Annotated in this window: 56 protein-coding genes and 1 pseudogene (2 of these 57 only partly in view); 22 read left to right on the top strand and 35 right to left on the bottom strand. The window is 72.3% G+C overall.

Annotated elements, in window-relative coordinates; all coding sequences use genetic code 11:
* A protein-coding gene (locus ACIO9K_RS22685) for a hypothetical protein (protein WP_400332419.1) crosses the window boundary here: on the bottom strand, positions 1-220 show its 5' portion. 176 nt of this gene lie to the left of the window's left edge; only the first 220 of its 396 coding nucleotides appear in the window; it begins with the start codon at positions 218-220; its stop codon lies off the left edge, out of view.
* Positions 221-234: 14 nt separating this feature from the next.
* A pseudogene (locus ACIO9K_RS22680) lies at positions 235-645 on the bottom strand (ADP-ribosylglycohydrolase family protein); the annotation flags it as partial.
* A 90-nt stretch (positions 646-735) separates the two neighbouring features.
* Between ACIO9K_RS22680 and ACIO9K_RS22675 the strand changes: the two are divergent.
* The gene (locus ACIO9K_RS22675) at positions 736-1,752 is read left to right on the top strand and encodes a hypothetical protein (RefSeq protein ID WP_400332416.1); all 1,017 of its coding nucleotides are present in this window, start codon (positions 736-738) and stop codon (positions 1,750-1,752) included.
* 30 nt (positions 1,753-1,782) lie between these two features.
* On the opposite strand, the gene ACIO9K_RS22670 is transcribed toward ACIO9K_RS22675, so the two are convergent.
* The 6 genes from ACIO9K_RS22670 to ACIO9K_RS22645 all read right to left on the bottom strand — a co-directional run bounded on the left by ACIO9K_RS22670 (position 1,783) and on the right by ACIO9K_RS22645 (position 9,751).
* Complete coding sequence (locus ACIO9K_RS22670) at positions 1,783-2,298, bottom strand: ribonuclease (protein WP_400332413.1); 516 nt, start codon at positions 2,296-2,298, stop codon at positions 1,783-1,785.
* A gap of 253 nt (positions 2,299-2,551) precedes the next feature.
* Entirely contained in the window at positions 2,552-5,260 is a 2,709-nt protein-coding gene (gene ppdK, locus ACIO9K_RS22665) for a pyruvate, phosphate dikinase (protein ID WP_363586332.1), read from the bottom strand.
* A 564-nt stretch (positions 5,261-5,824) separates the two neighbouring features.
* The gene (gene dusB, locus ACIO9K_RS22660; protein WP_363586333.1) at positions 5,825-6,994 is read right to left on the bottom strand and encodes a tRNA dihydrouridine synthase DusB; all 1,170 of its coding nucleotides are present in this window, start codon (positions 6,992-6,994) and stop codon (positions 5,825-5,827) included.
* A gap of 107 nt (positions 6,995-7,101) precedes the next feature.
* On the bottom strand, positions 7,102-7,890 hold the full coding sequence (locus tag ACIO9K_RS22655) for a DUF4097 family beta strand repeat-containing protein (protein ID WP_363620328.1): 789 nt from the start codon (positions 7,888-7,890) through the stop codon (positions 7,102-7,104).
* Between the two features lie 2 nt (positions 7,891-7,892).
* Positions 7,893-8,537 carry a response regulator transcription factor gene (locus ACIO9K_RS22650; RefSeq protein ID WP_363620326.1) on the bottom strand — a complete coding sequence of 215 codons (645 nt, stop codon included), beginning with the start codon at positions 8,535-8,537 and terminating at the stop codon, positions 7,893-7,895.
* Positions 8,525-9,751: a sensor histidine kinase gene (locus tag ACIO9K_RS22645; RefSeq protein WP_363620324.1), complete on the bottom strand. Its 1,227-nt coding sequence runs from the start codon at positions 9,749-9,751 to the stop codon at positions 8,525-8,527. The genes ACIO9K_RS22650 and ACIO9K_RS22645 overlap by 13 nt, the downstream gene beginning before the upstream one ends.
* 135 nt (positions 9,752-9,886) lie before the next feature.
* Between ACIO9K_RS22645 and ACIO9K_RS22640 the strand changes: the two genes are divergently transcribed.
* Both ACIO9K_RS22640 and ACIO9K_RS22635 read left to right on the top strand, forming a co-directional pair.
* Positions 9,887-10,531: a hypothetical protein gene (locus ACIO9K_RS22640; protein ID WP_400332407.1), complete on the top strand. Its 645-nt coding sequence runs from the start codon at positions 9,887-9,889 to the stop codon at positions 10,529-10,531.
* Complete coding sequence (locus ACIO9K_RS22635; protein WP_400332404.1) at positions 10,528-10,914, top strand: hypothetical protein; 387 nt, start codon at positions 10,528-10,530, stop codon at positions 10,912-10,914. The genes ACIO9K_RS22640 and ACIO9K_RS22635 overlap by 4 nt, the downstream gene beginning before the upstream one ends.
* Before the next feature lie 16 nt (positions 10,915-10,930).
* Here the strand turns inward: ACIO9K_RS22635 and ACIO9K_RS22630 are convergent, their stop codons facing one another.
* Positions 10,931-11,818 (bottom strand): helix-turn-helix transcriptional regulator, encoded by an 888-nt coding sequence (locus ACIO9K_RS22630; protein WP_400332401.1) that lies wholly within the window; start codon positions 11,816-11,818, stop codon positions 10,931-10,933.
* 102 nt (positions 11,819-11,920) lie between these two features.
* Between ACIO9K_RS22630 and ACIO9K_RS22625 the strand changes: the two genes are divergently transcribed.
* A complete protein-coding gene (locus tag ACIO9K_RS22625) occupies positions 11,921-13,390 on the top strand; it encodes an MFS transporter (RefSeq protein WP_400332398.1) in 1,470 nt (489 codons plus the stop codon).
* A 220-nt stretch (positions 13,391-13,610) separates the two neighbouring features.
* Here the strand turns inward: ACIO9K_RS22625 and ACIO9K_RS22620 are convergent, their stop codons facing one another.
* Both ACIO9K_RS22620 and ACIO9K_RS22615 read right to left on the bottom strand, forming a co-directional pair.
* A complete protein-coding gene (locus ACIO9K_RS22620; RefSeq protein WP_363586340.1) occupies positions 13,611-14,201 on the bottom strand; it encodes an alpha/beta hydrolase in 591 nt (196 codons plus the stop codon).
* 38 nt (positions 14,202-14,239) lie between these two features.
* On the bottom strand, positions 14,240-15,169 hold the full coding sequence (locus tag ACIO9K_RS22615; protein ID WP_400332395.1) for a phosphatidylinositol-specific phospholipase C: 930 nt from the start codon (positions 15,167-15,169) through the stop codon (positions 14,240-14,242).
* 206 nt (positions 15,170-15,375) lie between these two features.
* On the opposite strand from ACIO9K_RS22615, the gene ACIO9K_RS22610 reads away from it, so the two are divergent.
* Positions 15,376-15,609 (top strand): hypothetical protein, encoded by a 234-nt coding sequence (locus ACIO9K_RS22610; RefSeq protein ID WP_400332392.1) that lies wholly within the window; start codon positions 15,376-15,378, stop codon positions 15,607-15,609.
* 3 nt (positions 15,610-15,612) lie between these two features.
* Here ACIO9K_RS22610 and ACIO9K_RS22605 read toward each other — a convergent pair whose 3' ends face one another.
* Positions 15,613-16,080, bottom strand: coding sequence for an NUDIX domain-containing protein (locus tag ACIO9K_RS22605; RefSeq protein WP_363620312.1), 468 nt, complete (start codon positions 16,078-16,080; stop codon positions 15,613-15,615).
* Positions 16,067-16,585 carry a DUF5919 domain-containing protein gene (locus tag ACIO9K_RS22600; protein WP_400332389.1) on the bottom strand — a complete coding sequence of 173 codons (519 nt, stop codon included), beginning with the start codon at positions 16,583-16,585 and terminating at the stop codon, positions 16,067-16,069. The genes ACIO9K_RS22605 and ACIO9K_RS22600 overlap by 14 nt, the downstream gene beginning before the upstream one ends.
* Before the next feature lie 61 nt (positions 16,586-16,646).
* Between ACIO9K_RS22600 and ACIO9K_RS22595 the strand changes: the two genes are divergently transcribed.
* The 6 genes from ACIO9K_RS22595 (at position 16,647) to ACIO9K_RS22570 (ending at position 21,245) form a co-directional block, all read left to right on the top strand.
* Positions 16,647-17,024, top strand: coding sequence for a hypothetical protein (locus ACIO9K_RS22595; RefSeq protein ID WP_400332386.1), 378 nt, complete (start codon positions 16,647-16,649; stop codon positions 17,022-17,024).
* Positions 17,021-17,446 carry a hypothetical protein gene (locus ACIO9K_RS22590; protein WP_400332383.1) on the top strand — a complete coding sequence of 142 codons (426 nt, stop codon included), beginning with the start codon at positions 17,021-17,023 and terminating at the stop codon, positions 17,444-17,446. The genes ACIO9K_RS22595 and ACIO9K_RS22590 overlap by 4 nt, the downstream gene beginning before the upstream one ends.
* Positions 17,443-18,513, top strand: coding sequence for a methyltransferase (locus ACIO9K_RS22585; protein WP_400332380.1), 1,071 nt, complete (start codon positions 17,443-17,445; stop codon positions 18,511-18,513). The genes ACIO9K_RS22590 and ACIO9K_RS22585 overlap by 4 nt, the downstream gene beginning before the upstream one ends.
* Positions 18,514-18,620: 107 nt before the next feature.
* On the top strand, positions 18,621-19,322 hold the full coding sequence (locus tag ACIO9K_RS22580; protein ID WP_363620303.1) for a hypothetical protein: 702 nt from the start codon (positions 18,621-18,623) through the stop codon (positions 19,320-19,322).
* Between the two features lie 59 nt (positions 19,323-19,381).
* Entirely contained in the window at positions 19,382-19,960 is a 579-nt protein-coding gene (locus tag ACIO9K_RS22575; RefSeq protein WP_400332377.1) for an NADAR family protein, read from the top strand.
* A gap of 172 nt (positions 19,961-20,132) precedes the next feature.
* A complete protein-coding gene (locus ACIO9K_RS22570) occupies positions 20,133-21,245 on the top strand; it encodes a hypothetical protein (protein ID WP_400332374.1) in 1,113 nt (370 codons plus the stop codon).
* A gap of 104 nt (positions 21,246-21,349) precedes the next feature.
* Here the strand turns inward: ACIO9K_RS22570 and ACIO9K_RS22565 are convergent, their stop codons facing one another.
* Positions 21,350-22,732, bottom strand: a complete 1,383-nt coding sequence (locus ACIO9K_RS22565; protein ID WP_030233601.1) for a glycine--tRNA ligase — start codon at positions 22,730-22,732, stop codon at positions 21,350-21,352.
* Positions 22,733-22,923: 191 nt separating this feature from the next.
* Between ACIO9K_RS22565 and ACIO9K_RS22560 the strand changes: the two genes are divergently transcribed.
* Genes ACIO9K_RS22560 through ACIO9K_RS22545 form a run of 4 tightly spaced genes read left to right on the top strand, consistent with a single transcriptional unit; the run spans position 22,924 to position 26,134 of the window.
* Entirely contained in the window at positions 22,924-23,916 is a 993-nt protein-coding gene (locus ACIO9K_RS22560) for a metal ABC transporter substrate-binding protein (RefSeq protein WP_363586345.1), read from the top strand.
* A 15-nt stretch (positions 23,917-23,931) separates the two neighbouring features.
* A complete protein-coding gene (locus ACIO9K_RS22555) occupies positions 23,932-24,696 on the top strand; it encodes a metal ABC transporter ATP-binding protein (RefSeq protein ID WP_350878204.1) in 765 nt (254 codons plus the stop codon).
* On the top strand, positions 24,693-25,688 hold the full coding sequence (locus tag ACIO9K_RS22550) for a metal ABC transporter permease (protein WP_363586346.1): 996 nt from the start codon (positions 24,693-24,695) through the stop codon (positions 25,686-25,688). The genes ACIO9K_RS22555 and ACIO9K_RS22550 overlap by 4 nt, the downstream gene beginning before the upstream one ends.
* A gap of 35 nt (positions 25,689-25,723) precedes the next feature.
* On the top strand, positions 25,724-26,134 hold the full coding sequence (locus ACIO9K_RS22545; protein WP_350878206.1) for a Fur family transcriptional regulator: 411 nt from the start codon (positions 25,724-25,726) through the stop codon (positions 26,132-26,134).
* Between the two features lie 78 nt (positions 26,135-26,212).
* On the opposite strand, the gene ACIO9K_RS22540 is transcribed toward ACIO9K_RS22545, so the two are convergent.
* From ACIO9K_RS22540 to leuA, 4 genes are all read right to left on the bottom strand, one after another.
* Positions 26,213-27,052: an isoprenyl transferase gene (locus tag ACIO9K_RS22540; RefSeq protein WP_363369948.1), complete on the bottom strand. Its 840-nt coding sequence runs from the start codon at positions 27,050-27,052 to the stop codon at positions 26,213-26,215.
* Between the two features lie 4 nt (positions 27,053-27,056).
* On the bottom strand, positions 27,057-27,803 hold the full coding sequence (gene recO / locus ACIO9K_RS22535; RefSeq protein ID WP_063347510.1) for a DNA repair protein RecO: 747 nt from the start codon (positions 27,801-27,803) through the stop codon (positions 27,057-27,059).
* Between the two features lie 242 nt (positions 27,804-28,045).
* Positions 28,046-28,588 (bottom strand): TerB family tellurite resistance protein, encoded by a 543-nt coding sequence (locus ACIO9K_RS22530; protein ID WP_350878207.1) that lies wholly within the window; start codon positions 28,586-28,588, stop codon positions 28,046-28,048.
* A gap of 360 nt (positions 28,589-28,948) precedes the next feature.
* Positions 28,949-30,745 carry a 2-isopropylmalate synthase gene (gene leuA / locus ACIO9K_RS22525; protein WP_363620297.1) on the bottom strand — a complete coding sequence of 599 codons (1,797 nt, stop codon included), beginning with the start codon at positions 30,743-30,745 and terminating at the stop codon, positions 28,949-28,951.
* A 330-nt stretch (positions 30,746-31,075) separates the two neighbouring features.
* Between leuA and ACIO9K_RS22520 the strand changes: the two genes are divergently transcribed.
* Positions 31,076-32,098: a M4 family metallopeptidase gene (locus ACIO9K_RS22520; protein WP_400332365.1), complete on the top strand. Its 1,023-nt coding sequence runs from the start codon at positions 31,076-31,078 to the stop codon at positions 32,096-32,098.
* A gap of 190 nt (positions 32,099-32,288) precedes the next feature.
* Positions 32,289-32,555 carry a protealysin inhibitor emfourin gene (locus tag ACIO9K_RS22515; protein ID WP_063351090.1) on the top strand — a complete coding sequence of 89 codons (267 nt, stop codon included), beginning with the start codon at positions 32,289-32,291 and terminating at the stop codon, positions 32,553-32,555.
* Positions 32,556-32,630: 75 nt separating this feature from the next.
* On the opposite strand, the gene era is transcribed toward ACIO9K_RS22515, so the two are convergent.
* The 14 genes from era to hrcA all read right to left on the bottom strand — a co-directional run bounded on the left by era (position 32,631) and on the right by hrcA (position 46,131).
* Positions 32,631-33,560, bottom strand: a complete 930-nt coding sequence (era, locus tag ACIO9K_RS22510; protein WP_363588241.1) for a GTPase Era — start codon at positions 33,558-33,560, stop codon at positions 32,631-32,633.
* A gap of 59 nt (positions 33,561-33,619) precedes the next feature.
* Entirely contained in the window at positions 33,620-33,778 is a 159-nt protein-coding gene (locus ACIO9K_RS22505) for a hypothetical protein (RefSeq protein ID WP_159398424.1), read from the bottom strand.
* Between the two features lie 151 nt (positions 33,779-33,929).
* Positions 33,930-34,283 carry a hypothetical protein gene (locus ACIO9K_RS22500; protein WP_063351091.1) on the bottom strand — a complete coding sequence of 118 codons (354 nt, stop codon included), beginning with the start codon at positions 34,281-34,283 and terminating at the stop codon, positions 33,930-33,932.
* A 31-nt stretch (positions 34,284-34,314) separates the two neighbouring features.
* Complete coding sequence (locus tag ACIO9K_RS22495; protein WP_363620293.1) at positions 34,315-34,860, bottom strand: DUF4383 domain-containing protein; 546 nt, start codon at positions 34,858-34,860, stop codon at positions 34,315-34,317.
* Positions 34,861-34,904: 44 nt separating this feature from the next.
* A complete protein-coding gene (locus ACIO9K_RS22490) occupies positions 34,905-35,141 on the bottom strand; it encodes a hypothetical protein (RefSeq protein WP_063351092.1) in 237 nt (78 codons plus the stop codon).
* A 33-nt stretch (positions 35,142-35,174) separates the two neighbouring features.
* A complete protein-coding gene (locus tag ACIO9K_RS22485) occupies positions 35,175-36,500 on the bottom strand; it encodes a hemolysin family protein (RefSeq protein WP_063347516.1) in 1,326 nt (441 codons plus the stop codon).
* A 19-nt stretch (positions 36,501-36,519) separates the two neighbouring features.
* A complete protein-coding gene (gene ybeY / locus ACIO9K_RS22480) occupies positions 36,520-37,014 on the bottom strand; it encodes an rRNA maturation RNase YbeY (protein WP_063347517.1) in 495 nt (164 codons plus the stop codon).
* 14 nt (positions 37,015-37,028) lie between these two features.
* Positions 37,029-38,147, bottom strand: coding sequence for a PhoH family protein (locus ACIO9K_RS22475; protein WP_400332356.1), 1,119 nt, complete (start codon positions 38,145-38,147; stop codon positions 37,029-37,031).
* Between the two features lie 176 nt (positions 38,148-38,323).
* The gene (locus ACIO9K_RS22470; RefSeq protein WP_363620291.1) at positions 38,324-39,247 is read right to left on the bottom strand and encodes a ribonuclease Z; all 924 of its coding nucleotides are present in this window, start codon (positions 39,245-39,247) and stop codon (positions 38,324-38,326) included.
* A 5-nt stretch (positions 39,248-39,252) separates the two neighbouring features.
* A complete protein-coding gene (locus ACIO9K_RS22465; RefSeq protein WP_363620289.1) occupies positions 39,253-39,606 on the bottom strand; it encodes a histidine triad nucleotide-binding protein in 354 nt (117 codons plus the stop codon).
* A 119-nt stretch (positions 39,607-39,725) separates the two neighbouring features.
* A complete protein-coding gene (locus ACIO9K_RS22460; RefSeq protein ID WP_400332352.1) occupies positions 39,726-42,962 on the bottom strand; it encodes a PDZ domain-containing protein in 3,237 nt (1,078 codons plus the stop codon).
* Between the two features lie 72 nt (positions 42,963-43,034).
* Positions 43,035-43,784, bottom strand: a complete 750-nt coding sequence (locus ACIO9K_RS22455) for a 16S rRNA (uracil(1498)-N(3))-methyltransferase (protein WP_400332349.1) — start codon at positions 43,782-43,784, stop codon at positions 43,035-43,037.
* A gap of 96 nt (positions 43,785-43,880) precedes the next feature.
* Positions 43,881-45,020: a molecular chaperone DnaJ gene (gene dnaJ, locus ACIO9K_RS22450; RefSeq protein ID WP_350878218.1), complete on the bottom strand. Its 1,140-nt coding sequence runs from the start codon at positions 45,018-45,020 to the stop codon at positions 43,881-43,883.
* 76 nt (positions 45,021-45,096) lie between these two features.
* Positions 45,097-46,131, bottom strand: a complete 1,035-nt coding sequence (gene hrcA, locus ACIO9K_RS22445) for a heat-inducible transcriptional repressor HrcA (protein WP_063347523.1) — start codon at positions 46,129-46,131, stop codon at positions 45,097-45,099.
* A gap of 263 nt (positions 46,132-46,394) precedes the next feature.
* Between hrcA and htpX the strand changes: the two genes are divergently transcribed.
* Genes htpX through ACIO9K_RS22430 form a run of 3 tightly spaced genes read left to right on the top strand, consistent with a single transcriptional unit; the run spans position 46,395 to position 48,802 of the window.
* Positions 46,395-47,315, top strand: coding sequence for a zinc metalloprotease HtpX (gene htpX / locus ACIO9K_RS22440; protein ID WP_363588254.1), 921 nt, complete (start codon positions 46,395-46,397; stop codon positions 47,313-47,315).
* A 50-nt stretch (positions 47,316-47,365) separates the two neighbouring features.
* The gene (locus tag ACIO9K_RS22435; protein WP_350878220.1) at positions 47,366-47,950 is read left to right on the top strand and encodes a hypothetical protein; all 585 of its coding nucleotides are present in this window, start codon (positions 47,366-47,368) and stop codon (positions 47,948-47,950) included.
* 24 nt (positions 47,951-47,974) lie between these two features.
* Positions 47,975-48,802 carry a DUF3097 domain-containing protein gene (locus ACIO9K_RS22430; RefSeq protein WP_400332343.1) on the top strand — a complete coding sequence of 276 codons (828 nt, stop codon included), beginning with the start codon at positions 47,975-47,977 and terminating at the stop codon, positions 48,800-48,802.
* A 6-nt stretch (positions 48,803-48,808) separates the two neighbouring features.
* On the opposite strand, the gene ACIO9K_RS22425 is transcribed toward ACIO9K_RS22430, so the two are convergent.
* From ACIO9K_RS22425 to ACIO9K_RS22415, 3 genes are read right to left on the bottom strand one after another with little or no spacing between them, the layout of a single operon-like run.
* Positions 48,809-49,366, bottom strand: a complete 558-nt coding sequence (locus ACIO9K_RS22425) for a Uma2 family endonuclease (RefSeq protein ID WP_400332340.1) — start codon at positions 49,364-49,366, stop codon at positions 48,809-48,811.
* Between the two features lie 41 nt (positions 49,367-49,407).
* Positions 49,408-50,637, bottom strand: coding sequence for a radical SAM family heme chaperone HemW (hemW, locus tag ACIO9K_RS22420; protein WP_363620278.1), 1,230 nt, complete (start codon positions 50,635-50,637; stop codon positions 49,408-49,410).
* 58 nt (positions 50,638-50,695) lie between these two features.
* The gene (locus tag ACIO9K_RS22415; RefSeq protein WP_400332336.1) at positions 50,696-52,660 is read right to left on the bottom strand and encodes an AMP-dependent synthetase/ligase; all 1,965 of its coding nucleotides are present in this window, start codon (positions 52,658-52,660) and stop codon (positions 50,696-50,698) included.
* 358 nt (positions 52,661-53,018) lie between these two features.
* Here ACIO9K_RS22415 and ACIO9K_RS22410 point away from each other — a divergent pair, with 358 nt between their 5' ends.
* Both ACIO9K_RS22410 and ACIO9K_RS22405 read left to right on the top strand, forming a co-directional pair.
* Complete coding sequence (locus tag ACIO9K_RS22410) at positions 53,019-54,752, top strand: ABC transporter ATP-binding protein (RefSeq protein ID WP_363620273.1); 1,734 nt, start codon at positions 53,019-53,021, stop codon at positions 54,750-54,752.
* A 194-nt stretch (positions 54,753-54,946) separates the two neighbouring features.
* On the top strand, positions 54,947-55,371 hold the beginning of the coding sequence (locus ACIO9K_RS22405; protein ID WP_400332492.1) for an ABC transporter ATP-binding protein. The gene runs 1,474 nt beyond the window's last position; only the first 425 of its 1,899 coding nucleotides appear in the window; the start codon lies at positions 54,947-54,949; the stop codon falls past the right edge of the window.

Raw genomic sequence — 55,371 nt, 5'->3', positions numbered from 1 at the left:
GGTGCAGGCGCAGCACGCCCTCGGCGGTGTGGGACACCCACTTGTCCTCCATCTCCCGGGGGCGCAGCCCGGCCCGGATCCGCTGCCACTCCTCGTCCGTCCAGACCACGTCCGGCACCGGGCAGGCGCGGGGCAGCAGCATGGGCTTCAGGCGGCCCTCCCTCTCCGGGGCGGGCCGGACGCCGCCCGGCTCGGGGAACGCCCACCCGGGCAGCAGCATGGGCTTCAGGCGGCCGGGTCCTCGGCGTACGCCGCCCCCAGCGGGGCGACCCGCATCGCGGCACCGTTGCCGTACGAGCCCCGGCCGTCGAAGAGTTCGGCCGCCAGGGCCTTCGCGTCACCGCCCTCCCGGACCAGCCGCAGCATCCGGTTGGCGGCCGGACCGTACCCGCGGTCGAAGTCGTGGCGCCGGGCGAAGGCGTGGGTGAGGTCGAAGGTGTCGATCGTGCCGCGTTCGGTGTGCGCGGCGTACACCGAGCACGCCATCTCGGTGTCGTCGGTCCACGGCCAGGGGCCGGGCGGGTCGGTGCGGGCGGCGAAATGGGCGGCGGCGGTGGCCGGGACGAAGAGCTGTGCACCGTAGGCATCGCCTACCGAAAGGCCGTTGAGCGCGTCGAGCGCGGGGCCGGTGGGTGGAGTCGTCATATGGCCCTCAGCTCAGTGGTTCGACCGGCGCTCCGTCAACCTCATTCTCGTGGGCTCCCCCGACGAGCGATGTTTCGCATACATCCGATCATGGTGGGCAGCACCCGGGGCATGACCCGCGTGAACCCGCTCGACCCCGTCGTGCTGCTCGGCGCCGACCAGCAGCACATCGTCACCCGGGCGCAACTGCGCCGGCTCGGCGTGCCGTCCGGCACCATCGCCCACCGGCTACGCCCCGACGGGCCCTGGCAACAGGTGCTGCCCCGGGTGATCTGCCTGCGGTCCGGCCGATTGACGGCGCATCAACGACTGCGCGCCGCGCTGGCGTACGCGAGCCCCAAGGGGCGGGCGCCGCAGGCCGGGGAGGTGCTGCTGACCGGGGACGCGGTGCTGGCCGACGCGGGGCTGCCGAGCGCCGGACACCCGGCCGACCTGTCCCGGATCGACGTCCTGATTCCCGCCCAACGCCGGGTCCGCGACCGCGAGTTCGTCCGGATCCACCGGTCGGCCGGGCCGCTGCCGGGCGGCTTCGAGCGGGACGACGGGCTGTGGAGCGCCACCGTCGCCCGGGCGCTGGCCGACCTCGCGCCGGGCGAGACCGGGCAGCACCGGTTCCGGGCGCTGTGCGCGGAGGCCGTCCAGCGGCGGCACTGCGAACTCGGCGAGCTGCTGGACCACTTGCTGGCCCGGCCGGGCGCGCTCGGACTGCCGCAGGTGGCCCGGGTGGTGGAGGACCTCACCGCCGGAGTGCGGTCGGTGGTGGAGGGCGAGGCCCGCGAACTCCTCGCGCACGCGGGCCTGCCCGAGCCGCTGTGGAACCCGGTGCTCTTCCTGGACGGCCGCTTCCTCGCCGTCCCGGACGCCTACTGGCCGCACGCCTGCGTGGCGTTGGAGATCGACTCCCGCGCCTGGCACCTGCGCCCCGCCGACCACGAACGCGGCCCGGCCCGCGCCAACCGGCTGACCGCCGTCGGGCTCCCCGTGGTCCGCACCACCCCGGTCCGGCTCCGGCGCGACCCCGTCCCGGTGTTCCACGAGCTGACCGCCCTCCTCACCACCGGCCCGCACGGCCCCCACCGCCGGATCAGCTGGCGCCGGGCCCGGTGAGGGGTGCGGGGTGTCACGCGGCTCGGGGTGTCAGCAGCGCGGATCGATCTCCTGGAAGGTCCCGTAGTGGTCCGGCGACCAGTACTGCTCGCCGGAGCCGCCGGTGACCACGCGGCGGGTGCCGCGGTCGTTGGAGCCCGGGGTGACCACGGTGAACTCGTGGTAGTAGCCGCCGGACTTCTTCGGCAGGCGGCTCTCGCGGTTCTCGAAGACGATGCCGTCGCGGTTGTACGGGTACGGGCCGTTCTTGGCGATCAGGCCGAGGGTGTCCTGGGCCTGGCTGGGGAGCTTGCTGCGGCAGACGTCGGCGAGCGCCGGGTCGGCGGGCACCCAGGTGCCGCTCGGGGCAGGGGTGCCGCCGGCGGGCGGGGACGGCTTGGGGGCCGAGGACTTGGGGGCCGAGCCGCCCGCCGAGGTGGCGGTGGAGCTCGCGGCGGCCTTGGGGTGGCTGCTGCCACCCTTGCCGGCGAGCAGGTACCCGATGCCGGCGACGAGGGCCAGGATCAGGACGGCCACGACGACGAGCGGGCTTTTACGTCTGGTCATGCGCCCCAGCTTCGCAGGCCCGCGGGCGCCGCCCGGCCAGCTACACACGTGGCCGCCGCCACATCCGGCCGACCGGGGACGGACGGCCGGGCACAGACGGACGGCCGGGCGGGGACGGACGCCATTGTCCGTTCCCGCCCGGCCGTTGTTACGTACGCCGGTTCTCCTGCGCCGAGCTCCGGTGTACGCCCTCCCGACGGGGAGGGAAGCGGTCAGTCCGGCCCGCGGCCGAGGAGGGGATGCCTACCCTCTCTCAGCGCGGGTCGCTGCCCGCCGTCTCGATGGCGGCGCGGCCTGCCTCCAGGCGCGCCACCGGGATCCGGAAGGGGGAGCAGGAGACGTAGTCCAGCCCCACCTCGTGGAAGAAGTGGACCGAGTCCGGGTCGCCGCCGTGCTCGCCGCAGACGCCGAGCTTGAGGTCGGGGCGGGTGGCCCGGCCGGCCTCGACGGCGTGCTTGACGAGCGCGCCGACGCCGTCGCGGTCGATGGTCTCGAACGGGGAGACCCCGAAGATGCCCTTCTCCAGGTACGCGGTGAAGAACGAGGCCTCCACGTCGTCCCGGGAGAAGCCCCACACGGTCTGGGTGAGGTCGTTGGTGCCGAAGGAGAAGAACTCGGCGGCCTCGGCGATCTGACCGGCGGTGACCGCGGCGCGCGGCAGCTCGATCATGGTGCCGAGCTTGATGTCCAGCTGCACGCCGGTGGACTGGGCGACCTCGGCGAGCACGCGCTCGCACTCGTCGCGGACCAGCTCCAGCTCCTGGACGGTGCCGACCAGCGGGATCATCACCTCGGGGCGCGGGTCCCCGCCGGCCAGCCGGCGCTCGGCGGCGGCCTCGGCGATGGCGCGGACCTGCATGCCGAACAGGCCGGGGATGACCAGGCCGAGGCGGACGCCGCGCAGGCCCAGCATCGGGTTCTGCTCGTGCAGCTTGTGCACCGCCTGGAGCAGGCGCAGATCGTTCTCGTTCGGGTCCTTGCGGGCCTCGGCGAGGGCGACGCGCACCGACAGCTCGGTGATGTCCGGCAGGAACTCGTGCAGCGGCGGGTCGAGCAGCCGGACGGTGACGGGCAGGCCGTCCATGGCCTGGAAGAGCTCCAGGAAGTCGCCCTTCTGCAGCGGCAGCAGGGTGGAGAGGGCGAGCTCGCGGTCCTTGTCGTTGTCCGCCAGGATCAGGTGCTCGACCTCCTTGCGGCGCTCCTCGCCGAGGAACATGTGCTCGGTGCGGCACAGGCCGATGCCCTGGGCCCCGTAGCGGCGGGCGCGCCCGCCGTCCTCGGCGTTGTCGGCGTTGGCGCGCACGGCGAGCCGGCGGCGGACGTCGGCGTGCGCCATCAGCCGGTGGACGGCCTGGACGAGCCCGCCCTGGACGTCGGCGCCGGCGTGCAGGGTGCCCTCGAAGTACTCGACGACGGGGGACGGCAGGACGGGGACCTCGCCGAGGTAGACCTTGCCGGTGGCGCCGTCGATGGAGACGACGTCGCCCTCCTCCAGCACCAGGCCGCCGGCGGTGGTCATCCGGCGGCGCTTGGTGTCGACCTCCAGCTCCTCGGCGCCGCAGACGCAGGTCTTGCCCATGCCGCGGGCGACGACGGCGGCGTGCGAGGTCTTGCCGCCGCGCGAGGTGAGGATGCCCTCGGCGGCGATCATGCCGTCCAGGTCGTCCGGGTTGGTCTCGCGGCGGACCAGGATGACCTTCTCGCCGGAACGGGACCACTTGACGGCGGTGTAGGAGTCGAACACGATCTTGCCGATGGCGGCACCGGGCGAGGCGGCGAGGCCCCAGGCGATCTGCTGGGACTCGGCGTTCGGGGCGAAGCGCGGGAACATCAGCTGCGAGAGCTGGCCGCCGGTGACCCGCATGAGGGCCTCGTCCAGGTCGATCAGGCCCTGGTCGACCAGCTGGACGGCGATCCGGAAGGCCGCGGCGGCGGTGCGCTTGCCGACGCGGGTCTGCAGCATCCAGAGCTTGCCGCGCTCGATGGTGAACTCGATGTCGCAGAGGTCGCGGTAGTGGTTCTCGAGCGTCTGCATGATCGTCATCAGCTCGTCGTACGACTTCTTGTCGAGCTTCTCCAGCTCGGCCAGCGGCAGGGTGTTGCGGATGCCGGCGACGACGTCCTCGCCCTGGGCGTTGGACAGGTAGTCGCCGTAGACGCCCTGGGCACCGGTGGAGGGGTCGCGGGTGAAGGCGACACCGGTGCCGGAGTCCTCGCCGAGGTTGCCGAAGACCATGCTGCAGACGTTGACCGCGGTGCCGAGGTCGTTCGGGATGCGCTCCTGCCGGCGGTACAGGCGGGCGCGGTCGCCGTTCCAGGAGTGGAAGACGGCGTGGATGGCGAGGTCCATCTGCGCGCGCGGGTCCTGCGGGAAGGCCCGGCCGGTCTCGCGCTCGACGATGCCCTTGAACACCTCGACGAGCGCCCGGAGGTCGGAAGCGTCCAGGTCCAGGTCGTTGGCGGTGCCCTTGGCGTGCTTGGCCTCGTCCAGGGCCTCCTCGAACAGCTCGCCGTCGACGCCCAGCACGGTCTTGCCGAACATCTGGACCAGGCGGCGGTAGGAGTCCCAGGCGAAGCGCTCGTTGCCGGACTGGGCGACGAGACCGACCACCGAGGCGTCCGAGAGGCCGATGTTCAGGACGGTGTCCATCATGCCGGGCATGGAGAACTTCGCGCCCGAGCGCACCGACACCAGCAGCGGGTTGTCGGGCTGGCCGAGCTTCTTGCCCATCTCCTGCTCGAGCGCGTCCAGGTGGGCGCTGATCTCCTGGTGCAGCGAGGCCGGCTCGCTGCCGGTCTCCAGGAAGACCTTGCAGGCCTCGGTGGTGATGGTGAACCCCGGAGGGACGGGGAGGCCAAGGTTGGTCATCTCGGCCAGGTTCGCGCCCTTGCCGCCGAGAAGGTCCTTGAGGTCCTTGTTTCCTTCAGTGAAGGAGTAAACAAACTTCTGCTGGGACGGCACGGGTCGGTCTCCTCGTACGCGGTTGCCCTGACGCCGGAGAACATACCCATTTCGAAGGTTCTTCTCTGCCCCGAATGGGCCGTACGAGGCCGGTACCCGGGGGTAACCCGATAGATCGAATGCACATAAAGGCGTTCACCTCTGTTGGTGAAATCGTCCGGATGACGCTAGCCAACCTTCAAGTCTTGAACGAATAGAAACACGAAGATCGCATGATTCGGACGCTGGGTAGCGGTCGCGGGTCGCCCGCGTTGCCCCGGCTTGATTTCCTGCACTCGGATCGGCCGATCACCGGCCCACCGGCTTCGGGAAGCGATTCACAGTCGACCTGTCCATTTCGTCCACTGACCCGCCGTCAGGCGCCACCGCATGTGGCAAGCGTCACCAGCGCATCTCACCGGTCGAACGTAGTCCACCTCCGCCGATCGTCGCACTCCGTCCAGAAACGTGCCCGTTCCGTGACATCGGATCGCCAAAAAGGAGCCCTCCTGTCCAGATTGGACAAGAGGGCTGGGACCGAGTGGCGATCGGCCCCCGGGGGACGATTTCGCCACTATGGACAGGTCATCCGCCAGAGGTGTCCGATTCGGCATCCGCCCCCGGTCGGGCGCAGTCGTACGGATCGTCCAACCAGCCCTCGGGCAGCACCACCCGGTTGTTGCCGGCGGTACGCCCGCGCGGCCCGTCCGCACCCGCCGGCCAGGCCTGGGACTGCTCCACCAGGGCGAGGGTTCCGGCCAGCTCGACCAGGGAGGAGGAGTTGGCGAGCTTCACCCGCAGCTCCGAGCCGACCGAGAAGCCCTTGGTGTACCAGGCGACGTGCTTGCGGAAGTCGATCACGCCGCGCGCCTCGTCGCCGATCCACTCGCCGAGCAGCTGCGCGTGCCGCACCATGGCCCGCGCCACGTAGCCGAAGTCCGGACGGGCGTAGTCGACCTCGCCCTCGAAGATCGAGACCAGGTCCCTGAACAGCCACGGCCGGCCCAGGCAGCCGCGGCCCACCACGACGCCGTCGCAGCCGGTCTCCCGCATCATCCGCAGCGCGTCGTCCGCCGACCAGATGTCCCCGTTGCCCAGCACCGGGACGTGCGCCGGAACGGACTCGCGCAGCCGGGCGATCGCCGACCAGTCGGCCGTCCCGCCGTAGTGCTGGGCGGCGGTGCGCCCGTGCAGGGCGATCGCGGCCACGCCCTCCTCGGCGCCGATCCGGCCGGCGTCCAGGTAGGTGAGGTGGTCGTCGTCGATGCCCTTGCGCATCTTCATGGTGACCGGCAGGTCGCCCGCGTTGGCCACGGCCTCGCGCAGGATCTCGCGCAGCAGGTTGCGCTTGTACGGCAGCGCCGAGCCGCCGCCCTTGCGGGTCACCTTGGGGACGGGGCAGCCGAAGTTGAGGTCGATGTGGTCGGCCAGGCCCTCGTCCGCGATCATCCGGGCGGCCTTGCCGACCGTCACCGGGTCCACGCCGTACAGCTGGATCGAGCGCGGCTTCTCGCTGGCGTCGAACTTGATCAGCTGCATGGTCTTGGCATTGCGCTCGACCAGGGCCCGGGTGGTGATCATCTCGGAGACGTACAGGCCCTTGCCGCCGCTCTGCTCGCGGCAGAGCGTGCGGAACGGCGCGTTGGTGATGCCGGCCATCGGCGCCAGCACGACGGGCGGCCACACCCGGATCGGGCCGATGTCCAGCGGCGCGAACTCGGCGTCGGGCGCGGTGGGTGCGGGCGTGGCAGTCATGCGCGGCTGACCTCGGGGCAGGGGAACGGGACTCTCCATTGTCCCCCACTCGGGTCGGCCCCTGTTTCCGGGCCGCTCCGGGCCTCCCCAGGGCCCTCCGGGCCTCTCTAGGCCGGGTCGATCGTGATCGAGCCCGAGGTGACCGAGCCGTGGATCCGGTTCGGACTGGCCGGGTCCGCCAGGCTCGGGTCGATGTGGCGGCTGCCGCTGCCGACCTCGCCGCTGAAGGCGTAGTGGGAGTCCTGCGGCAGGGCCAGCTTCACCGAGCCCGACCCGCTCCTGGTGTCCACCGACCGCGGCGCCCTGGAGAAGGCCAGGTCGACCGCCCCCGAGGTGGTCTCCGCGTACACCTGCTCCGAGCTCAGGCCGGTGCCCTGCACCATCCCGGAGGTGGCGTGCGCGTACACCTGCCCGGACGTGCCGGTCAGTTTCAGCTCGCCCGAGGTGAGGTCCATCCGGACGCCGCCGCTCAGGCCGTCCACCTCGACGCTGCCCGAGCTCACCTGCCCCGACACGTCGGTACCGGCCGGCACCTCCAGCTCGATCTGGGCACCGCAGCCGAAGTCGGCGAACGGCAGGAACTTCCGGCACTCCATGCCGACCGTGAGCACGTCGCCGTCGAAGGTGGTCGACACCGACGGCTTGCGCACCATCCAGTCCAGGTTCTGCCGGACCACCACCCGGCCGTCGCGGCCCGCCCTGATCCGCACCGAGGCGCTGCCGGTGTCCAGCCGGAGCTTGTGGATGACGACGTTGTACGGCTGCGTCGAGGTCGTCTGCTGCTGCACCACCATCGCCCAGGTCTGCATCCCGGCGCCGATCATGACGACCGCGATCGCGAGCGTGCCGGTGGTCCGCCAGGCCTTCCGCCCCCACGCCTTCGTCGGTCCGCCCACGGCTACCCGACCTCCAGGAACCGCAGCACCGCCAGCACCCGGCGGTGGCTGTCGTCGGCCGGCGGCAGGTCGAGCTTGGTGAAGATCGAGTTGATGTGCTTGGCCACCGCGCTGTCGCTGACCACCAGGGCGGCCGCGATCGCGGCGTTGGAGCGGCCCTCCGCCATCAGGCCGAGCACGTCCCGCTCGCGCGGGGTCAGCTTCTCCAGCGGGTCCCGGTGGCGGCGCACCAGCAGCTGGGCCACCACCTCCGGGTCCAGCGCGGTGCCGCCCGCGGCGACCCGCTGCAGCGCCTCCACGAAGTCGTCCACGTTGGCCACCCGCTGCTTGAGCAGGTAGCCGACGCCGCTGGTGTTGGTGGCCAGCAGGTCGGCGGCGTAGCGCTCCTCCACGTACTGGGAGAGCAGCAGCACGGCGACCTCCGGCCACTGCCGGCGGATCATCAGCGCGGCCTTCACACCCTCGTCGGTGAAGCCCGGAGGCATCCGGACGTCCGCCACCACCACCTTCGGGCGGTGCTCCTCGACGGCCGCCAGCAACTCGGTGGCGTCCCCGACGGCCGCGGCGACCTCGAAGCCCACCGCCTCCAGGACCTTGACCAGGCCGACCCTCAGCAGGACCGAGTCCTCGGCGATCACAGCGCGCACGGCAACTCCACGGTGATGGTGGTGGGGCCCCCGAGGGGGCTGAGAACGGACAGTGTGCCGTCGACCGAGGCGGCGCGCTTGCGCAGGCCGGTCAGCCCGGTGCCGCGCGAGGCGTCCGCGCCGCCCACGCCGTCGTCGCTGATGACCAGGCGCAGCCGGCCGCCGACCGTCCGCACCGAGAGGTCGACCCGCTGGGCGCGGGCGTGCTTGGCCACGTTGGTCAGGGCCTCGGAGACGGTGAAGTAGGCGACCGCCTCGACGGTCGGGGCGACCGGCTCGGCGAGGTGGACGTCCAGGCGCACCGGCAGCGGGGCGCGGGCCGCGATGCCGGACAGCGCCGCGTCCAGGCCGCGGTCCTCCAGGACCGCCGGGTGCAGGCCGCGGACCAGGTCGCGCAGCTCGTCGATGGCCGCCTGCGCCTCCTCGTGCGCGTCCACGATCACCTGCATGACCTCGGGCGGGACGTCCTTGAGGGTGCGCCGGGCCAGGCCCAGGTTCATCGCGAGGGAGGTCAGGCGCTGCTGGGCACCGTCGTGCAGGTCCCGCTCGATCCGGCGGCGCTCGGCGTCCACCACGTCGACCAGCCCGGCCCGGCTCTCGGCGATCTCCTCGACCCGCCGCTCCAGCGCCTCCGCCCGGTTGGGGCCGAGCAGCAACTGGGCCGTGCGCACCTCCAGCCAGGCCGCCAGCGCCGCCAGCCAGGGCATCACGGCCAGCAGCAGCACCCCGGCGACCGTGATCACCACGTCCAGCCCGGCCAGCTCCGAGCGCAGCGGGCTGCCGACGGGCATCAGCCAGACCCAGCCGTACACGCTGGCCATCACCACGCCGGCGCCCCAGGCGTACAGCACCACCAGCGCGCCCGCCGCCAGCAGCGGGCCGGCCAGCAGGTGGTGGACGCTCTGGCGCCAGGTCAGCCCCAGCAGCAGCCGGCCCGGCAGCCAGGCCCACGGCTCGCCCGGGCGCGGCGGCGACACCTCCACCCCCCGCAGGGCGCGCAGCCGGCCGCGCTGGGCGGCGGTGAGCGGGCGCGTGCAGATGAGGACCAGGGCCGTCATCGGGAAGAGCAGCTTGGACTCGGTGACGGCCAGCCAGACCGGCAGGGCCATCGGGAGGCCGGCGGCTATGAAGCGGGTGTCCCGCCAGGCCTCGGGCGACCACGGGGGGCGCCGAAGGCTCCTGACGAGCGCTCGGCGCAACGTGGTGGAGGGCATGACCGACAGCGTAGGGCGCGATGATCAACGGCCACCATGAAGGGGGGCTCACGGTCGGGGTGTATCTAGGTACACCCCGGATTCGGAGCGCGGCACCACCGACAGCGGCCCATGATCGACGGGAAGCTGGACGGCATGACGAGCACCGCATCGCACTCCGCCACCCCGCCGCCCCGGCGGCCCGTCCCCGGGAGCGACGGGGGTGTTCCCGGGGACGCGCTCCGCCGGACGGCGGGGCCGGAGGGGACGCTGCCGGTCGGGGCCGGGCCCTGGTCGGTCCGCAGCCTGGTCGGCCGCCGCGGCCGGGCCGCGCTGGAGGTGTACCAGGACGGCGAGTTGGCCGATGTCCTGGTCGCCGCCCGGCTCACCCCGCAGCTGCTGCGCGGTGCTCGGCGCAGCCCGGCGGGCGGGCGGGCGCACCACGTGCTCGCCTGGGGCCGGCTGGCGGCCGACGGGGGTGCGCCCGCGGTGGCGTTCACCGCCGGGCGGCTGGCCGGGCCGCTCCGGTCCGTGCGGTCGCTCGGGTCCGTGCGGTCGTTCCCGTCCGTGCGGTCGCTCGGGTCCGTGCGGTCGCTCTGGTCGGCCGGGCCGTTCCGGTTCGAGCGACCGGCCGTCGGCGCCGAGGTGGTCACGGTCGCCGGGCGGTTCTGGCTCGCCTGGGCCGAGGGCCCGTACGCCGGGGTGCTGGTCCGGCACCCCGGCGGGGACACCACCGAGCGGCAGCCGCTGGAGCGGGTGCGGCGCCGGGGCGAGGCCGCGGTCGTCGGAGGGGCCGCATGAGCACCGCCGTCCTCGCCGGCCGCCCGGCCGCCGCCCTCGTCCTGCCCGCCCGCTTCGAGCGGGTGCCGGTCGTGGCCGCCGTCGCGCTGCTGCCCTGGCTCGCGGTCCTCGCCGCCTGCCACGAGACCCCGTGGGTGGTGCTCGACCTGCTGGAGTTCTCCGCGCTGCTCTCGCTCGACGCCCTGCTGCGCCGGCGCAGCGCCGCCGCCGGCTGGGCCGGCGGAGTGGTGGCCCTGCTGCTCGCGGGGGACGCGCTGGCCGACATCGCCTGCGCCGGCCCGGGCCACGCGGTGCTCGCCGCCCTGGTGATGGCGCTCGGCGTCGAACTGCCGCTCGCGGTGGTGTGCGTGCTGCTCGGGCGTGCCGTCCTCACCCCCCGCTAGAAGCCGTCGGGCAGGGCTAGAAGCTGCTGGGCAACCGGTTCATCAGCGCGCGGGTCTCCTCGTCCAGCGGGGTGTACGTGATCATCCGCGTCCCGAGTCGGGGGCCGAGCCAGAAGCTGGTGTACTCGCAGCGCAGCAGCCCGACGCCCGGCACCTGGAACCGCTTGATCCCGTTGCTGGGCCCCATCACCTCGTGCCGCTGCCAGACCTCCGCGAAGTCCGGCGAGGTCTTGAGCAGCCGGGCCAGCAGTGCCTTCCAGGCGGGCTCCGCGCTGTGGTCGGCCATCGCGGCACGGAACCGGGCCACCATGCCGAGGCGTTCGGTCCGGTAGTCGATCAGCACCTCGCGGAACCGCGAGGGGGTGAACGCCATCCACATCAAGTTGCGGTCCTCGGAAGGAAGTTCGTTGAGATCGCCGACGATCGCGGTGTACTGGGCGTTGTACGCGAGCACGTCGTAGCGGGGGTTGACGGCCACGGCCGGGTACGGCGCCATCTGCTCCAGCACCAGCCGCACGCTCTGGGTGACCGAGGGGCACTCCTTCACCGGCGCCGGATCCTCCGCGCCGGCCAGGGTGAACAGGTGCGCGCGCTCGCTCGGGTCCAGCAGCAGGGCGCGGGAGACCGCGTCCAGCACCTGGGTGGACACCTGGATGTCGCGTCCCTGCTCCAACCACGTGTACCAGGTCACCCCGACGGCGGCGAGCTGCGCGACCTCCTCGCGGCGCAGCCCCGGCGTGCGGCGGCGGCCGGTCGGGGGCAGGCCCACCTGGTCGGGCGCGATCCGCTCGCGGCGGCTGCGCAGGAAGGCCGCCAGGTCGTGCCGGCGGGCGTCGTCGGGGGTGGTCCGGGCTTGCGCGACCGAGGCGGACCGGGCTTGCGCGGCCGGGGTGGTGAGGCTCATGGTTCCTAGCATGCGCCAGCCCGGAGCCTGTTGCCAGGTACTTCTTATACCTGGATAACCACACTCTGGTACCAGGGTACGGCCAGGCGGATCGTAGGACCCGTGACCCAACAACTCGCCGTCGCCCCCGACCCGGTCCGCACCGCCACCACCCCCGGCGCCGCGACCGCGACCGCCGCCCGCACCGCTGCCCCCTCCCTCGGCACCGCCGGGCTGGTCACCGTCCTGCTCGGGGCCTTCCTGCCGATGCTCGACTTCTTCATCGTCAACGTCGCGCTCCCCACCATCGACCACGACCTGGCCGCCGGGCCCGCCGTCCTCGAACTCGTCGCCGCCGGCTACGGCATCGCCTTCGCCGTCCTGCTCGTCCTCGGCGGGCGCCTCGGCGACATCTTCGGCCGCCGCCGGCTCTTCGTCGTCGGCGCCGCCACCTTCGCCCTCACCTCGCTCGCCTGCGGCCTCGCCCCCGGCGCCTGGACGCTGGTCGCCGCCCGCGCCGCCCAGGGCGCCTCCGCCGCGCTGCTGATCCCGCAGGTCCTCGGCACCATCACCGCCGCCACCGACGGCGCCCGGCGCGGCCGCGCCCTCAGCATCTACGGCGCCGTCGGCGGCATCTCCGTGGTGATCGGGCAGGTGCTCGGCGGCATGCTCGTCGCCGCCGACCTGTTCGGCACCGGCTGGCGCTCCGTCTTCCTGCTCAACGTGCCGTTCGCGCTGCTCGCCCTGGTCCTCGCCGTCCGCTACGTCCCGGAGAGCCGGGCCACCCAGGCCGCCCGGGTCGACGTGCCCGGCACCGTCCTGCTCACCGCCTCGCTGCTCGCCCTGCTCGTCCCGCTGATGGAGGGCCGCGCCGCCGGCTGGCCGCTCTGGTCCTGGGTGCTGCTCGGGCTGTTCCCCGTCCTCGCCGCCGCCTTCGTCCTGGTCGAACGCCGGGCGGAGCGGCGCGGCGCCACCCCGCTGGTGCCGCCGTCCCTGCTGCGCATCCCCGAGATGCGGCGCGGCCTCGGCATCGCCCTGCCCTACTTCGCCGGCTTCGGCGGCTTCATGTTCGTCATCGCCGTCGCCCTCCAGCAGGGCCTGCACCTCGGTCCGGTCGCGGCCGGCTGGGCGCTCGTCCCGATGGCCGTCGGCTACTTCACCGCCTCGCTCTCCGGCCCCCGCCTGATCGGCCGCTACGGCAGCCGGGTACTGAGCGCGGGCGCCGTCATCCAGGCCGCCGGCCTGGCCACCCTCGCCGTCACCGTCCTCGCCGACTGGTCGCACTTCTCCCCGCTGCGGATGGCGCCCGGCGTCGCCCTCGCCGGCATCGGACAGGGCCTGATCGGCACCCCGCTGTTCCGCGTCGTCCTCGCCAAGGTGCCCGCCGCCCGGGCCGGCGTCGGCAGCGGCGTCCTGGCCACCGGCCAGCAGTCCAGCCTCGCCCTCGGCGTCGCCACCCTCGGCACCCTCTACCTGTCGCTCTCCCCCAGCCTCGGCATGGACCGCGCCCTCGCCCTCTGCCTGGGCCTCCAGCTCATCGGCTCCTTCGTCATCCTGTACCTGACCACCCGCCTCCCCCGCTCCATCGGCTGAGCCGACCGGCCCCACGGGCCACGGCGACGGCAACGGCCCCGCGATCGACACCCGATCGCGGGGCCGCCGCCACGTCGCGCCAAGGTCCTGCACCGCCCGGGCACCGGCGGACCCGCCCTCACCTGCGACACCCCGGCCAGCACCACCGACGCCGAAGAGCAACCCGCCGCCTGGGCCGCCCACCCCGGTTCGGCGTCCGCCGACCGGCTCCGGGCGCTCTCTAGACGTCGAGCGAGCCGACGAAGCGGTCCAGCCGCGAGACGACCTGCCGCAGCACCCCGGCCGACCCCACGGGATCATCCGCCAGCTCAAGGGAGTGATCCGCCGAGGGCACTTCCAGGACCTCGTGCCCCACCGACCCGGCGACCTGTCGATCCCACAGCTGGTCGGCGCTCCCGCCGACCAGGAGCGTCGGTGCTTCGGATCGGCGCAGCGAGCGGGCCACCTGGTCGAGGGTCAGGACGGGCGTCAGCCAGGCCGCCGCCATCCCCCGATCGGCTGCGATGCCACAGGCGAGCGAGCCCAAGGACTTGCCGACCAGGAGACCGCAGGCCCCCTCCTCCGCGGCGACGGCCCGGCCGACCTGCCGCTCGACCCATGCGATCCGGTCGTCCACGGTGAACCGGGAGAAGTCACCCGGGACCTGCCACCACAACTCCTGCACCGTCCAGCCGTGTTGGAGGAGCACGGCGCGGGCGAAGTGGAGCAACGGCCTGGCGGGCGAGTAACCGACTCCGGGAATGACGAGTGCGACACGGGCAGGGTCACCGTCGAAACGATTCGGGACCGCGAAGGGTGAGGGATCAGGCATGCCGGCAGGCTACCCAGCGGTCGGGTCGACGGCCCCGGTCAGCGGCCGATGAAGTTCTTGTCGATGAGCAGTTGCAGGACGTCGGTGTGGAAGTCGGGGAAGTCCATCGGGACGATGCCGAAGTGGGCGGCCTGTTGGCGGCGGGCGTTCAGGTAGTCGCGGACGGGGGGCATGATGGCGGCCGCGTTGACCTTGGGCCAGCCGCCGTTGGCGTAGCTCGTGAAGTTCACGTACATCCGCGGGGAGCCCTGGTCGAGGAAGGCATGGTCGAACCAGTCGACGACGGCCTGGGACTTGGCGGCGAGGCTGATGCCCTGGAAGGTGTCCTGGGTCGCGAACCAGGTGTTGGTGCCACTGGACCACTGGATGACGGACCACGGGTTGGCGAAGTCGGCGGCGAGGACGACGCGGCCGCGGGCCTGGCCGAGGGTGGGCCACGAGGGGTCGGTCCAGAACAGGCCCCGGTAGCCGAGGCCGTCCAGGTAGTGGTTGATCCGGCGCTGGAACTCGGTGTCGTCGAGCCGGTTCCCGCCCGCGTACTCGTTCCTGACCCGCATGACCAGGGCCTCGCGCGGGTTGGCGGCGAGGAAGGAGCGGCACTGGTCGAGGACGTCCTGGAGCCGGACGTACTGGTAGTTGTCGCTGTGGTAGATGCCGAGTTCGTCAGCCGTCCCCGCGAGTCCGTTGCAGCGGATGTCGAGGAAGCGGATGCCGCGCTGGAGTTGCTCGGGCAGGCCCCAGTTCTGGGTGTGGGACCACTCGGTGCCGTGCATCGGGTCGGTGCAGCAGGAGTCGTGGGTGCCGGGGATCGTCAGGGCGGTCAGCGGCGTGGCGTCGCCCAGGGCGCTCATCCAGGCGGACGGGCTGACGGCTGCGGCGGCGGCGGACGGGCTGAACGCGGCGGCGGCCAGGAGGGCGCCGCCGGCACCGGCTCCCCAGCGCAGGACGTCACGACGGGTGGGGCTCATGCGGACTCCTCACATCGACATCTGGAAGGGGGAGTTGTCATGCCCCCTCCCCGATCTGCTCGATGGGACGGGCCCCGAAACCCGTGGCGCGCGGCACGAGAAGTCGGTCTGGTCGACTTCTCGTGCGGCGGGTCAGGTGGAACTGACCCTTCCGTGGAGATGGTTCGTCATGGGACGATCCAGGACCGGGGGAAAGGTGAGACCTCATGACCTTCGCCATCGCGTTCCTGGTCTCACTCGTGGCCGCCATCATCGGCACGACCGTCCTCCTGGGCCGCCGAGAGCGGGCCCGCAGCGGCCACTCGGACGACACCGAGGGGCTGCTGATCGAACACCAGCGAACCGCGCACGCCGCCCAACTGCGCGGGACCTACTCCAGCCAGGCCGTCCACCACGGCACCGGACTGATCAGCGACGACCTGCACAAGCACTACTCCTAGGCCTCAGCGCACGACGGGGGTGCGGCCGCTGCGCCAGTCGGCGAGGCGCTTGCGGATGCTCGGCACCATGGGCAGGCCGTCGGCATCGGCTGGGGAGAACCAGCCGACCTCGAACGACTCGCCGGAGACTCGGAGTTCGCCACCCAGCGGCTCACCGAGCAAGCAAATGGAGAACTCCTGCCGCACCTCGCCGTCGTCATAGGCGAAAACATGGCCAGGGTCGGTGTAGGTGCCCACAATGCCGGTGATGACGACGTCGATACCGGTCTCCTCACGGGTTTCGCGGACGCCGCAGTCCGCGAGGGACTCCCCGAGCTCCATCTTTCCGCCGGGCAAGGCCCACATGCCGTTGTCGGTACGACGCTGAAGGAGTACGCGGCCATCGCCGTCGACCACGACGACAGAGGCCGCCGGCACCAGGCTGTTTGCCTTCGGCGCATGCGGGTCGTTCTCGAAATCACGCCTGGCCATGCGCAGCCACCTCCCAGATGCTTCGACCTCGGCTCCACAACTCTTCGACATGATCCGCGAATCGGTCGAACATGCCATCCGACTGGGTGCGTCGAAGATGGAACATGGGCGAGTCGTGGCCGACCCTGCGGGCAAGGATCGGAGTCACCAGCATCTCGTCATCGAGCCGGAAGACAGACAGGTTCACATGCCCGGTCTCGAACCGACCCTCGACGTTCGAGACATCTCGCAATCGCTCCAACTCGCTGATGGTCACAGCGATCCGTGTAGCCAGCGTGAGGGGAACGCCCTCCTCAAACTCACGGGCTCTCGTCACTGGACTGTCAGGATCACCGATGAGGAATCTCACACGACAGCCCCCCTGAGCCTTCCGCCGCAACACACCGGCAAGGTTCGCCTGCTCAAGCCACAGGAAGTAGTTGGTGTAGCCGGCGAACGTCAACTCACGCTCGGCCTTGGTAATCAGCCATCGGATCGTGATCGAGTGATGACACAGCGCGATCATTGCCGGTCAGTCGATTGCCATATTTCCGGACAGTCTCGTCACGCAAGGAAATCCGAACGCCATGGCTTCCATGATCAGAAAAATCACCGCCGAGGACCGCCGCGAGGCCGCCGACGCCCTCGACGACCTCAAGGCGACCCTCGCCTACGCCGGTACCCAACTCCCCTCCCCCGGAATCGACTGGGCGTGCGCCTCCGTCACCGGCATCGTCCTGATCGACCTCGGCGCCGCCCCGACCTCCGTAGTCGTCCAGATCGTCGACGTGCTCCGCGCCGGCGTCCGCGCCCGTCGCGAGCAGGCCGACCAGCAGCCGTGGCACCCCTCCGTCGGTGCGACCGTCACGCTCAACGCGGCGGGCGGCGTGCCCCTCGCCGCCAAAGTCGTGGGTGCGAACGGGAAGTTGGTCACCGTGCGGCTCGACAGCTGGCTCACCCCGTGACGGCCGCCACCCCCACCGCCCCCGACGCCGCTCTCGTCCACGACAGCCGCACCGGGCGACTCGGCGTCGTCATGGACCTCGTCGCCGGCCTCCTCCACCTCCGCCCTCCCCATGGCGGCGTCGAGTGGACGGCCCGACCCGAGGACATCGGCCCGCCGCCCCCGCAGAACTCGTGGCGCTACCGACCCGCCCCCACCCCGACCCGCCCCCACCCCGCCCTGGTCGCCGCCGCAGCGTTCTCCATCGCGACCGGGGCGGGCGCAGGGGCACTCGCCTCCCGCCCGCTTCGCCACAGCGACCCCGGCATGGCGAACCTCTTCTTCCTCCTCGTACTCTGCGTTGTCACCGTGCTGGTCAACTCCGCACTCAGCAAGGCGATCCAGCACAGACGTACACACCCGCCCCAGGAGGGAGAACCGTGACCCCGGACACCGCCGCCGCGCGCCGAACACTCGCCGACCGGCTTGAGGCGGACGGCGCCCTGACCAGCCCGGCACTGCGCGCCGCCGTGGAGGCCGTGCCCCGGGAGCCGTTCCTGCGGCCCGGGGTGTTCGTGCCCGCCGGGCGCCGTTGGCGGCCGGTGACCGAGCTCGGCGCCGACCCCACCGAGTGGGTCGAACTCGCGCACTGCAACCGGTCGTTGGTCACCCAGCTCAACGGGCAGCTGGCCGCCGACCAGGTCTCCGCACCCGTCCGGGGCTTCCCCACCGCTTCCACCACCGCCCCGGCCGCCACCGTCCGCATGATCGACGCCCTGGGCGCCGAGGACGGGCACACCGTGCTGGAGATCGGCGCCGGCACGGGCTACTCGACCGCACTGCTCCACCACCTCGTCGGCGAGCGCAACGTCACCACCGCCGAGGGCGACCCCGAGGTCACGCACGACCGGGTGATCGCCACCCACGCGGTGCGCCGTATCCCCCACGCCTGGGTCCGACGGACCAGGCCCGGCGGCACGATCCTGGCCACGGTCGGCACCTGGCCCGAGGGCGCCGGCCTGGCCAGGGTCACCGTCCACGCGGACGGCACCGCCGACGGCCGGATCATCGGCCGCTCCGCCCTCCCTCCCGTCCGGCCCGATCGCCCGGCGCCCCCGGTCGGCAACCTCACGGCCTGGGCGGCAGCCGCCGAGCCGAAGCGACTGGCGCACGTCTCCCCCACCCTCCTCAACGAATCGACACCGGCCCTCCTCACCCAACTCGCCTTCCCCGGCGCCCAGTTCACCGTATCGATCGGGGAGGATCTGGAGTCGATCTACTGCCTGTCCACCCCCGGATCCGTCGCCGAGGTCGCCGACGACACCTACGGCTGGGCGGTCCACCAGAGCGGCCCGGTCCCCCTGTGGGACGAGGTCGAGCGGGTCCTCACCGCCTGGCAGGAGGCCGGGCGCCCCGACCTCACCGCCGTCCGCCTGCGGATCACCGACCGGGCGACCCACTACTGGGTCGACGGCCACCCCGCCCTCCGCTGGGAGCACACCACTACCTGACGGCTCGACAGAACACCTCCGGGAATCGGGTGATCTCGGGACGGCAGGGCCAACCGATGGAATGCTGTGGCTCGGTCCGACCACCGCAACCACCCGGGGAGTCACCCATGCCACTGTTCGGCAGCCGCAAGAACCTTCCGAGGCCGCTGTGCGACGAGCACGGCCCGTGCCAGGCGCTGGCGACGATCTCGGTCTTCGAGGTCCGGGACCGGCTGCGGCTCCTGATCACCAGGAGCCGCGGCCTGGGGCCCGATCCGATGGCGCGGCAGATCGACGACGAGCTGTCGGTCGTCCTCTGCGTGGACGCCGGCAAGCGGGCCGGCAAGACCGAAGCCCTGTCGATAGCCGAACACGCCGCCGACCAGTGGAGCATCAGCCGGGCCGAGCTGTGGGAGCGGGCCTTCGCGAACCTGGCCACCGAGCAGCTCAACCGGCAGGTCTTCGACGCGTCCAACGGCGACACCATCCACACCGTCAACGGCATGGGGGCCTGGCCCGGAGCCGCCCACGCGCTGCGCCTGGAGAACGCCCTGGGAGGGGGCGTCGAGCTGCCCAACGGGGCCCTGGTCGCCCTGCCGACGAACAACGCGCTCTGCGCCGTGCCGATCCGCACCAGCCTGTCGCTGAACGCCATCCGCTTCCTGATCGACCTGTCGAAGGAGCTCGCGGCCGGCGATCCGGCCCCGCTGACCCCGTCGCTCTTCTGGTACCGGGACGGCTGGATAGAGAACCTCAACGTCGGCTCGGACGGCTTGATGCGCGTGTCGCCCCGCTTCCGGGACATGGCGAACGCCCTGCCCGCCAACTGACCCGGCCGGCCACCGAGAACCCGCTGGCCCGACGGCTCCCTTTGCGTCAGAATGACGATATGAGCGAGATGCGCGTGGGGAGCCCTGCCGACGTCCGTAGCCGGGTGGAGCTGGCGGCACTGACGGCCACCGGGGTGCGGCCGAAGTGGCTGATGTTCTGGGGGCACACCGAGCGGAAGGGCGGGGGGACGCGGCAGGAGTGCCTGAGCCAGTGGTGGCCCGGGGAGTTCACCGTCGGCGGGGTGGCGTACGCGTCCGCCGAGCACTGGATGATGGCGGGGAAGGCCCGGATGTTCGGGGACGAGGCCATCGAGCAGCAGGTGCTGGCGGCCCGCACGCCGGCCGAGGCGAAGAAGCTGGGGCGGCTGGTCAAGGGGTTCGACGACGCGGCCTGGACGGCCGGCCGGTTCGAGCTGGTCGTCCAGGGGAACGTCGCGAAGTTCGGCCAGGACGAGGCGCTGCGCGCCTACCTGCTGGGCACCGGCGACCGCGTCCTGGTCGAGGCCAGCCCGGTGGACCGGATCTGGGGCATCGGGCTCGCGGCCGACGACATCCGCGCGGAACGGCCCGACGAGTGGCAGGGGTTGAACCTGCTCGGCTTCGCCCTGATGGAGGCGCGGGCACGGCTGGCCGCATGAGGGCAGTCGGCCCGCTGCGGAGCGCGACCGGCGCACTTCCCGCAACGACCGCCGTCTGCGCGCTCCTTGACACCAGCCGCGCACGACTGGACGCGCTCCCTTAACTCCCCCGCCATATAGCGACGCCAGGATGTCCCGCAGTCAGGGGAGAGATGGACGGAGTGGGGCGATCATGCGCATGCGGCCGACGGCACAATCCGCGGGCCAGGACCCGGAGGGCGAGCAACAGGCCTACGAACTCCGGGCGGAGCTGGACGAGTTACTGCGCGCGAGCCGCTACGCGAGCCAGCGGGAGCGGCGGTTGAACGAGGCGATCCGGGCGGCGCCGGGCCGCCAGCGGCCGGACGGGGACCTGCTGCGGCAGCTGGCGCAGGCGCGCGCCCTGCGCGAGGGCCTGGGCGCCCGCTGCCTCCAACTGAGCGATCGGCTGGAGGCGTTGGAGAACCGGCTGCGGAGCCGACAGCCGGAGCCGGAGCCGCAACCGGCCCAGGCCCCGCCGCCCCAGGACCGACCCGCCCGACCCGCCCGACCCGCCCGACCCGCCCGACCCGACATCGGCGCCCTCGCCGAGCGGGTGGCGGCCCTGCACCGCGCCGGCGCCTTCGCCGAGGCGACGGAGCTGCTGTCCCGGGCGGCCACCGGCCTCGATCCGGCGGACGCCGCGCTGCTGGCCGGCATGCTCTCCCGGCGCGGCCCGACGGGCGCGTCCCTGCACCTGGCCAGGAGCGCCGCGCAGTGCGCCCCCGAGCAGGCGGTGGCGATGCTGGCGGAGTTGCGCGAGCTGGGGCTGGCGGAGGAGGCGGCGGAACTGTTCCACGCGTTCTGGGGCTATCCGGCGTCGGCCCTGCCCGCCCTGCTGGCCGCGCTGGAGCGGGCCGGGCAGGGCGCGGACGGCGCGACGCTGCTGTGGGAGTGGGGTTCGGCACCGACGCCGGAGCTGACGGCGCTGGCGACCGGCCTGCGCCGCACGGGCCGGCACGCCGACGTGCGGACGCTGCTGCGCCAGGCGGCCGGCCGGCCGACGGCGGAGCTGGCCGCGCTGGCGACGGAGCTGCCGGCCGAGCTCGCGACCGTCCTGCTGCACGAGCTGGCGGCGCTGCGCCCACCGGTGGAGCTGGTCAAGCTGGCGGCCGCGTTGGACACCAGCCCGGAGCTGTACGGGCGGTTGCTCGCCGCGCTGCTCGCCGACGGCGCCCGGCACCGGACGACGCTGGCCGCCCTGCGCAGCGCCGGCCTGCCGACCGAACCGGCCGCGGCCCCCCGTTCCCGCTGGGGCAGACGGTAAGCGCAGACGGTGAGCAGAGGGCGGGAACGACGGGAACACGCGGGAGCCCCCGCCCGCCCCGGACGGACCGGGGCGAACGAGGGCTCCAGACGGGCGGAGCAGGCTCAGCAGCCGATCAGCCGCGCACCCAGGTACGCCTTGACCTGGTCGAGCGAGACGCGCTCCTGCGACATGGTGTCGCGGTCGCGGACGGTCACCGCGTTGTCCTCGAGGGTGTCGAAGTCGACGGTGACGCAGAACGGCGTGCCGATCTCGTCCTGGCGGCGGTAGCGCTTGCCGATGGCGCCGGCGTCGTCGAACTCGACGTTCCACGCGGTGCGCAGGTCGGCGGCGAGGCCGCGGGCCTTCGGGGAGAGGTCGGCGTTGCGCGACAGCGGCAGGACGGCGACCTTGACCGGGGCCAGGCGCGGGTCGAGCCGCATGCCGACGCGCTTCTCCATGACGCCCTTGGCGTTGGGCGCCTCGTCCTCGAAGTAGGCGTCGATCAGGAAGGCCAGCATGGCGCGGTTGAGGCCGGCCGCCGGCTCGATGACGTACGGGAAGTACCGCTCGCCGCTCTCCTGGTCGAAGTACTTGAGGTCCTGGCCGGACGCCTCGCTGTGCACCCGCAGGTCGTAGTCGGTGCGGTTGGCGACGCCCTCCAGCTCCGAGAACTCGCTGCCGCCGAAGTTGAAGCGGTACTCGATGTCCACCGTGCGCTTGGCGTAGTGGGAGAGCTTCTCCTTCGGGTGCTCGAAGAAGCGCATGTTCTCGGTGCGCAGGCCCAGGCCGACGTACCAGTCCCAGCGCTGCTGGAGCCAGTACTCGTGCCACTGCTCGTCCTCGCCCGGCTTGACGAAGAACTCCATCTCCATCTGCTCGAACTCGCGGGTGCGGAAGATGAAGTTGCCGGGGGTGATCTCGTTGCGGAAGCTCTTGCCGGTCTGGGCGATGCCGAACGGCGGCTTCTTGCGCGACGTGGTCTGGACGGCCTTGAAGTTGGTGAAGATGCCCTGGGCGGTCTCGGGCCGCAGGAAGGCCAGGCCGCTGGCCTCCTCGGTGACGCCGAGGTGGGTCTTCAGCATGCCCGAGAAGTCCTTGGGCTCGGTGAACTGGCCCTTGGTGCCGCAGTCGGGGCAGTTGACGTCCTTGAGGCCGTTCGGCGGCGGGAAGCCGTGCTTGGCCTCGTACTTCTCCTCCAGGTGGTCGGCCCGGTGGCGCTTGTGGCAGGAGAGGCACTCGGTCAGCGGGTCGTTGAAGGTGGCGACGTGGCCGGAGGCCTCCCACACCTCGCGCGCGAGGATCACCGACGAGTCGAGTCCCACGACGTCCTCACGGGCCTGGACCATCGCGCGCCACCACTGGCGCTTGATGTTCTCCTTGAGTTCGACGCCCAGCGGCCCGTAGTCCCAGGCGGCACGCGTGCCGCCGTAGATCTCGCTGCAGGGGTAGACGAAGCCACGGCGCTTGCTCAGGCTGACGATCGTGTCGATCTTGTCGGCGGCCACAGTGCTCTCTTCAGTACGTACGGCACGGTCAGGGCACGGCTGGTTGCGCGTACCCGAATACCTCAGGTTACCGGCCATATGGGTACGGGGTTCAAATCGGTATCGTCCGGCCCCTCCCAGCCACGGCCACCTGCCGTTCACCCGTCCGAGTGAGTTGACAATCATTTCCAGATAAGATGAGAATGATTGTCATGATGATCGGACGACGTACCCGCAGCTCCATAGCCATCGCCGCCACCGCCCTCACCGCCTCCCTCGTCCTGACCGCCTGCGGTGGCAGCAGCAGCGCCCAGAGCGCCGACGGCAAGCTGAAGGTCGTCGCCTCCTTCTACCCGATGGAGTACCTGGCCCAGCAGATCGGCAAGGAGCACGTCGCGGTCACCGACCTCACCGCGGCCGGCGTCGAGCCGCACGACCTGGAGCTCACCGCCAAGCAGGTCGCCACCGTCCAGAAGTCCGACGCGATCATCTACCTCAAGGGCCTGCAGCCCACCGTCGACCAGGCCGTCGGCCAGTCCTCGGCCAAGTACAAGATCGACGCCACCGCCGCCAGCCCGCTGGTCGACCACCACCTCGACGAGGGCACCGAGGCCGACGGCCACCAGCACGACGGCCCGGCCGGCGACCCGCACATCTGGCTCGACCCGACCCGCTACGCGGCGATCGCCAAGAGCGTCGGCGACGGGTTCGCCAAGGCCGACCCGGCCCACGCCGACGACTACCGCAAGAACACCGACGACCTGGTCGGCCGGCTGACCGCGCTGGACCAGGAGTTCCGGGACGGCCTGAAGGACGCCAAGTCCAAGACCTTCGTCACCAGCCACGCCGCCTTCGGCTACCTCGCCGACCACTACGGCCTCACCCAGGTCGCCATCAACGGCGTCGACCCCGAGTCCGAGCCCACCCCGGCCCGCCTCGCCGAGGTGCAGAAGGCCGCCAAGGACAACGGCGTCACCACGATCTTCTTCGAGACCCTGGTCAGCCCCAAGCTCGCCGACACCGTCGCCAAGGACCTCGGCCTCAAGACCGCCGTGCTGGACCCGCTGGAGGGCGTCAAGGACCCGGGCAAGGAGGACTACCTCTCGGTCATGAAGCAGAACCTGGCCAACCTCCAGGCCGCCCTCGGCGCCACCCCCGCCGCGACCGGCAGCACCCCCACCACGACCGGCACCCCCACCAGCTGACGGGACGACAGCACCATGACCCACCCGATACCCCCGGCCGTCCGCCTCCGCGACGCCGTCGCCTCGCGCGGCGGTCGGCCGGTGCTGCGCGGCGTCGACCTCACCGTCCAGCCCGGCGAGGTGGTCGCCCTGCTCGGCGCCAACGGCTCCGGCAAGTCCACCACCGTCAAGGCCGTGATCGGCTCCGTCCCGCTGGGACAGGGCACGCTGGAGCTGTTCGGCATCCCGTACGCCGGCTTCCGCGCCTGGCACCGGATCGGGTACGTCCCGCAGCGCACCACCGCCGCCTCCGGCGTGCCGGCCACCGTGCGCGAAGTGGTCTCCACCGGGCGGCTGCCGCAGCACCGGCTGCTGCCGTTCCGCCGCCGGGACCGCGCGGCGGTGGACCGCGCGCTCGCCGCCGTCGGCATGCTGGAGCGGGCCGGGGACGGCGTCGCCGACCTGTCCGGCGGCCAGCAGCAGCGGGTGCTGATCGCCCGCGCCCTGGTCGGCACCCCCGACCTACTGATCATGGACGAGCCGATGGCCGGCGTGGACGCCGCCAGCCAGCAGGTGCTCGCCGACACCCTGCGCGCCGAGGTCGCCCGCGGCGCCGCCGTCCTCCTCGTGCTGCACGAACTCGGGCCGCTGGAACCGCTGATCGACCGCGCCGTGGTGCTGCGGGACGGCTGCGTCGCGCACGACGGCCCGCCCGTGCCCAACACCGGCCTGCACGCGCTGCCCGGCCACGACCACGTCCACCCGCACGCCGACCACACCCCGCCGAGGCTGCTGGCATGACCGAGATGCTCTCCTACGACTTCATGCAGCGCGCCCTGCTCGCCGCCGTCCTGGTCGGGATCACCGCCCCGGCCGTCGGCATCTACCTGGTGCAGCGCCGGCAGGCCCTGATGGGCGACGGCATGGGACACGTCGCGATGACCGGCGTCGGCCTCGGCTTCATCTTCCAGACCAGCCCGGTCTGGATGGCCGTGCTGGTCTGCGTGCTCGGCGCCGTCACGATGGAACTCGTCCGCTCGCGCGGCAACCAGCGCGGCGACATCGCCCTGGCGATGCTCTTCTACGGCGGCATGGCCTGCGGCAAGCTGCTCGTCTCGCTCTCCGCCCAGGCCGGCGCCGGCTCGCTGGAGAGCTACCTGTGGGGCTCCATCCTCACCGTCGCCCCGACCGACCTGATCACCATCGCGGTGCTCGGCGCGGTGGTCGTCGCGGTCACCGTCGGCCTGCGCCGACAGCTCTTCGCGATCTGCCAGGACGAGGACTTCGCCCGGGTCACCGGCCTGCCGGTGCGCACGCTCAACCTGCTGCTCGCGGTGATGGCCGCCGTCACCGTCACCGTCGCGATGCGGGTGGTCGGGCTGCTGCTGGTCAGTGCCCTGATGGTGGTCCCGGTGGTCGCCGCCCAGCAGCTCACCCGGTCGTTCGCCGCCACCCAGGCGGCCTCGATCGCGCTCGGCGTGGTGGTCTCGCTGGCCGGCGTCACCGGCTCCTACCACCTCAACGTGCCCTCCGGCCCGGCCATCGTGCTGCTCGCCATCGCGGTCTTCGCGGTGTTCAGCCTGCTCGCCGCGCCGCTCGCCCGGCGGCGCCACCGCAGGGGCGTCGCGGACCCCGGACCGAAGGTCTGCGACGTCGCCCTGCCGGAGCAGTTCCCGGGTCAGCTCCCGGAAGAATTCCCGGGGCAGTCCCCGGGACAGATCCCGGGGCAACTCCCGGGCCGCGGTTCCTCCGACGCGATCACTCCGGAGCGGGGGGCGGGGCTGGCACAATGAGGTGCGAGACGCCCACCACCCCAGGAGGACCCACGGTGACCACCGCAGGCCCGTCGCCGCGCGCCCGCTCGACCCGGCAACGTGCCGCCGTCTCGGCGGCCCTGGACGAGATCGAGGACTTCCGCAGCGCGCAGGAGCTCCACGACATGCTCAAGCACCGCGGGGACTCCGTCGGTCTGACCACGGTCTACCGCACCCTCCAGTCGCTCGCCGACGCCGGCGAGGTGGATGTGCTGCGCACCGCCGACGGCGAGGCCGTCTACCGCCGGTGCAGCAGCGGGCACCACCACCACCTGGTGTGCCGGCACTGCGGCGCCACCGTCGAGGTGGAGGGCCCGGCGGTGGAGCGCTGGGCCAACGCGGTCGCCGCGGAGCACGGGTTCAGCGACATCGCGCACACCCTGGAGATCTTCGGCACCTGCGCGGAGTGCGCCAAGAAGGCCTGAGCAGCGGAGCGGCGGTACGGCGAAGGGCCCGTGGGAGCGATTCCCACGGGCCCTTCGCCGTACCGCCGCCGTACCGCGTCAGCGCTGGGTGGGCAGGTCCAGCGGCTCGGGCACCTCGTTCGGGATCGCCCCGCCGAAGCGGCGGTCGCGCCTCGCGTACTGCTCGCAGGCACGCCACAGGTCGCGGCGGTCGAAGTCCGGCCAGAGCACGTCCTGGAACACGAACTCGGCGTACGCGGACTGCCAGAGCAGGAAGTTGGAGGTGCGCTGCTCGCCGCTGGGGCGCAGGAACAGGTCCACGTCCGGCATGTCCGGGTGGTACATGTACTTGGCGAGGGTCTTCTCGTTGACCTTCTTCGGGTCCAGCTTCCCGGCGGCGACGTCGGCCGCGAGGGCCGCCGCGGCGTCCGCGAGCTCGGCCCGGCCACCGTAGTTGACGCACATGTAGAGCGTGACGGCGTCGTTGTCCTTGGTCTGCTCCTCGGCGACCTGGAGCTCCTGGACGACGCTCTTCCACAGCTTCGGCATCCGGCCCGCCCAGCGGACCCGCACGCCCATCGCGTCCATCTCGTCGCGGCGGCGGTGGATGACGTCCCGGTTGAAGTTCATCAGGAACTTCACCTCGTCGGGCGAGCGCTTCCAGTTCTCGGTGGAGAACGCGTACAGCGAGATGTTCTTCACGCCGAGCTCGATCGCGCCCTTGAGGACGTCCAGCACGACCGACTCGCCGACCTTGTGGCCCTCGGTGCGGGGCAGTCCGCGCTCCTTGGCCCAGCGGCCGTTGCCGTCCATCACGATGGCGACGTGGCCGGGGACCAGCTCGCCGGGAATCTTCGGGGGCTGTGCGCCACTGGGGTGCGGGGTCGGGGGGAGGTACTCCCTCTGTTTGCCGCCGCCGAAGAGCCGTCGCGCTGCCATGTGCTCACTTCTCCACGTATCTCATCGAGCGGATGCCCCGCTCCAAATGCCACTGCAGATAGGCCGCGACCAGGCCGCTGCCCTCCCGCCAGTACCTCGGCTCGCAGGAATCGGCCGTCTGCCAGTCCCCTGACAGCAGCGCCCCGAGCAGTACCAGTGTCTCAGGGGAGGGTACGGCACATCCGGGCACTCGGCAGTCCGGGCAGAGGACCCCGCCCGCGGGAAGGGAGAAGAAACGGTTCGGCCCCTCCAGCCCGCATTTGGCGCAGTCCGTGAAGCTCGCGCCGTACCCGTTCACCGCGAGCGAGCGCAGCAGGAAGGCGTCCATCACCAGGTGCGACTCGTGCAGCCCGGCCGCCAGCGTGCGCAGGGCGCCCACCAGCAGCAGGTACTGCTGGACGGCCGGTTCGCCCTCGTTCTCGGCGAACCGCTCGGCCGTCTCCAGCATCGCCGTCCCGGCGGTGTAGCGGCCGTAGTCGGTGACGATCGAACCGCCGTACGGCGCGATCGTCTCCACCTGGGTGCACAGCGGCAACCCACGGCCGATCAGCTCACTCCCCCGGCTGAAGAACTGCACGTCCACGTGCGAGAACGGCTCCAGACGGGCGCCGAACTTGGACTTGGTCTTGCGCACCCCGCGCGCCACCGCCCGCACCTTGCCGTGGTGCCGGGTCAGCAGGGTGATGATCCGATCGGCCTCGCCGAGCTTCTGCGCCCGCAGCACGACGCCGTCGTCCCGGAAAAGACTCATGGGAGCCATTCTCCCCCACGGCACGCCCCGGCCGCCGACAGCCGTGTTGCCCGCACCGAGTCCGTGGGGGAGGACCGAGCGGTGCGGGTCACGGCGGGCCCGGAGGGGGATTTCGGGCCCGTTTTGTGGGGGATCGGAGATGGCTCGGGGGTTGCGCGGCGGGCCCGGTACTGCGGAGCGGGCCCGGTACTGCGGAGGACGTCCCGTCCTGCGGAGGAGGTCCGGGTTACTGCGGAGAAGGTCTAGTACGGAGCCCGGGTCGCCGCCTCCAGCAGCGCCCCGACCCGCGACTGCGGTAGATCCAGACAGCGCCCGACCGCGGCCAGCGCCTCGCGCTCCTGCGGCAGGTAGCGCCCGTCGGACAGGGCGATCGCCGCGCCCTGCAGCAGCAGCCGCTCCCGGCCCTGGTGGGCCAGGTGCGGGGCGAGCGGTTCGAGCACCGCGTGCAGTTCCACGGCCAGGCCGCCGGCCATCCCGTGGGCGTCGTAGAGTTCGCCGCCGAGCCCGGACAGCGCGGCGAGCGCGGCCAGCACCTGGGCCTCGCCGCAGTCCTCGAACCCGGCCTCGCGCACCGCCGTGCAGGCCGCCTCGCGGGCCGCGCGGTGCGCGGTGCCGCCGGCCGCGAGCAGGGCGAGCGCGATGGTGTACTGCGCATCCCGCAGCATCGCGCCGAGCCGTACGGAGGTGGGCTGTTCCAGGCTCTCGACGCCGTAGCGACCGTGGCAGCTGGTGCACTGCACGCTGCCGATCACCGGGCCGAGCGGGGCCACCGGGGTCCCCAGCAACCGCAGCCACCGCCGACCGTGCTGCCGGCGGTAGTTGCGGTCCCCGCCACAGCCCGGACAGAAGAAGTCACCGAGAACGTCAGTCCGCCACCGCGGGCGAACACCCCACAACCTGGTCACGGCGCCACTCCCCAGACATGGCAGACGGCCTGCACAACAATGGGCAGGTCACGCGACCGGACACCGAGGCCGTCCCACCGACCCGGCTTTCCGGTGGATCGATGTTGCCATGGTTACCGGCACGTGTCAGTACCTCGAACGGCTTCCGACCCGAAAAAATGTGGCGCAGGACACAACTGGCCCCAGGCGCGGCGAAGGGCCGCCCCGGAGGACGGCCCCGCCACATCTCACTCGTACGAACTACCCGCGCTGTGCCCGGTTGACGGCGCTGATGATCGCCTTCAGCGAGGCCAGCACGGTGTTGCCGTCGATGCCGACGCCCCACAGCACCTTGCCGTCCACCGCGCACTCGACGTACGCGGCGGCCTGGGCGTCGCCGCCCTCGCTCAGCGCGTGCTCGGCGTAGTCCAGGACGCGGACGTCCAGACCGATCCGGGCCAGCGCGTCCGTGAAGGCGGAGACCGGGCCGTTGCCGACACCGGTCAGGGTCACCGGTACCGAGTCCACCAGCGCGCCGGCGATCAGCGCGTCCCGGCCGTCCTCGGTGGTCAGGGTGCGCGAACCGCTCAGCGAGATCCGGCCCCACGGGTTGTCCGGGGTCGGCAGGTACTCGTCCTCGAAGACCCGCCAGATCTCGGCCGGGGTGACCTCGCCGCCCTCGGCGTCGGTCTTGGCCTGGATGATCCGGGAGAACTCGATCTGCATCCGGCGCGGCAGGTCCAGCTTGTGGTCGTTCTTCAGGACGTACGCCACACCGCCCTTGCCGGACTGGCTGTTGACCCGGATGACCGCCTCGTAGGTGCGGCCGACGTCCTTCGGGTCGATCGGCAGGTACGGCACGCCCCAGGTGTGCTCCCCCACCGGGACGCCCGCCGCCGCGGCGTCCGCCTCCAGGGCGTCGAAGCCCTTCTTGATGGCGTCCTGGTGCGAGCCGGAGAAGGAGGTGTACACCAGGTCGCCGGCGTACGGGTGGCGCGGGTGCACCTCCATCTGGTTGCAGTACTCGGCGGTGCGGCGCACCTCGTCGATGTCGGAGAAGTCGATCTGCGGGTCGATGCCCTGCGAGAACAGGTTCATGCCCAGGGTCACCAGGTCGACGTTGCCCGTCCGCTCGCCCTGGCCGAACAGGCAGCCCTCGATGCGGTCCGCGCCCGCCATGTAGGCCAGCTCGGCGGAGGCGACGGCGGTGCCGCGGTCGTTGTGCGGGTGCACCGACAGGCAGACGAACTCGCGGCGCGACAGGTTGCGCGACATCCACTCGAACTGGTCGGCCTGCACGTTCGGGGTGGCCCGCTCGATGGTGGCCGGCAGGTTCAGGATGATCTCGCGGCCCTCGCCCGGCTGCCAGACGTCCATGACCGCCTCGCAGACCTCCAGCGCGAAGTCCAGCTCGGTGTCCACGAAGATCTCCGGCGAGTACTGGTAGCCGAAGACGGTCTCCTCGCCCAGCAGCTTCTCGGCGTACTCCATCACCAGCCGGGTGCCGTCGGTGGCGATCGCCTTGGTCGCGGCCCGGTCGTTGCGGAACACCACCCGGCGGAACAGCGGCGCCGTCGCGTTGTACAGGTGGACCGTCGCGCGCGGGGCGCCGACCAGCGACTCGACGGTCTTCTCGATCAGCTCCTCGCGGGCCTGCGTCAGCACCGAGATGGTGACGTCCTCGGGGATCGCCCCCTCCTCGATCAGCGACCGCACGAAGGCGTGGTCGGTGGCGCCGGAGGACGGGAAGCCGACCTCGATCTCCTTGTAGCCCATCGCGACCAGCAGGTCGAACATCTTGCGCTTGCGGGCCGGGGACATCGGGTCGATCAGCGCCTGGTTGCCGTCCCGCAGGTCGGTGGAGAGCCAGCGCGGCGCCTTGGTGATCACCTTGCTCGGCCAGGTGCGGTCCGGCAGGTCGACGGTGTCGAACGGCAGGTAGCGCCCGTACCGCATGCCGGAGGACAGCTGGCGCACGGACGCGGCGGTGATCGGGGTGGGGCGGTCGACGAAGGCGCGACCGGCGGGGATGGGCGCGGCGGAGCTCTGCTCGGTCATGGAATGACTCTCGGCTTCCTGTGATGCGTGGTGCGGGGGCGGGTCGGGGTGGTCGACACCGACTGGCCGGCAGCTGCCGCTCGCGACCCTCCGTTGGATCGCCGGATGACGCGCACAGCTCGATCCCCGCGGCGAGGGAGCCGGCCCTGTGGACTACAGGCCCTCGACGCGGCAGCTAAGAAGAAGCAGCCCGTTGCGCATGATGGCCCCAGCGTAACCCAGGGCCGCGCGCCCCCGAAGTGATCCGGGCCACCGTTCCACCCCTTGAGACGCCGACCGGTCACGCCAAGAGTGGTGACAACCGGTCATCGAGGCCTCACCCTGGGCCACATGACTGCAGCAGTTCCGATCTGCGCGATCGTCCCGCCGTACGTCCTGGACCGCCTCGCCGAGGCCGGTCACGAGCCCGCCGTCCGCTCCCTCCTGCTCGACACCGCGCACCGCGCGGCCCGCCTCGCCCCTCCCCCGCCCGTCAGCACCGGCCCGACCCCCAGCCGGCTGATCGCCGACACCTCCCACAGCCAGCGGCTGCCCGGCCGGACCGTCCGCACCGAGGGCCAGGCCCCGGTCACCGACCAGTCCGTCAACCACGCCTACGACGGCCTCGGCGACACCTTCGCCCTGTACGCCACCGTCTTCGGCCGCCGCTCGATCGACAACCGGGGGCTGCGCCTGGACGCCACCGTGCACTACGGCCAGGACTACGACAACGCCTTCTGGAACGGCCACCAGATGGTCTTCGGCGACGGCGACGGCGAGATCTTCGGCGACTTCACCGCCTGCGTCGACGTCATCGGCCACGAACTCACCCACGGCGTCACCCAGTTCACCGCCGGCCTGCAGTACCAGGACCAGCCCGGCGCGCTCAACGAGTCGGTCTCCGACGTCTTCGGCTCGCTGGTCAAGCAGTACTCGCTGGGCCAGGACGCCGCCCACGCCGACTGGCTGATCGGCGCCGGCCTGCTCGCCCCCGGCATTCAGGGCGTGGCGCTGCGCTCGATGAAGGCCCCCGGCACCGCCTACGACGACCCCCGGCTCGGCAAGGACCCGCAGCCCGCGCACATGCGGGACTACGTGGACACCACCGACGACAACAGCGGCGTGCACATCAACTCCGGCATCCCCAACCACGCGTTCTACCTGCTGGCCACCGCCCTCGGCGGCCAGGCCTGGGACCGCGCCGGGCGGATCTGGTACGACGCCCTGACCGGCGGCCAGTTGGCCGCCGACGCCGACTTCACCGCCTTCGCCCGGGCCACCGTGGCCGCCGCCAAGGCCCGCTACCCCGGCCAGTCCTCGGTGGCGGACACCGTGACGGCCTCCTGGGCGCAGGTGGGCGTCAGCCCCGGCTGAACCCCTCCGGCGGCCCCGGCCCAACCCCTCAGGCCCCGGCCGAACCCCTCAGGCCTCGGCGGCGGCCCCGACGACGGCGCCGACCGAGGACCCCGACCGAGGACCGGTTGAGGCCGGGTTGAGCCGCGCTTAAGGTCACGGTCCGGGAAAAGACCGGCAAACTCCCTCCCCTGGTAGCACCATGGACACCATGCGTATCCAGGTGACCCGGACCGGCGGCTTCGCGGGGATCGTCCGCCATGCGGAACTCGACACCGTCGACCGCACGGACGCCCCGCACGTCCACGCGCTCGCCCGCGAGGCCGTCGCGGGCGGGCTGCGGGCGCCCTCGTACGGGGTGCCGGACGGCTTCCACTACGAGATCACCGTCGACGGCCGGACGGTCTACTGCGCCGACCCGAAGCTCACCGACTCGCAGCGCGAGCTGGTGTCGCTGGTCCTGCGCGAGGGCGCGTAGCCCCACCGGCCCCCGGACCCGCCGAAGGCCCGCCCGATCGACGGATCCGGGCGGGCCTTCGGCGGGAACCGGGGCTCAGAAGCCGAGCTTGCGCAGCTGCTTCGGGTCGCGCTGCCAGTCCTTGGCCACCTTGACGTGCAGGTCCAGGTAGACCGGCGTGCCGAGCAGCGCCTCGATGTGCTTGCGGGCGGTGGTGCCGACGTGCTTGAGCCGCGCGCCCTTGGCGCCGATGACGATCGCCTTCTGGCTCTGCCGCTCGATGTAGACGTTGGCGTGGATGTCCAGCAGCGGGCGGTCCGCCGGGCGGCCCTCGCGCGGGAGCATCTCCTCGACCACGACGGCCAGCGAGTGCGGCAGCTCGTCCCGGACGCCCTCCAGGGCGGCCTCGCGGATCAGCTCCGCGACCATGATCTGCTCGGGCTCGTCGGTGAGGTCGCCGTCCGGGTAGAGCGGCATGCCCTCCGGCAGCAGCTTGGTGATCAGGTCGCCGACCAGTTCCACCTGCTTGTCGCCGACGGCCGAGACCGGGATGATCTCGGCCCACTCGATGCCCAGTTCCTCACCGAGCTGGTGGATGGCGATCAGCTGCTCGGCGAGCCGCTTGGAGTCGACCAGGTCGGTCTTGGTGACGATGGCGACCTTGGGGGTCTTCTTGACCTCGGCGAGTTCCTTGGCGATGAACTTGTCGCCGGGGCCGAGCTTCTGGTCGGCGGGCAGGCAGAAGCCGATCACGTCGACCTCGGCCCAGGTGCTGCGGACCAGGTCGTTGAGGCGCTCGCCGAGCAGGGTGCGCGGCTTGTGCAGGCCGGGGGTGTCGACCAGGACGAGCTGGGAGTCCGGGCGGTGCACGATGCCGCGCACGGTGTGCCGGGTGGTCTGCGGGCGGTCGGAGGTGATCGCGACCTTCGTCCCCACCAGAGCGTTGGTCAGGGTCGACTTGCCCGCGTTGGGTCGGCCGACGAAGCACGCGAAGCCGGAGCGGTACGAGGAGGAAGGGGCACTCATGTGCTCCATTCTCCCTGATCACCGGAGTCGCGCTGTCCGGGCCCGCCCGCACCGCCCGATCAGCCCTTGCGGCCACCCCGCGAGACCACCGACATCACCACCAGCAGCACCAGGAAGGCGACCGAACCCCAGAGCCAGTACGGCGAGCCGGTCTCCTGCCACTTGCCCATCCCCATCACGAACAGCAGCAGCCCGGCGAAGAACGCCACCGCCCCCATGTGCCCAGCCCCCTCACCGAGTTCACTCCCCCGGTGAGACTATCGGCTCGGTTCGGGCAGGTGTTCGCCAGGCCGCCGCCATCGCCCGCCGCAGCGGGCCCCAGCAGCCCTCAGCGGGCCGCGGCGTCAGACCGGCGGGCCCCAGCAGGCCTCAGCGGGCCTCGGCCGCCACCCGCAGCGTCCCGTCCACGCCGGCCAGCAGCACGGGCGTCCCGGCCCCGCCGAGGTCCCGGACGGCCGCCAGGTCGGCCTCGGCCGGCTGCTCCGCCTCGCTCACCACGGCCGCCGCCTCCAGCGACTTCGCACCGCTGGCCACCGCCATCGCCACCGCCGTCTGCAGCGCGCTCAGCCGGAGCGACTCCAGCGCGACCGTCCCGGCCACGTACGTCCGGCCGGTCTCGTCACGCACCGCGGCCCCCTCGGCGACGCCGTTGCGGGCGCGGGCCGAGCGGGCCAGGGTGATGATCTTCTTGTCTTCGGGGTCGAGCTCGACGATGTCACTCATGCCGCCGAGCATAGGCGGCCCCCGCGGCCGCTCAGTGGCCGACCGGGTGGGTCGGACCGGGGTTCGGATTGAGGACCTTGACGAAGGTCTTCGGCCCGGACGGCCTCGCCGTCTCGTGCTCCGCGCGCTCGCGCCAGAACGGGTTGTCGTGCGGCAGGTGGCTGCTCACCCGGCCGTACATCCCGAAGGTCGTCAGGATCACCCCGAAGATGAAGGCGAACAGCACGTTCGACATCCGGAAGTTCAGGATGTTGGCGTCCGGCCGCCCGAGCACCGCCAGGCCGTAGAAGCCGGACAGGACGAACAGCACGCCGACCGCCATGTTCAGGTTGGACGCGAAGTTGCCGCCGACCACCGCCCCCGCCACCAGGATCGCGCCCGCCACGATGGACAGGATGCTCAGCGCCCCGTTGGTCGACAGCCCGGCGATCCGGTCGCCGTGGGTGGCGAGGAAGCCGGGGTGATCGGCCAGCCCCAGGCACCCGAACACGATCAGGAAGATCCCCCCGAGCCCCGCCCCGATCCGCCACACCGTGGCGAGCCGGCTGTTCACGGGCAGTTCGTCTTGCAGCTTCATGGTGACCTCCACCATGGCCTGGCCGGCCTGCCGGCCACGCCGGCCTAGCTGTAGGGATGGCTCCCCTGCATGTGCGGCACCTCGTGCATGTAGAGCGAACCGCACTGCTGGCAGCAGCGCAGCCCGGTGCCCCACTCCTGCTCGGGCCGCGTCTCGGCGTCGTCGGCCAGGCTGCGGCCGCAGAGCGCCGTCGCGGGGTCGCCGTCGCGCACCACGTGCCAGACCTTGACCCCGCCGGTCGCACCCTGCGGGCCGTACTCCGCGCGAAGTTGATGCGTCATGCTGTCCATGGTCGCTCCGCCGGGGCGCGACCGCTACTCGCCGGGCTCCGCCCCGGCCTCCGCGGCCTTGCGGACCGGCGTCGCGACCATCGAGCCGATCCGGTTGCGGCGCCCGGCCGAGGACTCGGCGGTCAGCAGGATGCCGGTCAGCCCGGTGCCGGCGGGCTCGGGCAGCGGGATCTCGCAGGCCGAGCCGGGGATCGGCACCCGGCCGAGGTGCTTGGCCAGCAGGCCGCCGACGGTCTCGACGTCCTCGTCCTCCAGCTCGATGCCGAAGAGCTCGCCCAGGTCCTCCACCAGCAGCCGGGCGGTGATCCGGTACGAGCCGTCGCCGAGGTCCTCCACCGGCGCGATCTCCCGGTCGTACTCGTCGGTGATCTCGCCGACGATCTCCTCCAGGACGTCCTCGATGGTGACCAGGCCGGCCGTGCCGCCGTACTCGTCGATCACGATCGCCACGTGCGAGCGGCGCTGCTGCATCTCGCGCAGCAGGTCGCCGGCCGGCTTGGAGTCCGGGACGAAGACGGCCGGGCGCATCACCGCGCCGACCTCCTCGGACTCCGCCTCCCGGTTGATGTGGGTGCGCCGGACCAGGTCCTTCAGGTAGACGATGCCGACCACGTCGTCCTCGCTGTCCCCGACCACGGGGATCCGCGAGAAGCCCGAGCGCAGCGCCAGGGTGAGCGCCTGCCGGACGGTCTTGTGCCGCTCGATCATCACCAGGTCGGTGCGCGGCACCATCACCTCGCGGACGATGGTGTCGCCCAGCTCGAAGACGGAGTGCACCATCCGGCGCTCCTCGTCCTCGATCAGGTCGTCCTTCTCGGCGAGGTCGACCAGCGCCCGCAGCTCGGCCTCGGAGGCGAACGGCCCCTCCCGGTAGCCCTTGCCCGGGGTCAGCGCGTTGCCGAGCAGGATCAGCAGCCGCGGGATCGGGCCGAGCACCGCGGCCAGCGGCAGCAGCACGAAGGAGGCGGCGGTCGCGGTGGTGAGCGGGTGCTGGCGCCCGATCGTGCGCGGCGAGACCCCCACCGCGACGAAGGACACCAGCACCATCACGCCGAACGCCAGCAGCACGGCCTGCCAGATCGGCTCCACGTTGCGCACGCACACCACGGTGACCAGGACGGCCGCCGCCATCTCGCTGGCCACCCGGATCAGGGTCGCCAGGTTGAGGTAGCGGATCGGGTCGGAGGCGACGGTCAGCAGCCGGGCCGAGCCGCGCCGCCCGGCCCGCACGGCCTCCTCCGCGCGGAACCGGGAGACCCGGGAGATGCCCGCCTCGGCGCACGCGGCCAGCCAGCCGAGGACGACGAGGAGCACGGCACCGAGGATGAAGCTCGTACTTTCACCACTCACAGGGGTTCGGGCTCCGCGCTCAGTGGGTGGTGGGGGCCGGGGAGAGACCACCGAGGCCCCGGCCCGCCCGCCAGTCGTCCAGGATGCGCTTCTGGAGGGCGAACATCTCCTCCTCCTCCTCGGGCTCCTCGTGGTCGTACCCGAGGACGTGCAGCACCCCGTGGACGGTGAGCAGTTGGAGCTCCTCGTCCATCGAGTGCTTGGAGGGGGCCGCCTTGCCCTGCTGCTCGGCGACCTCCGGGCAGAGCACGATGTCGCCGAGCAGGCCCTGCGGCAGCTCCTCGCCCTCCTTGCCGGGGCGCAGCTCGTCCATCGGGAAGGACATCACGTCGGTGGGGCCGGGGAGGTCCATCCACTGGATGTGCAGCTCCTCCATCGCCGCTCCGTCCACCAGGATCACGGACAGTTCGGACTGCGGGTGGATCCGCATCTTGTCCAGGGCGAAGCGGGCGACGTCGAGGATGGCTTCCTCATCGGCGTCCCAACCGGACTCGTTGGCGATGTCGATCGACATGACGGGCTGCGTACTCAGCTTTCGGTGCGATGGGACTGACGGGGTGCGCGGGAGCCGCGCCGCTGGGCCGGCTTGCGGGCGGGCGAGGAGTTCTCCTCGGCCTCCTGCTTGGCGTCCCAGCGTTCGTAGGCGTCCACGATCCGGCCGACCAGCTTGTGGCGGACCACGTCGGTGCTGGTGAGGACGGAGAAGTGGATGTCGGGCACGTCGGCCAGGATGTCCTGGACGACCTTGAGGCCGCTGCGGGTGCCGCCCGGGAGGTCGATCTGGCTGGTGTCGCCGGTGACCACCACCCGGGAGTTGAAACCGAGGCGGGTGAGGAACATCTTCATCTGCTCGGGCGAGGTGTTCTGGGCCTCGTCCAGGATGATGAAGGCGTCGTTGAGGGTGCGGCCGCGCATGTACGCCAGCGGCGCGACCTCGATGGTGCCGGCCGCCATCAGGCGCGGGATGGAGTCCGGGTCCATCATGTCGTGCAGCGCGTCGTACAGCGGGCGCAGGTACGGGTCGATCTTCTCGTAGAGGGTGCCGGGCAGGAAGCCCAGCCGCTCCCCCGCCTCGACGGCCGGGCGGGTCAGGATGATCCGGTTGACCTCCTTGGCCTGGAGGGCCTGGACGGCCTTGGCCATCGCGAGGTAGGTCTTGCCGGTGCCGGCCGGGCCGAGGCCGAAGACGATCGTGTGCTTGTCGATCGCGTCGACGTAGCGCTGCTGGTTGAGGGTCTTGGGGCGGATCGTGCGGCCCCGGTTGGACAGGATGTTCGCGGTGAACACCTGGGACGGCGCCGGGCTGTCCGGGTCCTCCGCGGCACCGCGGAGCATGGCGATGGAGCGCTCCACGGAATCCTCCGTCAAGGGCTGGCCGGTGCGCAGCACCAGCATCATCTCGGTGAAGAGCCGCTGCACGAGGGCGACCTCGGCGCGCGCTCCGGTGGCGGTCACCTCGTTGCCGCGGACGTGGATGTCGGCGGCGGGGAAGCCCTGCTCGATCACGCGCAGCAGCGAGTCCGCCGTGCCGAGCAGGGTGACCATCGGGTGCTTCTCGGGGATGACGATCCGGGCGCTGACGCGACCGTCGCCGGCCGGTTCGGGGCGCGACTGTCCGTTCGTACGGGTCTGCGATGTGTCACTCATAGGTCGGCGCTGGGCCTGCCTCATCCCATCCGTGGTGTCGTGTGCCGATCGGTCTCTCCGGGGCACCAGGGTACGCCGCGCACGTGGTCGCCGCGGCGGGCGGCGGGGCCGCACCCGACGATGCTGCGGCAGATCGGGGGGCGGCGCGAGCGCTTTTCACGGGGTGCGGGCCGGGTTCACGGCTGGCGCCGGACGGGGACGGGCACCCGGGTGAGGTCGGCGGCGATCACCAGCTCGCCGTCGAAGTGCTTGCGGGCGTCGGCCAGGTGCTGGCCGAGGTCCGGGTAGCGCTGGGAGAAGTGGGTCAGCACCAGGGTGCGCACACCGGCCTCGGCGGCGGCCTTGGCGGCCTGCCCGGCGGTGAGGTGGCCGTGCTCCTCGGCGAGCCGGGTGTCGGCGTCGGTGAAGGTCGACTCGGCGACCAACAGGTCGGCGCCCTCGGCGAGTTCGTACACGCCGTCGCAGAGCCGGGTGTCCATCACGAAGGCGAAGCGCTGGCCCGGCCGGGGGTCGCTGACCTCCTCCAGGGTGACCCGCCGGCCGTCCGCCTCGATCGCCCCCTCGTGCTGGAGGCGCCCGACCGCGGGGCCGAAGACGCCCAGCGCGGCGAGGCGTTCGGGCACCAGGCGGCGGCCGTCCGGCTCGGACAGCCGGTAGCCGAAGGACTCCACGGGGTGGGACAGCCGCACGGCGTCCAGCGCGAAGCGGGCACCGGGCGCGGGCAGCGGGCCCGGCTCGTCGATCGGCCGGGGCCGCAGGACGGCCGTCTCGTGGTAGGCGGTGGCGTGCCGCAGCCGCTCGAAGTAGACCTCGCCGGAGGCCGGGAAGTAGACGTCCACCGGGTGGGGGACGCGGTCCAGGTTGATCCGCTGGATCACCCCGGCGAGACCCAGGCAGTGGTCGCCGTGGAAGTGCGTCACGGCGATCCGGGTGACCTGGGTGGCCGAGACGCCGGCCAGCAGCATCTGCCGCTGGGTGCCCTCGCCGGGGTCGAACAGCAGGCCCTCGCCGTCCCAGCGGAGCAGGTAGCCGTTGTGGTTGCGGTGCCGGGTGGGCACCTGGCTGGCGGTGCCGAGGACGACGAGTTCGCGCTGTGACACGTAGGTCAGACCATGTTCTCGGTCATCGGCTTGCCGCCGAGCACGTGGACGTGGGCGTGGAAGATCGTCTGGCCGGCGCCGGCACCGGTGTTGAAGATCAGCCGGTAGTCCTCGACGCCCTCGTCCGTGGCCACCGCGCCCGCCTCGGCGAGGAGTTCACCGGCGATCTCCGGCTCGGCGGCGGCCAGCGCGGCGGCGTTCGGGTAGTGGACGTGCGGGATGACCAGGACGTGCAGCGGCGCCTTGGGGGCGATGTCGCGGAAGGCGAGGACGCGCTCGGTCTTGCGCACCACGGTCGCCGGGATCTCGCCCGCGACGATCTTGCAGAACAGGCAGTCGGGCTGCGGCTCGCCGGCCATCGGCTTCTCCTCGGTTCGTGTCTGGTCTGGGGCCGTACGGGCGCAGCCTAGCGGGAAGTCGGCCCGGCCGACCTCCCGTTCGGCTGCTCTCCCGCCCGCCGGGGCGGCGGGGGCGCGCCCTACGCCCAGGGCATCGGCGGGGCCGTGCGGGGCGGGGCCGCGGCGAGTGCGGCGAGGGCGATCCGGACGCCCTCGGCCAGCTGCGGGTCCTCGCCGGCGGCCCACTGGTGCGGGGCCATCGGCACCTCGACGTCCGGGTCGACGCCGTGGTTCTCCACGCCCCAGCCGTAGTTCTCCAGCCAGTACGCGTACTTGGGCTGGGTGACCAGGGTGCCGTCGACCAGGTGGTAGCGGCTGTCGATGCCGATCACCCCGCCCCAGGTGCGGGTGCCGACCACCGGGCCGATGCCGAGCGTCTGGATGACGGCGTTGACGACGTCGCCGTCCGAGCCGGAGAACTCGTTGGCGAGCGCGACGACCGGCCCGCGCGGGGCGTCGAGGGGGTAGGGCACCGGGTGGTCGGTGTCGCGGATGGCGTTCCAGCCGACGATCCGGCGGGCGAGCTTCTCGATCACCAGCTGCGAGGTGTGGCCGCCTCGGTTCTCCCGGACGTCGACGATCACGCCGTCCCTGGCCAGTTCCACGGCCAGGTCGCGGTGGATCTGGGCCCAGCCGGCCGACTGCATGTCGGGGATGTGCAGGTAGCCGAGCCGGCCGCCGGACAGCTCGCGCACCGCGGCCCGCCGCCCGGCCACCCAGTCGTGGTAGCGCAGCGGCTCCTCGTCGGCGATCGGGACGACCACCGGGTGGCGCCGGTCGGTGCCGTCCTTGCCGGCCACGGTCAGCTCGACCGGCTGCCCGGCGGTGCCGGCCAGCAGCGGGGCCGGGCCGGTGACCGGGTCCACCGGGCGGCCGTTGACGGCGAGGACCGCGTCGCCCGGGCGGATCGCGGCGCCGGGCGCGGCCAGCGGCGAGCGGGCCCGGGGGTCGGAGGACTCTCCGGGCAGGATGCGGGCGATCCGCCACCGGTCGCCGTCCTTGGCGAGGTCCGCGCCGAGCAGGCCCTGGCGCCGGGCCGGCTCGGTGTACCGGCCGTACGGGATGACGTAGGCGTGCGAGGTGCCGAGTTCGCCGTGCACCTCCCAGAGCAGGTCGACCAGGTCGTCGTGCGAACCGAGGCGTTCCACGAGCGGCCGGTAGCGGTCCAGCACGCCGGCCCAGTCGACGCCGCCGAGGTCGGGGCGCCAGAAGTTGTCGCGCATCAGGCGGCCGTTCTCGGCGTACATCTGCCGCCACTCGGCGGCCGGGTCGACGGTGACCCGCAGCCGGGCCAGGTCGACGCCCACCTCGTCGTCCTCGCCGCCCGCCTTGTGCTCGGCCGGGACGATCCGCAGTTCGCCCCCGTCCAGCACGGCCACCCGGGTGCCGTCCCCGCTGACCGCGAAGCCGTCCACGCCGTGCACCAGTTGCTCGACACGGCGCTTCTTCAGGTCGAAGCGCTCCAGCACCGGCCGGGGCCGCTCGTCCTCGGGCGAGGCCGCCTCGTCGCCGAGTTCGCCGAGCAGCGGGGCGCGGGTCCACAGCACGCCGTCCTTGGCGGCCCTGAGCGCGTCGAACCGGCCGCCCTCGACCGGGAACGGGACGATCCGGTCCGCGATGCCGTCCAGGTCGACCCTGGTCACCGGCGCGGCGTCGCCGGCGGCCTCCTCGCCGTCCGCCCTCCTGCCGCGCGGCTCGTCCTCCTCCCCGCCGAGCGGGCGCCCGGCCCGCTGCGGCCCGAACGGGGACGGCGTGTCGGCGGCCAGCGTGATCAGGTACGGGCGGCAGCCGTTGGGGAACGACAGGTCGAAGACGTGCGAGTCGTAGACCGGGTCGAGGTTGCGCACCGACAGGAACGCCAGGTAGCGGCCGTCCGCGGTGAAGGCCGGCGAGGTGTCGATGAAGCGCTCCTGGGTGACCTCGCCGACCGTCCGGGCCACCAGGTCGGCCAGCACGATCTGGCGCAGCGAGTACGGGCCCAGCCGGTGCACCGGCCGCGACCAGGCCAGCCAGGCCGAGTCCGGGCTGAAGGCCAGCCCGCTGACCTCGCCGTCGGCGCTGCGGTCCAGCTCGTGCACGGCGCCGTCGGCGAGCGCGACCAGCAGGACCCGGCCGTCGTGCACGCCGAGCGCGGCCTGCTTGCCGTCCGGGGACACCGCCAGGGAGTTGACCCGGCCGATCCGCCCGGCGGCCAGCCGGCGGCGCTCGGCGCCCTGCGCGTCGGGGGCGAGCTCCAGGGCGTCCTCGCCCTCGGCGTCGGACACCCACAGCACGCCCTGGGCGCCGTCCTCGCCCGGCACCACCCGGGCCAGCCGCCCACGCACCCCCGGGGTCTCGTCCAGCACCCGGGCCGGGCCCTCGCGGTGGGTCAGCCAGTGCACGTCGCCGCGCACCACCACGGCGCCGGCCCGGCCGGTGCGGTCGGGGGCGGCGGACTCCAGCCAGTGCGCGGCGTGCACCGGGCGGGGGCGGCGGCCGCTGCGCGGGCCGGCCAGCCGGATGTCGAGGCGGCGGGGCGCGGCTCCCGCCAGGTCGTCCAGCAGCCAGACGTCGCCGGCCCGGTGGAACACCGTCCGGGTGCCGTCGGTGCCGGCGTTGCGGGCGTAGAAGCCGTCCGGGTCGGTGGTGTGGCGGCGCAGGTCGGAGCCGTCCGGGAGGCTGGAGTAGAGCTCGCCGACGCCCTCGTGGTCGGAGAGGAAGGCGATCCGGTCCCCCACCCACAGCGGCGAGTCGAGCTGGCCGTCCAACTGCTCGTGGACGCGGACGAATTCGTCCCGCCCGATCCACAACTTGCCCGCCCGGCCGCCCCGGTAGCGCTTCCACCAGGCCGGCTCGCGGTTGTTGACGGTGCCCAGCAGCACGCGGTCGCCGCCCGGCTCGAAGGCGAGCCCGCCGACCGGCCCGTACGGCAGCCGCACCGACTCGCCGCCGTCCAGCGGCACGGCGTGCGCCCAGCTGCGGCGCAGGGTCGCCTCGCCGGCGGTGGTCAGGGCGATCGGGCGCCCGTCGGCCGTCCAGCCCCGCACCTCGGTCTGCTCGCTGCCCCAGTGGGTGAGCCGCCGGGACGGCCCGCCGTCCACCGGCACCACGTGCACCTCGGGCGCGCCGTCCCGGGTGGAGGTGAAGGCGATGTGCCGCCCGTCGGGGGCGAACCGGGGGTGCCGGACGGGCACGTGATCGGCCGTCAGCCGCCAGGCCCGGCCACCGTCCAGCGGGGCCAGCCAGACGTCGTCCTCGGCGACGAAGGTGACCAGGTCACCGTGCAGATGGGGGTGGCGCAGGTAGGCGCCCGCGGAGGTGCTCAGGGGTTCCGTCACGCGGTCAGCGTAGGCACGTGCGCGCACGGCGCGGGCCGGTTCGGGCAGACTCCGACCGCACGGGCGGGCCGGCTACGACCAGCGGCCGGTGCGCCCCAGCAGCAGGGCGCCGGCGGCCACCCCGGCGGTGGAGGTGCGCAGCACCGAGGGGCCCAGCCGGTACGGCCCGGCGCCCGCCTCGGCGAACGCGGCCAGCTCCTCCGGGGAGACCCCGCCCTCCGGGCCGACCACCAGCACCACGTCCCCGGCCGCGGGCAGCGCGGCCAGCGACAGCGGCTCGGCGCCCTCCTCGTGCAGCACGGCGGCGAACGCGGCCCCGGCCAGCAGCGGCGCCAGCTGCCGGGTGGTCGCCGGCTCGCGCACCTCGGGGAAGCGCAGCCGGCGGGACTGCTTGCCGGCCTCCCGGGCGGTGGCCCGCCACTTGGCGAGCGCCTTGGCGCCCCGGTCGCCCTTCCACTGCGTGATGCAGCGCGAGGCGGCCCACGGGACGATCACGTCCACGCCGACCTCGGTCATGGTCTCCACCGCGAGCTCGCCGCGGTCGCCCTTGGGCAGCGCCTGGACGACGACGATCCGCGGCGCCGGCTCGGGCTCCCGGCGGACGGCGGCCACCGTGACGTCGATCGCGTCCTTGCCGAGCACCGCGGCGACCGTCCCGTCCACCCCGAGGCCCAGCCCGTCGGCGAGGGTCACCGCCTCGCCCGCCGCCAGCCGCTTCACCGCGGCCGCGTGCCGCCCCTCCGGCCCGTCGAGGCGCACCACGGAGCCGGGCGCGGCGGCGGCGATCCGCTCGGTCTCGACGACGAAGACGGGGGCGGTCATGCGGGGAACCTCCGGGGGGGTGGGGCGGATCGGGAACGCGAAAGGGGCGCCGGGCAGAACCCGGCACCCCCGCGCGGACGGCCAGGGCCCTAGGGCCTAGCGGCCGTTGAACGCGTCCTTGAGGCGCGAGAACAGGCCCTGCTGGCCCGGCGCGAACTGGCCGGACGGCCGCTCCTCGCCGCGCAGCACCGCGAGCCGGCGCAGCAGCTCCTCCTGCTCGGGGTCGAGCTTGGTGGGCGTCTGCACCTCGACGTGCACTATCAGGTCGCCCCGGCCGCCGCCGCGCAGGTGCGTGATGCCGCGGCCGTGCAGCGGGATCGACTGGCCGGACTGGGTGCCGGGCCGGATGTCGACCTCCTCCAGCCCGTCCAGGGTCTGCAGCGGCACCTGGGTGCCGAGGGACGCGGCCGTCATCGGGATGGTGACGGTGCAGTGCAGGTCGTCCCCGCGCCGCTGGAAGACGGTGTGGGTGGTCTCGGCGATCTCGACGTACAGGTCGCCGGCCGGGCCGCCGCCGGGGCCGACCTCGCCCTCGCCGGCCAGCTGGATCCGGGTGCCGTTGTCGACACCGGCCGGGATCTTGACGGTCAGGGTGCGCCGGGCGCGGACCCTGCCGTCGCCGGCGCACTCCGGGCACGGGGTCGGCACGACGGTGCCGAAGCCCTGGCACTGCGGGCAGGGACGGGAGGTCATGACCTGGCCCAGGAACGACCGGGTGACCTGGGAGACCTCGCCCCTGCCGCGACACATGTCGCAGGTCTGCGCGGAGGTGCCGGGGGCCGCGCCCTCGCCGCTGCACGTGGTGCAGGTGACGGCGGTGTCGACCTGGAGTTCCTTGGTGGTGCCGAAGGCGGCCTCCTCCAGGGTGATCTCCAGCCGGATCATGGCGTCCTGGCCGCGGCGGGTGCGCGAGCGCGGGCCGCGCTGGCCGGCCGCGGCGCCGAAGAAGGCGTCCATGATGTCGGAGAAGCCGAAGCCGGCCGCCCCCGCGCCGAAGCCGCCCGCGCCCCCGCCGCCCGGCGAGAGCGGGTCACCTCCGAGGTCGTAGACCTGGCGCTTCTGCGGGTCGGAGAGCACCTCGTAAGCGGCGTTGATCTCCTTGAACCGCTCCTGCGTCTTCGGGTCCGGGTTGACGTCCGGGTGCAGTTCGCGTGCCAGGCGCCGGAAGGCCTTCTTGATCTCGTCCTGCCCCGCATCCCGTCGGACGCCGAGTACCGCGTAGTAGTCCGTGGCCACCAAATGCTCCGCTTGTTCCGCCTGTAGTAGTGCTGCGACTGGACACCGCCGTCAGAGGTTCCGACGGCGGCCTGTGCTACGACTCGGCCAGGATCTGGCCCACGTACCGCGCCACCGCACGCACCGCCCCCATTGTGCCCGGATAGTCCATCCGGGTCGGACCGATCACACCCAGTTTGGCCACGCTCTCGTCGCCCGAACCGTAGCCGACCGACACCACCGAGGTGGAATTCAGCCCCTCGTAGGCGATCTCCCGCCCGATCCGGACCGTCATCGCGGCGTCCGCCGTCTCACCCAGGAGGCGGAGCAGGACGACCTGCTCCTCCAGGGCTTCCAGCACCGGCTGGATGGTCAGGGGGAAGTCGTGCCCGAAGCGGGTCAGGTTGGCCGTGCCGGCCAGCATGATCCGCTCCTCGTTCTGCTCGGCGAGCGCTTCGAACAGCGTCGCCAGGACCGTGCTGACGGTCGGGCGGTCCGGCGGCTCGAAACCCGCCGGGAGCTCCTCCAGGAACCCCGGCACGTCCGGCAGCCGCTGGCCGACGGCCCGCGCGTTGATCCGGGCCCGCAGGTCCGCCAGGACCGTCTCGCCGACCGGGCCCGGGCAGTCGACCATCCGCTGCTCGACCCGGCCGGTGTTGGTGATCAGGACCAGCATCACCTTGGTCGGGGCCAGCGCCACCAGCTCGATGTGCCGGACGGTGGACCGCGACAGCGAGGGGTACTGCACCACCGCGACCTGCCGGGTGAGCTGGGCGAGCAGCCGCACCGTCCGCATGACCACGTCGTCCAGGTCGACGGCGCCGTCCAGGAAGTGCCGGATCGCCCGGCGCTCGGGGGCGCTCATCGGCTTGACCTCGGCGAGCTTGTCGACGAACAGGCGGTACCCCTTGTCGGTGGGGATGCGCCCGGCGCTGGTGTGCGGCTGGTGGATGTAGCCCTCCTCCTCCAGCGCCGCCATGTCGTTGCGGACGGTCGCCGGGGAGACTCCGAGGTTGTGCCGCTCCACCAGGGCCTTGGAGCCGACCGGCTCCTCGGTGCCCACGTAGTCCTGGACGATCGCGCGGAGCACGGCGAGCTTGCGGTCGTCCAGCTGGCGAACCTCACCGGCCATGGGGCACACACCTCCGTCTTCGCACGTTGTCCGTTCGTGTCACGCATGCTGCTGCCCGCTCCGGGAGGATCCCGGCTCCGGCACCCGCTTTGGCACTCTGAACCTGCGAGTGCCAAAACCGTACCTGCCAGTGTAAGGCCCGGGCCCAACGGCAGGAACGGCCCGGCCGGAGTGATCCTGCCCGCAGTTCCCGGCGCGGGGGTGGTGCCGCGGGGCCGTCCGGGTGGCAGCATCGAAGACGACGGCGAATGGAGGAGCAAGCAATGTCGAGCTCGGGCCAGCACACCCGTTTCGCGCCCGACCGCGGTCTGACCGGCCGCATGGTCGTGACGATGTTCGTGATCGGGCTGCTGTACGTCGGTTTCACCGGTCTGCTGATCGTGCTGCTGCGCGGCGCCTGGCCACTGATCGTCCTGATCTCCGGCGGGCTGTTCGTGGCCCAGTTCTGGTTCAGCGACAAGATCACCGAACGGGCGATGGGCGCCCACCAGGTGACCCCTGAGCAGTACCCGCAACTGCACGGCACCATCGACCGGCTCTGCGCGCTGGCCGACATGCCCAAACCCCGGGTGGCGGTCGCCGACAACGACATGCCGAACGCCTTCGCCACCGGCCGCAACCCGCAGAACGCCGTGGTGTGCGTCACCACCGGCCTGCTGCGCCGGCTGGAGCCCGAGGAACTGGAGGGCGTCCTCGCCCACGAGCTGTCCCACGTCGCCCACCGGGACGTCGCGGTGATGACCATCGCCGGCTTCCTCGGCGTCCTCGCCGGGGCCATGACCCGGATCGCCATGTACGGCGGGTTCATGGGCGGCAACCGCAACAACAACGACCAGAACGCGGCCATCGTCGCCCTGATCATCCCGCTGGTGTCGATGGTCGTCTACGCCATCAGCTTCCTGCTCACCCGGCTCCTGTCCCGCTACCGGGAACTCGCCGCCGACCGCGCCGCCGCCCAGCTCACCGGCCGGCCCAGCGCCCTCGCCTCCGCGCTCACCAAGGTCACCGGCCAGATCGCCGCCATCCCCAGCAAGGACCTGCGCCAGGCGCAGCCCTACAACGCCTTCTACTTCGCCCCCGCGCTGAGCGCCCGGGAGACCGCCTCGCAGCTGTTCTCCACCCACCCGACGCTGGAGAAGCGCCTGGAGCAGCTGGCGAAGATCTCCGAACAGCTCGGCCGCTGAGGCCCCGCCCCCCTGCCGCCCTCCCGACTCCCTCCTCCGAAAGGACCGCCGTGGGAATCCTGGACACCCTGTTCGGGCGCACCAAGCCCGTCAAGCCCGACCTCGACCAGCTGTTCGGCGTCCCGTCCGCCGCCCTCACCCTGGAGGCCGCGGCCGGGTTCACCCCCACCGGGCTCGGCTCGGTCTGCTTCGCCGCCGTCGAGGGCGCGGCCTTCGGCCAGGTCGAACAGCAGGTGCGGGCACTGCTCGACGCCGACACCGAGCGCGGCGGCGTCCCGGTGGAGGCCTCCAAGGACGGCTACGGCTACTCCTGGCTGCTCGCCCGGCACACCCCCGAGGAACTGCCGGACCTGGTCAACGACCTGCACGCGGTCAACAGCGAGCTGGAGGCGAACGGCTTCGGGCCGCAGCTGCTCTGCTCGCTGGTCGGCTTCCGCAACCCGGACGGGCAGTCGCTGGCCCTGGTCTACCTCTACAAGCGCGGCACCTTCTACCCCTTCGCCCCGATGCCCGGCGGCGGGGAGCGGCGCAACAGCCCGCTGGAGCTCCAGGTCAACGCGATGCTCGGGAACGACCTGCGGCTGGAGAAGGACCTCAGCCGCTGGTTCCCGGTCTGGGGCGCGCCGGGCCTCTGACGGTCCGTCCGTATAGTCGCTTTCATGCGCAGCCGCCAGTACGGACCCGACCTGACCCCGCCGTGGAAGAAGCAGCAGCCCGCCCCGGAGGTGACCGCCGAACGGGACCTGGTGGTGGAGGAGGCAGCCACCGGCTTCTGCGGCGCGGTGGTGCGCTGCGAGAAGACCGCCGAGGGCTTCACCGTCACCCTGGAGGACCGATTCGGCAAGCTCCGGGTGTTCCCGCTGGTGCCGCGCGGCTTCCTGCTGGAGGGCCGGACGGTCACCCTGGTGCGCCCGGCCGGCCCCGCCCCCTCCCGTACGCCGGGCCGCACCGCCTCCGGCTCGGTCGCCGTTCCCGGCGCCCGGGCCCGGGTCGCCCGCGAGTCGCGGATCTACGTCGAGGGCCGGCACGACGCCGAACTGGTCGAGCGGGTCTGGGGCGACGACCTGCGGATCGAGGGCGTGGTCGTCGAGTACCTGGAGGGCGTGGACGACCTGCCCGCGATCGTCGCCGACTTCGCCCCCGGCCCGGGGCGGCGCCTCGGCGTCCTGGTCGACCACCTGCTCCCCGGCACCAAGGAGCACCGCATCGCCGCCCAGGTCACCGGCGACGCCGTCCTGGTCGTCGGCCACCCCTACATCGACATCTGGCAGGCCGTGAAGCCCGCCTCCGTCGGCATCGCCGGCTGGCCCGCCGTCCCGCGCGGCGAGGAGTGGAAGGAGGGCGTCTGCCGCCGCCTCGGCTGGCCGGTGAACACCCCCGCCGCCTGGAAGCGGATCCTCTCCACGGTGGACAGCTACAAGGACCTGGAGCCGGAACTGCTGGGCAAGGTCGAGGAGTTGATCGACTTCGTGACGGTTCCGGAGTGAGGCCGATCAGACGTACTGCTGAAAGTCCGTGGTGTCCAGATCGATCTCAAGCAGGCTGACGGGGGCGGGCTCGCCGAACTTGCTGGTCCGCTCGGACATGTACCTCGGGAGGCCGGACCCGGGATCCCTACCCAACTCGGTCAGCAGCACGCAGACCCCCTTGATCGGGTCCACGATCAGGTACGCGGGGACGGAGCCCTCGGCGTAGAGCTCCCGCTTGGTCCGGTAATCACGATCGACACTGGTCTTCGACACCACCTCGACCACCAGGGTGACGGCGGGCGACGGCAGCAGTCGTCCGTGCTCCTGGACCGCCCCGCGTTCGAAGACGACCAGGTCGGGCTGGGGTTCGCTCGCCTGGCCGGGGATCCCCAGGTCCTGGGTCGTGAGTGGACGCCACCGACCGTACGGAAGCTGGTGCTGGATCGCCAGGACGATGAGATCGTGGACCGTGTCAGGCCCCGCCGTCATCACGATTTCCCCCCTGATGAGTTCGGCCTTGACGCCCTCCGGCACCTCCAGGTTCTCGAAGATCCCGGTCATCCGATCATCGCTGGCGGTCATCGCACGCTCCCTCCGACGGCTGAGGCCCACGCTAACGAATGTCAGTCCACCAGGTCACGTACGACCGCGTCGGCGAGCAGCCGGCCCTGGAGGGTGAGGACCGCGCGGCCCTGGGCGTACGGCTCGGCGGCGAGGAGGCCGTCGGCGAGGTGGCGGGCGGCGGCGTGGCGGCCGGTGTCGGTGAGGAGGGTGAGCGGGATGCCCTCGGCGAGGCGCAGTTCCAGCAGGATGCGCTCGACCCGGCGGTCCTCCTCGGCGAGCACCTCGCGGCCCAGGGCCGGGGTGCGGCCCTCGGCGAGGGCCTGGGCGTAGGCGGCGGGGTGCTTGGCGTTCCACCAGCGGACGCCGCCGACGTGGCTGTGCGCGCCCGGGCCTGCGCCCCACCAGTCGGCGCCGGTCCAGTACAGCTCGTTGTGGCGGCAGCGGCCCTCCGGGGTGGTGGCCCAGTTGGAGACCTCGTACCAGGTGTAGCCGGCGGCGCTGAGGGCCTGTTCGGCGATGAGGTAGCGGTCGGCGTGCACGTCGTCGTCGATCATCGGCAGTTCGCCGCGCTTGACCCGGGCGGCGAGCTTGGTGCCGTCCTCGACGATCAGGGAGTACGCCGAGACGTGGTCGGGCCCGGCGCCGATGGCGGCGTCCAGGGAGGCGCGCCAGTCGTCGTCGGACTCGCCGGGGGTGCCGTAGATGAGGTCCAGGTTGACGTGGTCGAAGCCGGCGGCGCGGGCCTCGGCGACGCAGGCCTCGGGGCGGCCCGGGGTGTGGTGGCGGTCGAGCAGCTTCAGGACGTGCGGGCGGGCGCTCTGCATGCCGAAGGAGACCCGGTTGTAGCCGCCCTCGCGCAGTTCGGCCAGGTAGGCCGGGTCGACGGACTCCGGGTTGGCCTCGGTGGTGACCTCGGCACCCTCGGCGAGCCCGAACTCCTCGCGCAGCGCGGCGAGCATCTTCACCAGGTCGCGGGCGGGCAGCAGGGTGGGGGTGCCGCCGCCGAGGAAGACGGTCTGCACCGGCAGGTCGACCGGGCCGAGGACCCGTCGGGCCAGCCGGATCTCGGCGACCACGTTGTCCGCGTAGGTCTCCTGGGAGGCGACCGCCCCGGAGGAGCGCAGCTCGGTGGCGGTGTAGGTGTTGAAGTCGCAGTAGCCGCAGCGGCTGGCGCAGTAGGGCACGTGCAGGTAGAAGCCGAACGGCCGCTGCCCGAGACCGGTGCGGGCGGATGCGGGCAGGGAACCGTCGGACGGCACCGGTTCGCCGTCGGGGAGTGCGGAGGGCATGACCCCATTGTCCCGTACGGCTCACCCGAACCGGCGAGCCGTACGGGGTCGGGGCCGATCAGGCCTCGTTGGCGCCCGCGTACATCGCGGTGACGGCGTCCGCGTAGGTCCGCTCGACCACCGGGCGCTTGATCTTCAGGCTCGGGGTGAGCTCGCCGTGCTCGATGTCGAGGTCGCGCGGCAGCAGGTGGAACTTCTTGATCGTCTGCCAGCGCTGGAGGTCGGCGTTGAGCCGCTTGACGAAGCCCTCGATCAGCTGGTGCACCTGCGGGTCGGCGACCACCTCGGCGTAGGACTTGTCCTTCAGCCCGTGCTCGGCGGCCCACGGCATGATGACCGCCTCGTCCAGGCCGATCAGCGCGGTGCAGAAGTTGCGGCCGTTGCCGATCACGAGGATGTTGCTGACGAACGGGCAGACCGCCTTGAACCTGCCCTCGACCTCGCTGGGCGCGACGTACTTGCCGCCGGAGGTCTTGAACAGGTCCTTCTTGCGGTCGGTGATCCGCAGGAAGCCGTCGGGGCCGAGCTCGCCGATGTCCTCGGTGTGGAACCAGCCGTCGGCCTCCAGCACCTCGGCGGTCTTCTCGGGCAGGTCGTGGTAGCCGCGCATGACGCCGGGGCCGCGCAGCAGGATCTCGCCGTCCTCGGCGATCCGGACCTCGGTGCCGGGCAGCGGGCGGCCCACGGTGCCGATCCGGACGTCCTCCTCACGGTTGACGCAGGAGCCGGCGCTGGTCTCGCTGAGGCCGTAGCCCTCCAGGATCGGCACGCCTGCGCCGAGGAAGAAGTAGCCGATCTCGGGCGCGAGCGCGGCGCTGCCGGAGACGGCGCCGCGCAGCCGGCCGCCGAAGGCCGCGCGGATCTTGGCGTAGACCAGCTTGTCGGCCAGGCCGTGCTGGAGCCTGAGGCCCAGCGGGGCGGTACCGGCGCCGGTGGCGATCCGGCTCTCCTGGACGGCGCGGGCGTGCTCGCGGGCGACCTTGGCGGCCCACCGGAAGATCTTGTACTTGGCGCCGCCCTCGGCCCGGGCCCGGCCGGCGATGCCGTTGTAGACCTTCTCGAAGATGCGCGGCGCCGAGGCCATCACGGTCGGCCGGATGACCGGCAGGTTGTGGATGATCCGGTCGACCCGGCCGTCCACGGCCATCACGTGGCCGGTGGCGATCTGGCCGGAGATCAGCGTCTTGCCGAACACGTGCGACAGCGGCAGCCACATGAACTGGACGTCGTCGGAGCGCAGCAGTCCGCTGGCCTCCTGGGCCCGGGCCTCGTACGCCCAGCAGTCGTGCACCAGGCGCACGCCCTTGGGGCGGCCGGTGGTGCCGGAGGTGTAGATGAGGGTGGCCAGCTGTTCCTTGTCGAGCGCGGCGACGGCCTTCTCGACCGCGTCCGGGTGCTGCTCCAGGTACTCGGCGCCGCGCTGCTCCAGCTCGGCGAGGGTGAGCACCGTGAGGGCGTTCAGGCCGTCGGCCCCGGGGGTACTGGCCTGTGGGACGTCGGCCTCGGGGGTATCGGCCTCGGGGGCGTCGAAGAGGATGACGGTCCGCAGCTCGGGCAGCTGTCCGAGCTGTCCGACGGCCTTGGCGAGTTGGGCGGAGTTCTCCGCGAACAGCGCCCTGGAACCGGAGTTGGAGAGGATGAACGCGGTCTCATCGGCGTTGGTGCTGGGATAGACGGTCGTCGTGGCGGCACCCGCGCACATGTTCCCGAGGTCGGCGATGATCCATTCGAGCCGGGTGGAGGAGGCGAGCGCCACCCGGTCCTCCGGCTGGATGCCGAGCGCCATCAGGCCGGCGGCCACCGCCTTGACCCGGGCCGCGGTCTGCGCCCAGGTGAGCGAGCGCCACTGCTCGGCGCCGGGGGCGCTGTCCGCGGCGTGCTCGTCGACCGGGGCCGGGTAGCGGTAGGCCTCGGCGTTCGGGGTGGCGGCGACCCGCTCCAGGAAGAGGTGGGCGACGGAGGCGGGACGCCCGGCGACCAAGTCGGCACTGCCGGAGTCGATCAGGGACTGCGCGGAACTCAACGAGGACCTCCGGGGGCGGGTGGCCGTCTGAGGGATGGTTTCGGCGCCCGTGGGGGGCGGCCGCCGGGCCCCCTGTCAACCCGGGCGATACCGGCGAGTAACAAGGGGGCAATCAGCAGCCTAGGGGGAAACCGGTCATTCCGTAAGAGGGCGGGGCCCGGCCGGCACACCGCCGCGCCGCCGGTGCCCGACGACGACTCCGCCCGCGCCCCGGTGAACCCGTGCAATCGGGCCCGCCGTACGGTTCGGCAAAGGACTGGGCAAACCTACGATCCACAACTCGTGAATCGCCTGTACGAGTCCACCAAAGAACGAGAATCGGGATGCGAATCCACCCGTCGACGACAAGAGTGTGCCAGTGCTGATCAGACTTCTCAGGGCGTACCTGCGCCCGTACTCCCGACCGATCGCGCTGCTCGTGGGGCTCCAACTGGTGTCCACCCTGGCGGCGCTCTACCTGCCGACGCTCAACGCCGACATCATCGACGACGGCGTGGTCAAGGGCGACACCGGCTACATCCTGCAGGTGGGCGGGGTGATGATCGGCATCACCCTGGTCCAGGCGCTCTGCTCGATCGGCGCCGTCTACTACGGCTCCAAGACCGCCATGGCCTTCGGCCGGGACGTCCGCGCCGCCGTCTTCGACCGGGTGCAGAGCTTCTCCGCCCGCGAGGTCGGCCAGTTCGGCGCCCCCTCGCTGATCACCCGCACCACCAACGACGTCCAACAGGTCCAGATGCTGGCCCTGATGAGCTTCACGCTCATGGTGGCCGCCCCCATCATGTGCGTCGGCGGCATCATCATGGCCCTCAACCAGGACGTGCCGCTGTCCGGCCTGCTGCTCGCGGTCATCCCGCTGCTCGGCGCCGTCGTCGTCCTCCTCGTCCGCTCGCTGCGCCCCAAGTTCCGCAGCATGCAGACCCGGATCGACACGGTGAACCGGGTCCTGCGCGAGCAGATCACCGGCATCCGGGTCATCCGCGCCTTCGTCAAGGACGACCACGAGCAGGCCCGCTTCGCCAAGGCCAACGGGGACCTCACCGACACCGCCCTCCAGGTCGGCCGGCTGATGTCGTTCATGTTCCCGGCCGTGATGCTGGTCGTGAACGTCTCCAGCGTCGCCGTGCTCTGGTTCGGCGCCCACCGGATCGACAACGGCGGCATGCAGATCGGCGCGCTCACCGCCTTCCTCTCCTACCTGATGCAGATCCTCATGAGCGTCATGATGGCCACCTTCATGTTCATGATGGTGCCGCGCGCCGAGGTCTGCGCCGAGCGCATCGAGGAGGTCCTCGGCACCTCCTCCAGCGTCGTCCCGCCCGCCGCGCCGATCACCGAGGTGCTGCGCCGCGGCAACCTGGAACTGCGCGACGTCGACTTCCGCTACCCCGGCGCCGAGGCCTCGGTGCTGCGCGGCATCGCCATCACCGCCCGCCCCGGCGAGACCACCGCCGTCATCGGCTCCACCGGCAGCGGCAAGTCCACCCTGCTCGGGCTCGTACCCCGGCTGTTCGACGCCACCTCCGGCCAGGTCCTGCTCGACGGCGTCGACGTGCGCGAACTCGCCCCCGAGGCGATCGCCGAGAGCGTCGGCCTCGTCCCGCAGAAGCCCTACCTGTTCTCCGGCACCGTCGCCAGCAACCTCCGCTACGGCCGGCCCGACGCCACCGACGAGGAACTCTGGCACGCCCTGGAGATCGCCCAGGCCAAGGACTTCGTCGCGGAACTGCCCGAAGGCCTGGACGCCCCGATCGCCCAGGGCGGCGGCAACGTCTCCGGCGGCCAGCGCCAGCGCCTGGCCATCGCCCGGGCCCTGGTCCGCCAGCCCGACGTCTACCTGTTCGACGACTCCTTCTCGGCGCTCGACTACGCCACCGACGCCAGGCTGCGCAAGGCCCTCGCCCGCGAGACCTCCGACGCCACCGTGCTGATCGTCGCCCAGCGCGTCTCCACCATCCGCGACGCCGACCGGATCATCGTCCTCGACGAAGGCGCGGTCGTCGGCACCGGCACCCACCACGAACTGATGGCCGACAACCCGACGTACCGGGAGATCGTGCTCTCCCAGCTCACCGAGCAGGAGGCGGCGTGACCACCCCCGGCAAGCCCGACGCGGACACCAGGACCGCGGACACCGAGACCACGGACACCAGAACCGTGGACCCCGAGGTCGCTGACCCCGCGAAGCCCGACCCGGACACCAAGGCCGCGGACCCCGCCGACGAACTGCCCAGCGACTCGCAGGCCGCCGCCGCCCGCCGCGGCCCCGCCGGCCCTGGCCGCTTCATGGGCGGCCAGGGCACCGAGAAGTCCATGGACTTCAAGGGCTCCGGCAAGCGACTGCTCGCCCTGCTGCGCCCCGAACGCAACCTGATCTCCGGCGTGCTGGCCCTCGGCGTGCTCAGCATCGGCTGCGCCGTCACCGGCCCCAAGGTCCTCGGCAACGCCACCGACCTGATCTTCGCCGGCGTCGTCGGCGCCCGCTTCGAACCCGGCACCTCCAAGGCGCAGATCGTCGAGGGGCTGCGCGCCCACGGCGAGGGCGGCGTCGCCGGCCTGCTCTCCTCGGTGGACTTCACCCCCGGCCAGGGCATGGACTTCGGCGCCATCGGCACCGTGCTGCTCTGGGTGCTGGTCATCTACCTCGCCTCCGCCCTGTTCGGCATCGTCCAGGGCCGGCTGGCCACCGCGGCGATCCAGCGGGCCGGCTA

Source organism: Kitasatospora sp. NPDC087271, from assembly GCF_044744605.1.
Taxonomy (GTDB): Bacteria; Actinomycetota; Actinomycetes; order Streptomycetales; family Streptomycetaceae; genus Kitasatospora.
Note: the sequence above shows the minus strand (reverse complement) of the source record. Positions and strands in the feature narration are given on the sequence as shown.

Excerpts from the sequence above, each read along its gene's own strand:
- ACIO9K_RS22550 (WP_363586346.1), top strand. The coding sequence starts at position 24,693 with ATGACCGAGATGCTCTCCTACGACTTCATGCAGCGCGCCCTGCTCGCC.
- ACIO9K_RS22605 (WP_363620312.1), bottom strand. The coding sequence starts at position 16,080 with ATGGCCAGGCGTGATTTCGAGAACGACCCGCATGCGCCGAAGGCAAAC.
- ACIO9K_RS22555 (WP_350878204.1), top strand. The coding sequence starts at position 23,932 with ATGACCCACCCGATACCCCCGGCCGTCCGCCTCCGCGACGCCGTCGCC.
- ACIO9K_RS22520 (WP_400332365.1), top strand. The coding sequence starts at position 31,076 with ATGACTGCAGCAGTTCCGATCTGCGCGATCGTCCCGCCGTACGTCCTG.
- ACIO9K_RS22500 (WP_063351091.1), bottom strand. The coding sequence starts at position 34,283 with ATGAGTGACATCGTCGAGCTCGACCCCGAAGACAAGAAGATCATCACC.
- ACIO9K_RS22575 (WP_400332377.1), top strand. The coding sequence starts at position 19,382 with ATGAGCGAGATGCGCGTGGGGAGCCCTGCCGACGTCCGTAGCCGGGTG.
- ACIO9K_RS22430 (WP_400332343.1), top strand. The coding sequence starts at position 47,975 with ATGCGCAGCCGCCAGTACGGACCCGACCTGACCCCGCCGTGGAAGAAG.
- ACIO9K_RS22675 (WP_400332416.1), top strand. The coding sequence starts at position 736 with ATGGTGGGCAGCACCCGGGGCATGACCCGCGTGAACCCGCTCGACCCC.
- ACIO9K_RS22645 (WP_363620324.1), bottom strand. The coding sequence starts at position 9,751 with ATGCCCTCCACCACGTTGCGCCGAGCGCTCGTCAGGAGCCTTCGGCGC.
- ACIO9K_RS22630 (WP_400332401.1), bottom strand. The coding sequence starts at position 11,818 with ATGAGCCTCACCACCCCGGCCGCGCAAGCCCGGTCCGCCTCGGTCGCG.
- ACIO9K_RS22640 (WP_400332407.1), top strand. The coding sequence starts at position 9,887 with ATGACGAGCACCGCATCGCACTCCGCCACCCCGCCGCCCCGGCGGCCC.
- recO (WP_063347510.1), bottom strand. The coding sequence starts at position 27,803 with ATGAGTCTTTTCCGGGACGACGGCGTCGTGCTGCGGGCGCAGAAGCTC.
- ACIO9K_RS22455 (WP_400332349.1), bottom strand. The coding sequence starts at position 43,784 with ATGACCGCCCCCGTCTTCGTCGTCGAGACCGAGCGGATCGCCGCCGCC.
- ACIO9K_RS22580 (WP_363620303.1), top strand. The coding sequence starts at position 18,621 with ATGCCACTGTTCGGCAGCCGCAAGAACCTTCCGAGGCCGCTGTGCGAC.
- ACIO9K_RS22570 (WP_400332374.1), top strand. The coding sequence starts at position 20,133 with ATGCGCATGCGGCCGACGGCACAATCCGCGGGCCAGGACCCGGAGGGC.
- ybeY (WP_063347517.1), bottom strand. The coding sequence starts at position 37,014 with ATGTCGATCGACATCGCCAACGAGTCCGGTTGGGACGCCGATGAGGAA.
- ACIO9K_RS22505 (WP_159398424.1), bottom strand. The coding sequence starts at position 33,778 with ATGGGGGCGGTGGCGTTCTTCGCCGGGCTGCTGCTGTTCGTGATGGGG.
- dusB (WP_363586333.1), bottom strand. The coding sequence starts at position 6,994 with ATGACTGCCACGCCCGCACCCACCGCGCCCGACGCCGAGTTCGCGCCG.
- htpX (WP_363588254.1), top strand. The coding sequence starts at position 46,395 with ATGTCGAGCTCGGGCCAGCACACCCGTTTCGCGCCCGACCGCGGTCTG.
- hrcA (WP_063347523.1), bottom strand. The coding sequence starts at position 46,131 with ATGGCCGGTGAGGTTCGCCAGCTGGACGACCGCAAGCTCGCCGTGCTC.
- ACIO9K_RS22615 (WP_400332395.1), bottom strand. The coding sequence starts at position 15,169 with ATGAGCCCCACCCGTCGTGACGTCCTGCGCTGGGGAGCCGGTGCCGGC.
- era (WP_363588241.1), bottom strand. The coding sequence starts at position 33,560 with ATGAGTGCCCCTTCCTCCTCGTACCGCTCCGGCTTCGCGTGCTTCGTC.
- ACIO9K_RS22425 (WP_400332340.1), bottom strand. The coding sequence starts at position 49,366 with ATGACCGCCAGCGATGATCGGATGACCGGGATCTTCGAGAACCTGGAG.
- ACIO9K_RS22515 (WP_063351090.1), top strand. The coding sequence starts at position 32,289 with ATGCGTATCCAGGTGACCCGGACCGGCGGCTTCGCGGGGATCGTCCGC.
- leuA (WP_363620297.1), bottom strand. The coding sequence starts at position 30,745 with ATGACCGAGCAGAGCTCCGCCGCGCCCATCCCCGCCGGTCGCGCCTTC.
- ACIO9K_RS22610 (WP_400332392.1), top strand. The coding sequence starts at position 15,376 with ATGACCTTCGCCATCGCGTTCCTGGTCTCACTCGTGGCCGCCATCATC.
- ACIO9K_RS22620 (WP_363586340.1), bottom strand. The coding sequence starts at position 14,201 with ATGCCTGATCCCTCACCCTTCGCGGTCCCGAATCGTTTCGACGGTGAC.
- ACIO9K_RS22490 (WP_063351092.1), bottom strand. The coding sequence starts at position 35,141 with ATGACGCATCAACTTCGCGCGGAGTACGGCCCGCAGGGTGCGACCGGC.
- hemW (WP_363620278.1), bottom strand. The coding sequence starts at position 50,637 with ATGCCCTCCGCACTCCCCGACGGCGAACCGGTGCCGTCCGACGGTTCC.
- ACIO9K_RS22560 (WP_363586345.1), top strand. The coding sequence starts at position 22,924 with ATGATGATCGGACGACGTACCCGCAGCTCCATAGCCATCGCCGCCACC.
- ACIO9K_RS22475 (WP_400332356.1), bottom strand. The coding sequence starts at position 38,147 with ATGAGTGACACATCGCAGACCCGTACGAACGGACAGTCGCGCCCCGAA.
- ACIO9K_RS22465 (WP_363620289.1), bottom strand. The coding sequence starts at position 39,606 with ATGGCCGGCGAGCCGCAGCCCGACTGCCTGTTCTGCAAGATCGTCGCG.
- ACIO9K_RS22635 (WP_400332404.1), top strand. The coding sequence starts at position 10,528 with ATGAGCACCGCCGTCCTCGCCGGCCGCCCGGCCGCCGCCCTCGTCCTG.
- ACIO9K_RS22595 (WP_400332386.1), top strand. The coding sequence starts at position 16,647 with ATGGCTTCCATGATCAGAAAAATCACCGCCGAGGACCGCCGCGAGGCC.
- ACIO9K_RS22540 (WP_363369948.1), bottom strand. The coding sequence starts at position 27,052 with ATGGCAGCGCGACGGCTCTTCGGCGGCGGCAAACAGAGGGAGTACCTC.
- ACIO9K_RS22600 (WP_400332389.1), bottom strand. The coding sequence starts at position 16,585 with ATGATCGCGCTGTGTCATCACTCGATCACGATCCGATGGCTGATTACC.
- ACIO9K_RS22670 (WP_400332413.1), bottom strand. The coding sequence starts at position 2,298 with ATGACCAGACGTAAAAGCCCGCTCGTCGTCGTGGCCGTCCTGATCCTG.
- ACIO9K_RS22495 (WP_363620293.1), bottom strand. The coding sequence starts at position 34,860 with ATGAAGCTGCAAGACGAACTGCCCGTGAACAGCCGGCTCGCCACGGTG.